At 31.6% G+C, this 57,671-nt stretch carries 55 protein-coding genes and 1 other RNA gene (2 of these 56 cut by a window edge); 4 read left to right on the top strand and 52 right to left on the bottom strand.

Annotation, left to right across the window (positions count from 1 at the left end):
• The 31 genes from AC5LAX_RS06685 to AC5LAX_RS06535 form a co-directional block, all read right to left on the bottom strand.
• Nucleotides 1-442: the beginning of an LptF/LptG family permease gene (locus tag AC5LAX_RS06685; RefSeq protein WP_008539776.1), read on the bottom strand. Its footprint begins 644 nt before the window's first position; the window shows 442 of its 1,086 coding nt (coding positions 1-442); the start codon lies at nt 440-442; its stop codon lies off the left edge, out of view.
• 13 nt (nt 443-455) lie between these two features.
• A complete protein-coding gene (gene lptB / locus AC5LAX_RS06680) occupies nt 456-1,175 on the bottom strand; it encodes an LPS export ABC transporter ATP-binding protein (protein WP_008539774.1) in 720 nt (239 codons plus the stop codon).
• Between the two features lie 44 nt (nt 1,176-1,219).
• Nucleotides 1,220-1,996, bottom strand: a complete 777-nt coding sequence (locus AC5LAX_RS06675; RefSeq protein WP_008539772.1) for an LptA/OstA family protein — start codon at nt 1,994-1,996, stop codon at nt 1,220-1,222.
• Entirely contained in the window at nt 1,997-2,551 is a 555-nt protein-coding gene (lptC, locus tag AC5LAX_RS06670; RefSeq protein WP_278849940.1) for an LPS export ABC transporter periplasmic protein LptC, read from the bottom strand.
• Nucleotides 2,548-3,459, bottom strand: coding sequence for a lysophospholipid acyltransferase family protein (locus tag AC5LAX_RS06665; RefSeq protein WP_008539767.1), 912 nt, complete (start codon nt 3,457-3,459; stop codon nt 2,548-2,550). The genes lptC and AC5LAX_RS06665 overlap by 4 nt, the downstream gene beginning before the upstream one ends.
• 29 nt (nt 3,460-3,488) lie before the next feature.
• Complete coding sequence (locus tag AC5LAX_RS06660; RefSeq protein WP_167625075.1) at nt 3,489-4,070, bottom strand: KdsC family phosphatase; 582 nt, start codon at nt 4,068-4,070, stop codon at nt 3,489-3,491.
• On the bottom strand, nt 4,070-5,041 hold the full coding sequence (locus AC5LAX_RS06655) for a KpsF/GutQ family sugar-phosphate isomerase (RefSeq protein ID WP_008539763.1): 972 nt from the start codon (nt 5,039-5,041) through the stop codon (nt 4,070-4,072). The genes AC5LAX_RS06660 and AC5LAX_RS06655 overlap by 1 nt, the downstream gene beginning before the upstream one ends.
• Before the next feature lie 44 nt (nt 5,042-5,085).
• Nucleotides 5,086-5,916, bottom strand: a complete 831-nt coding sequence (gene kdsA, locus AC5LAX_RS06650; RefSeq protein ID WP_022228078.1) for a 3-deoxy-8-phosphooctulonate synthase — start codon at nt 5,914-5,916, stop codon at nt 5,086-5,088.
• A gap of 24 nt (nt 5,917-5,940) precedes the next feature.
• On the bottom strand, nt 5,941-6,678 hold the full coding sequence (kdsB, locus tag AC5LAX_RS06645; RefSeq protein WP_288909448.1) for a 3-deoxy-manno-octulosonate cytidylyltransferase: 738 nt from the start codon (nt 6,676-6,678) through the stop codon (nt 5,941-5,943).
• Nucleotides 6,679-6,680: 2 nt separating this feature from the next.
• A complete protein-coding gene (gene lpxK / locus AC5LAX_RS06640; RefSeq protein WP_117976311.1) occupies nt 6,681-9,158 on the bottom strand; it encodes a tetraacyldisaccharide 4'-kinase in 2,478 nt (825 codons plus the stop codon).
• A gap of 9 nt (nt 9,159-9,167) precedes the next feature.
• Entirely contained in the window at nt 9,168-10,901 is a 1,734-nt protein-coding gene (locus AC5LAX_RS06635; protein ID WP_288909447.1) for an ABC transporter ATP-binding protein, read from the bottom strand.
• Nucleotides 10,902-10,906: 5 nt separating this feature from the next.
• On the bottom strand, nt 10,907-12,061 hold the full coding sequence (gene lpxB / locus AC5LAX_RS06630; RefSeq protein WP_288909446.1) for a lipid-A-disaccharide synthase: 1,155 nt from the start codon (nt 12,059-12,061) through the stop codon (nt 10,907-10,909).
• A 76-nt stretch (nt 12,062-12,137) separates the two neighbouring features.
• Nucleotides 12,138-12,944 (bottom strand): LpxI family protein, encoded by an 807-nt coding sequence (locus AC5LAX_RS06625; RefSeq protein WP_008539757.1) that lies wholly within the window; start codon nt 12,942-12,944, stop codon nt 12,138-12,140.
• A 15-nt stretch (nt 12,945-12,959) separates the two neighbouring features.
• A complete protein-coding gene (gene lpxA / locus AC5LAX_RS06620) occupies nt 12,960-13,763 on the bottom strand; it encodes an acyl-ACP--UDP-N-acetylglucosamine O-acyltransferase (RefSeq protein WP_204922316.1) in 804 nt (267 codons plus the stop codon).
• Between the two features lie 93 nt (nt 13,764-13,856).
• Nucleotides 13,857-14,297: a 3-hydroxyacyl-ACP dehydratase FabZ gene (gene fabZ / locus AC5LAX_RS06615; RefSeq protein ID WP_008539755.1), complete on the bottom strand. Its 441-nt coding sequence runs from the start codon at nt 14,295-14,297 to the stop codon at nt 13,857-13,859.
• A gap of 19 nt (nt 14,298-14,316) precedes the next feature.
• Entirely contained in the window at nt 14,317-15,144 is an 828-nt protein-coding gene (lpxC, locus tag AC5LAX_RS06610; protein WP_288909445.1) for a UDP-3-O-acyl-N-acetylglucosamine deacetylase, read from the bottom strand.
• A 49-nt stretch (nt 15,145-15,193) separates the two neighbouring features.
• Complete coding sequence (locus tag AC5LAX_RS06605; protein WP_018998785.1) at nt 15,194-16,084, bottom strand: lysophospholipid acyltransferase family protein; 891 nt, start codon at nt 16,082-16,084, stop codon at nt 15,194-15,196.
• A gap of 134 nt (nt 16,085-16,218) precedes the next feature.
• Entirely contained in the window at nt 16,219-17,250 is a 1,032-nt protein-coding gene (gene lpxD / locus AC5LAX_RS06600) for a UDP-3-O-(3-hydroxymyristoyl)glucosamine N-acyltransferase (RefSeq protein WP_117585392.1), read from the bottom strand.
• A 14-nt stretch (nt 17,251-17,264) separates the two neighbouring features.
• On the bottom strand, nt 17,265-17,726 hold the full coding sequence (locus AC5LAX_RS06595; protein WP_008539751.1) for an OmpH/Skp family outer membrane protein: 462 nt from the start codon (nt 17,724-17,726) through the stop codon (nt 17,265-17,267).
• Nucleotides 17,727-17,750: 24 nt separating this feature from the next.
• A complete protein-coding gene (locus AC5LAX_RS06590) occupies nt 17,751-18,863 on the bottom strand; it encodes a hypothetical protein (protein ID WP_167625071.1) in 1,113 nt (370 codons plus the stop codon).
• Nucleotides 18,864-18,950: 87 nt separating this feature from the next.
• Nucleotides 18,951-19,502 (bottom strand): OmpH/Skp family outer membrane protein, encoded by a 552-nt coding sequence (locus AC5LAX_RS06585; RefSeq protein ID WP_008539747.1) that lies wholly within the window; start codon nt 19,500-19,502, stop codon nt 18,951-18,953.
• A 143-nt stretch (nt 19,503-19,645) separates the two neighbouring features.
• Nucleotides 19,646-21,643 carry a BamA/OMP85 family outer membrane protein gene (locus AC5LAX_RS06580; RefSeq protein WP_288909444.1) on the bottom strand — a complete coding sequence of 666 codons (1,998 nt, stop codon included), beginning with the start codon at nt 21,641-21,643 and terminating at the stop codon, nt 19,646-19,648.
• Nucleotides 21,644-21,785: 142 nt separating this feature from the next.
• Nucleotides 21,786-26,105 (bottom strand): translocation/assembly module TamB domain-containing protein, encoded by a 4,320-nt coding sequence (locus AC5LAX_RS06575; RefSeq protein WP_288909443.1) that lies wholly within the window; start codon nt 26,103-26,105, stop codon nt 21,786-21,788.
• Between the two features lie 125 nt (nt 26,106-26,230).
• Complete coding sequence (locus tag AC5LAX_RS06570; protein WP_115152103.1) at nt 26,231-27,562, bottom strand: TolC family protein; 1,332 nt, start codon at nt 27,560-27,562, stop codon at nt 26,231-26,233.
• Nucleotides 27,563-27,579: 17 nt separating this feature from the next.
• A complete protein-coding gene (locus tag AC5LAX_RS06565; RefSeq protein ID WP_018998778.1) occupies nt 27,580-28,860 on the bottom strand; it encodes an MlaD family protein in 1,281 nt (426 codons plus the stop codon).
• A 4-nt stretch (nt 28,861-28,864) separates the two neighbouring features.
• Complete coding sequence (locus AC5LAX_RS06560; RefSeq protein WP_008539741.1) at nt 28,865-29,602, bottom strand: ABC transporter ATP-binding protein; 738 nt, start codon at nt 29,600-29,602, stop codon at nt 28,865-28,867.
• 9 nt (nt 29,603-29,611) lie between these two features.
• Nucleotides 29,612-30,382, bottom strand: a complete 771-nt coding sequence (locus AC5LAX_RS06555; RefSeq protein WP_015561637.1) for an MlaE family ABC transporter permease — start codon at nt 30,380-30,382, stop codon at nt 29,612-29,614.
• A gap of 143 nt (nt 30,383-30,525) precedes the next feature.
• Entirely contained in the window at nt 30,526-32,619 is a 2,094-nt protein-coding gene (locus AC5LAX_RS06550; RefSeq protein ID WP_117585398.1) for a SpoIVB peptidase S55 domain-containing protein, read from the bottom strand.
• A gap of 28 nt (nt 32,620-32,647) precedes the next feature.
• Nucleotides 32,648-32,950, bottom strand: coding sequence for a biotin/lipoyl-containing protein (locus AC5LAX_RS06545; protein WP_008539736.1), 303 nt, complete (start codon nt 32,948-32,950; stop codon nt 32,648-32,650).
• Between the two features lie 103 nt (nt 32,951-33,053).
• Nucleotides 33,054-34,493 (bottom strand): phosphodiester glycosidase family protein, encoded by a 1,440-nt coding sequence (locus AC5LAX_RS06540; RefSeq protein WP_288909442.1) that lies wholly within the window; start codon nt 34,491-34,493, stop codon nt 33,054-33,056.
• Nucleotides 34,494-34,576: 83 nt separating this feature from the next.
• Complete coding sequence (locus AC5LAX_RS06535) at nt 34,577-35,614, bottom strand: rod shape-determining protein (protein ID WP_018998774.1); 1,038 nt, start codon at nt 35,612-35,614, stop codon at nt 34,577-34,579.
• Nucleotides 35,615-35,942: 328 nt separating this feature from the next.
• On the opposite strand from AC5LAX_RS06535, the gene AC5LAX_RS06530 reads away from it, so the two are divergent.
• Nucleotides 35,943-36,893 (top strand): L-lactate dehydrogenase, encoded by a 951-nt coding sequence (locus AC5LAX_RS06530; RefSeq protein ID WP_115152106.1) that lies wholly within the window; start codon nt 35,943-35,945, stop codon nt 36,891-36,893.
• Nucleotides 36,894-37,021: 128 nt separating this feature from the next.
• Here AC5LAX_RS06530 and sucD read toward each other — a convergent pair whose 3' ends face one another.
• From sucD to AC5LAX_RS06495, 7 genes are all read right to left on the bottom strand, one after another.
• Nucleotides 37,022-37,924 carry a succinate--CoA ligase subunit alpha gene (gene sucD, locus AC5LAX_RS06525; protein WP_008539732.1) on the bottom strand — a complete coding sequence of 301 codons (903 nt, stop codon included), beginning with the start codon at nt 37,922-37,924 and terminating at the stop codon, nt 37,022-37,024.
• 19 nt (nt 37,925-37,943) lie between these two features.
• On the bottom strand, nt 37,944-39,116 hold the full coding sequence (sucC, locus tag AC5LAX_RS06520) for an ADP-forming succinate--CoA ligase subunit beta (RefSeq protein ID WP_008539731.1): 1,173 nt from the start codon (nt 39,114-39,116) through the stop codon (nt 37,944-37,946).
• A 296-nt stretch (nt 39,117-39,412) separates the two neighbouring features.
• Nucleotides 39,413-40,168 carry a glucosamine-6-phosphate deaminase gene (gene nagB / locus AC5LAX_RS06515; RefSeq protein ID WP_008539730.1) on the bottom strand — a complete coding sequence of 252 codons (756 nt, stop codon included), beginning with the start codon at nt 40,166-40,168 and terminating at the stop codon, nt 39,413-39,415.
• Between the two features lie 31 nt (nt 40,169-40,199).
• The gene (locus AC5LAX_RS06510; RefSeq protein ID WP_115152107.1) at nt 40,200-41,057 is read right to left on the bottom strand and encodes a MurR/RpiR family transcriptional regulator; all 858 of its coding nucleotides are present in this window, start codon (nt 41,055-41,057) and stop codon (nt 40,200-40,202) included.
• Between the two features lie 15 nt (nt 41,058-41,072).
• Nucleotides 41,073-41,969 (bottom strand): ROK family protein, encoded by an 897-nt coding sequence (locus AC5LAX_RS06505; RefSeq protein WP_224169252.1) that lies wholly within the window; start codon nt 41,967-41,969, stop codon nt 41,073-41,075.
• Nucleotides 41,970-42,005: 36 nt separating this feature from the next.
• The gene (locus AC5LAX_RS06500) at nt 42,006-42,614 is read right to left on the bottom strand and encodes an FBX42 beta-propeller domain-containing protein (protein ID WP_266286692.1); all 609 of its coding nucleotides are present in this window, start codon (nt 42,612-42,614) and stop codon (nt 42,006-42,008) included.
• A 388-nt stretch (nt 42,615-43,002) separates the two neighbouring features.
• Nucleotides 43,003-43,683: an N-acetylmannosamine-6-phosphate 2-epimerase gene (locus AC5LAX_RS06495; protein WP_018998767.1), complete on the bottom strand. Its 681-nt coding sequence runs from the start codon at nt 43,681-43,683 to the stop codon at nt 43,003-43,005.
• 389 nt (nt 43,684-44,072) lie between these two features.
• Between AC5LAX_RS06495 and ssrA the strand changes: the two genes are divergently transcribed.
• Nucleotides 44,073-44,423: a transfer-messenger RNA gene (gene ssrA / locus AC5LAX_RS06490) on the top strand.
• Nucleotides 44,424-44,557: 134 nt separating this feature from the next.
• Nucleotides 44,558-45,388 carry an ion channel gene (locus AC5LAX_RS06485; protein ID WP_369127846.1) on the top strand — a complete coding sequence of 277 codons (831 nt, stop codon included), beginning with the start codon at nt 44,558-44,560 and terminating at the stop codon, nt 45,386-45,388.
• 37 nt (nt 45,389-45,425) lie between these two features.
• On the opposite strand, the gene AC5LAX_RS06480 is transcribed toward AC5LAX_RS06485, so the two are convergent.
• From AC5LAX_RS06480 to AC5LAX_RS06425, 12 genes are all read right to left on the bottom strand, one after another.
• Nucleotides 45,426-46,301 (bottom strand): DMT family transporter, encoded by an 876-nt coding sequence (locus AC5LAX_RS06480; protein ID WP_266286682.1) that lies wholly within the window; start codon nt 46,299-46,301, stop codon nt 45,426-45,428.
• Between the two features lie 73 nt (nt 46,302-46,374).
• Entirely contained in the window at nt 46,375-47,421 is a 1,047-nt protein-coding gene (locus AC5LAX_RS06475) for a glycosyl hydrolase family 18 protein (RefSeq protein WP_288909440.1), read from the bottom strand.
• A 29-nt stretch (nt 47,422-47,450) separates the two neighbouring features.
• Nucleotides 47,451-48,320: an L-serine ammonia-lyase, iron-sulfur-dependent, subunit alpha gene (gene sdaAA, locus AC5LAX_RS06470; RefSeq protein WP_115152112.1), complete on the bottom strand. Its 870-nt coding sequence runs from the start codon at nt 48,318-48,320 to the stop codon at nt 47,451-47,453.
• A gap of 12 nt (nt 48,321-48,332) precedes the next feature.
• Nucleotides 48,333-48,995 (bottom strand): L-serine ammonia-lyase, iron-sulfur-dependent subunit beta, encoded by a 663-nt coding sequence (gene sdaAB / locus AC5LAX_RS06465; RefSeq protein ID WP_008539714.1) that lies wholly within the window; start codon nt 48,993-48,995, stop codon nt 48,333-48,335.
• An 18-nt stretch (nt 48,996-49,013) separates the two neighbouring features.
• Nucleotides 49,014-49,508 carry a hypothetical protein gene (locus tag AC5LAX_RS06460; RefSeq protein ID WP_288909454.1) on the bottom strand — a complete coding sequence of 165 codons (495 nt, stop codon included), beginning with the start codon at nt 49,506-49,508 and terminating at the stop codon, nt 49,014-49,016.
• Nucleotides 49,509-49,679: 171 nt separating this feature from the next.
• Complete coding sequence (gene trhA / locus AC5LAX_RS06455) at nt 49,680-50,345, bottom strand: PAQR family membrane homeostasis protein TrhA (RefSeq protein WP_118035448.1); 666 nt, start codon at nt 50,343-50,345, stop codon at nt 49,680-49,682.
• Nucleotides 50,346-50,590: 245 nt separating this feature from the next.
• The gene (locus tag AC5LAX_RS06450; protein ID WP_288909439.1) at nt 50,591-51,616 is read right to left on the bottom strand and encodes a phosphatase domain-containing putative toxin; all 1,026 of its coding nucleotides are present in this window, start codon (nt 51,614-51,616) and stop codon (nt 50,591-50,593) included.
• A gap of 105 nt (nt 51,617-51,721) precedes the next feature.
• Nucleotides 51,722-52,369, bottom strand: a complete 648-nt coding sequence (gene phoU, locus AC5LAX_RS06445; RefSeq protein ID WP_018998760.1) for a phosphate signaling complex protein PhoU — start codon at nt 52,367-52,369, stop codon at nt 51,722-51,724.
• Between the two features lie 33 nt (nt 52,370-52,402).
• Nucleotides 52,403-53,167: a phosphate ABC transporter ATP-binding protein PstB gene (gene pstB, locus AC5LAX_RS06440; protein ID WP_008539709.1), complete on the bottom strand. Its 765-nt coding sequence runs from the start codon at nt 53,165-53,167 to the stop codon at nt 52,403-52,405.
• A 2-nt stretch (nt 53,168-53,169) separates the two neighbouring features.
• Nucleotides 53,170-54,045: a phosphate ABC transporter permease PstA gene (gene pstA / locus AC5LAX_RS06435; protein WP_117976335.1), complete on the bottom strand. Its 876-nt coding sequence runs from the start codon at nt 54,043-54,045 to the stop codon at nt 53,170-53,172.
• A complete protein-coding gene (gene pstC, locus AC5LAX_RS06430; RefSeq protein WP_015561655.1) occupies nt 54,042-54,947 on the bottom strand; it encodes a phosphate ABC transporter permease subunit PstC in 906 nt (301 codons plus the stop codon). The genes pstA and pstC overlap by 4 nt, the downstream gene beginning before the upstream one ends.
• Before the next feature lie 83 nt (nt 54,948-55,030).
• A complete protein-coding gene (locus AC5LAX_RS06425) occupies nt 55,031-55,915 on the bottom strand; it encodes a phosphate ABC transporter substrate-binding protein (RefSeq protein WP_008539703.1) in 885 nt (294 codons plus the stop codon).
• A 294-nt stretch (nt 55,916-56,209) separates the two neighbouring features.
• Here AC5LAX_RS06425 and AC5LAX_RS06420 point away from each other — a divergent pair, with 294 nt between their 5' ends.
• Nucleotides 56,210-56,617 carry a hypothetical protein gene (locus AC5LAX_RS06420; RefSeq protein WP_008539702.1) on the top strand — a complete coding sequence of 136 codons (408 nt, stop codon included), beginning with the start codon at nt 56,210-56,212 and terminating at the stop codon, nt 56,615-56,617.
• Nucleotides 56,618-56,707: 90 nt separating this feature from the next.
• Here the strand turns inward: AC5LAX_RS06420 and AC5LAX_RS06415 are convergent, their stop codons facing one another.
• Together AC5LAX_RS06415 and AC5LAX_RS06410 are read right to left on the bottom strand one after the other, a co-directional pair.
• Nucleotides 56,708-57,124: a GNAT family N-acetyltransferase gene (locus AC5LAX_RS06415; RefSeq protein WP_288909438.1), complete on the bottom strand. Its 417-nt coding sequence runs from the start codon at nt 57,122-57,124 to the stop codon at nt 56,708-56,710.
• A gap of 13 nt (nt 57,125-57,137) precedes the next feature.
• Nucleotides 57,138-57,671 carry the 3' end of a phosphoethanolamine transferase gene (locus AC5LAX_RS06410; protein WP_167625057.1) on the bottom strand. It continues 1,188 nt past the right edge of the window, so the window shows 534 of its 1,722 coding nt (coding positions 1,189-1,722); its start codon lies beyond the right edge, outside the window — the gene reads right to left on this strand; it ends in the stop codon at nt 57,138-57,140.

The following is a 57,671-nucleotide window of genomic DNA, read 5'->3' as shown; positions in this document are numbered from 1 at the left end:
CTTGAGATTCTGGAGATGTATTTCCTTGAATTTCATATCGCACTAAATCAGCATAAGCTTGGTTAGATGCAGGTACTACATATTCATTAAAGCCAATGGAAAAAATACTAACACCAAGAGAAAAAGCTATAACTGGTGTTACTAATCGTTTAAAACTAACACCACATGCCTTCATAGCAATAATTTCACTATTGCCTGATAATCTACCAAATGTCAATAATGCTGCAAGCAACATAGACATTGGGAATGTCCACACTATAATGCCTGGTAAACTATAGATGATTAAACGCACTATAGCTGAAAAAGATGCACCATATTGTGTTATATATTGAGCAATTCTCAATAATGTTCCTGACCCTAAAAATACAGCTGAAAATGCACAGATGCCAAAGATAAAGGTCATGATTGTTTCTTTTAATATATATTTATCTAAAATACGCATCTATCATCTTCTCCTATAATTTAAAGTCTTCACCTAAATAGAACTTACGAGCGAGTTCACTATTAGCAATTGTATCGCTATCGCCTTCTAAAAGAATTTGTCCACTGTTCATAATATAAGCTCTATCTACAATTTGCAAAGTTTCTCTTACATTATGGTCAGTGATTAAAATTCCCATGCCACGTTCTTTTAAATAACTGATAATTCCCTGAATATCAGCTACTGCTAAAGGGTCAATTCCTGCAAAGGGTTCATCTAATAAAATGAAATGAGGTTCTAGTGCTAGACCTCTTGCGATTTCTACACGTCTACGTTCCCCACCAGAAAGTTGCATACCTAAACGAGTTCTTATATGAGTGATATTAAATTCTTCTAAAAGGTCATCAATCTTTTTATCTTGTTCTTTTTTGGATAAATTTCTAGTTTGTAAAATTGCTCGCAAATTATCCTCTACTGTCAATTTACGAAAAATAGATGCTTCCTGTGCTAAATAACTTATACCTAGATCTGCACGTTCATTGATAGGCAATCTAGTAATATCAATATCAGAAATAAATACTTTTCCTGATGTTGGCTTTTCTATTCCTACAATCATATAAAAAGTTGTAGTCTTTCCTGCACCATTTGGACCTAATAAACCTACAATTTCACCTTTCTTTACATGCAAAGAAACATCTCTTACTGCAGGCGTTCCTTTATACTCTTTAATAAGATTTTTTACTTCAATATGCAAACGTGTCACTCATTTCTATCTTTATCATCTAACCATCAACTATTTTATTTAATATTCACATTGTCTCCTAAATAAACAGTTAATGTATTTCCTCTAACAATATTACCATTTTGAGTAGCTACTGCATTTCCTGTAAGTACTAATTTACCATTTTCTGTACTGTTGTAAGTAGCATTATCACTATTAGTTACAATATTTCTTGATGGACTTTTAATATTTACATTTCCTGTAGCTACAAAATTAAAATCTTGACCATTGCCACTATAAGTTGCTGTATCGCTTGTGGATTGTACATCATTAGTTTTGCTATTTAAATATACATTACCTGTAGCTGTATATTGATTTGTCATCAAATTTCCTGATAATACATCACCGCGAATATCAGCTTGTGGTCCAGTTGCATTTCCGCCTAAAGGCATAGATATATCACTTGTTGCTTGATTATAATGTATTTCTTCTCCAGTTAATGTATTATCAGCTTTTACCAATACTACAGAACCTTTAGCTACAACTTCTTTATTAGCATTAGAAATCAAGCTTTCTGCCTTTAAGTTCATATCATCTTTATTTGCAGTTACACCACCTGTAATAGAGGCTTCCTGTGTTTTAAAATTATATGTTGCTTGACCGCCAGTTAATACGCCACCATCACGAATAATAGTTACGCCACCTGTAGCTATTGCCATATCTGTCTGCGCATTATATTCTATTACATCGCCTTTTAATTCAATAGGAGCATCTGCTGCAATAACTGTATTTATCATTGAAAAACTCATAATAGCTACAGCAAGTGCTGTTTTTAGCTTACTATATTTTTTCATTTATTGATTATCTCCTTTTATAATATGTGCATTACCCATTAATTTGAAATTAGTAAATGCATCTTTACTTTCAGCCTTATCTGCTGTTGCCCTCATACCTGGCTTATTGATATCAACATTTCCTTCACAAGTCAATATACCTTGCTCACCATTCCAAGTGACTTTATCTGTTTTAAATTTCAATTCATCACTTGATTTAGCTTCTATTCCATCAACCAATTCAATATTTTTATTTTTCTGGTCATATGTCGCTTTAGGAGCATTTATTTCTATGCTTGTTCCATCTTCACGATAAAAAGTACCTTTTACTTTTTCCATGGTAAACATCTGTGAATCTTGGTCTACTGTCATTGTTTCTGCATAACATTGCCAAATCAATTTACCATTTACTTCTTCTTTCAAAGTATTATTGTGATATACCATAACTTTATTTGTCTGTGTATTTTGTGTTTCTTCAACTTTTGGTCTACTAGCATAAGCCCAATAAATCAAACTAACCATCAACAAGACAAGAACTACAACTATGGCATTTTTTTTATTTACCTTTTTAGTCATTTATTGACCACCTTAGTTTTTACGGTATGATGTTTTACTTTCTGCTGTTCAGGACGTGTATTCCAACGTTTTTGGAACCATATCCACTGCGTAGGATGTGCTATGATTTGCTCTTCAATAACTTTTGTCATACGCTCTGTGAAATCATACAAATCAGCATTTGTATCTCCAGTATCATTATATACTATTGGTTCATAAATTTCTATTTTATGTGTACCATCACTTTGACGAATGATAAATGCTGGCACAACTGGTGACATAAATTTACGAGCAAATACAGCAGGACCCATTGGTGTTGAGCATACTTCACCTAAAAATTCAATAAACGCTCCACCTGGACCTGCATCTTGGTCTGCTAAAAAGCCTAAAATACGACCTTTTTTCAAAGCTCTTGAAGCTGCCAAAAGCTCTGAAGCTGCACCACGTGCAAATATTTCTACCCCTACTTGAGCACGATATTCATCTAATAACTTTGTATACTGAGAGTCTGGCTGTGTTTTGGCAAGTGCTGTAACAGAAAAACCTGCTTTAACAAGACCAGCAGCAAGCCATTCCCATGTACCCATATGTGCTGTTAAAATTACAACACCTCTATTTTTTGCATATTCACGTTTTAAAATGTCTAAGCCTTCAAATTTTATATATTTAAAATCATCTTTTTTCAATCTTGGCATATATAAAATTTCCAAGACATTTTGACTTAAATTGATAAATGAATCTTTGACAATTTTCTTTGCCTTTTCCTCATCTATTTTAAAGGATTTCATCATTCTATCAACTGCACGATTACGTTCTTTAGCTATTAAATGAAAATATAATATACCTAGTATATGCCCTAATCTAAGCAAATTTTTATGTGATAAACAACATAAAAAAGCACTAAAATATTTTAATAATTTATATTTCATTCTAATTCCTCTAATGTCTAAATAAACTTTTATTGTGAAATATTTTTTTCTACTTCTTTAGCATCTGTTTCATCTTCTATATTTAAATAACTATCAATAACAGCTTGCCATTTTTCTTGTGCTTTCAAAATAAATTCTATAATTTGACGAACTGCGCCTTTTCCACCATCAAAATCACTTATTAAAATAGATACAGATTTTGCTTCTTCGGTAGCATCAGCTACAGTTGCTGGAAATCCAACTCTTTTCATTACAGCTAAATCAAATAAATCATCGCCAATATAAGCTACTTCTTCATCTTTTAATTGATATTCAGCCAATAATTCCTTATAAGCTGGAACTTTATTTTTTTTATTTTGATAAAAAGCATTTATTTTTAATTCCCTAGCACGATAAGCGAGCATCTTAGATTCTCTACCTGTGATAATAGCTGTTTTTATCCCTAATTTTTGGGCTAGAGTAATCCCTAGCCCATCCCTTACATTAAAAGTTTTAAATAATTCACCATTATCGCCAACGGCTATAGAGCCATCTGTCAATACTCCATCAACATCTAAAATGAGCATTTTTACATTTTTGGCTCGTGCTAATGCATCTTGTGTATATTGCATTAAACCACTCCCTGACGAAGTAAATCAGTAAGATGAACTATACCTACTGGTTCATTTTTCTCTACATCAATTACTGGAAGCACTGTAATTGGTTTTGGTTGATGTTTTTCCATCATACTGAGTGCTTCAGCAGCCATTTTATCTTTTGTGATTATTACTGGATTTTTAGTCATTAAATCTTCTACTGGCTCATCTAAAAATTCTGCTCCACGAGCAAGCATACGGCGAATATCACCATCTGTTACAAGTCCAATGAATTTGCCATTTTCATCAACAACAGAAGTTGCACCTAATCCTTTTGCAGTCATTAAGAACAATGCTTCTTTTGCTGTTTTATGCACAGAAATAACAGGATTATCTTCTCCTGAATGCATAACATTTTCTACAGTTAAAAGTAATCTTCTGCCAAGTGCTCCACCTGGATGGAATACTGCAAAATCTTGAGCAGTGAAATTACGTGAAGATAAAAGTGCTATAGCTAATGCATCGCCCATAGCAAGAGTTGCTGTTGTACTAGCTGTTGGTGCAAGACCTAATGGACATGCTTCACGCTCTACACTTATATCAATATAATAATCTGCATTTTTGCCAAGTGTAGATTCACGTCTACCACTCATGGCAATAATTTTTGCACCTATGCGTTTAATAATCGGTAAGATGTTTACAATTTCATTGGATTCACCGCTATTAGAAATAGCAAGTACCATATCATTAGCTGTAACCATACCTAAATCACCATGGAAAGCTTCTGCTGGATGCATAAAAAATGATGGTGTTCCTGTACTAGCCAAACTAGCTGCTATTTTTCTACCTACATGGCCAGATTTTCCCATACCTGTTACAATAACGCGACCATTACAAGCTAAAATAGCATTTACAATTGTTTCAAATTCATCATCAATATGATTAATTAATTTTTTTACCGCATCAGCTTCTATTTGAAGTGTTTCTATAGCCTTTTCTTTTATCATGATTATTACCTCACAATTTAACTCTCAAAAATCCCAGTAATATTTTATTTGTTTATTTTTTTCTTTGTTATTTCATTGATTGCGATTAAATCTTTTAATAAATCTTCTAATTTATCTAAGTAAACCATATTAGGTCCATCACAAAGTGCTTCTTCTGGATTATCATGAACTTCCATGAAGAAACCATCTACACCTACACCAGCTGCACCACGAGCTAAGAATTCTACATATTCACGATTGCCAGCAGAACTTGTTCCTGCACCACCTGGTAATTGTACGCTATGTGTAGCATCAAAAATAACTGGATATCCTGTAGAACGCATGATAGGGAAAGAGCGCATATCTACAACTAAGTTATTATAACCAAAGCTTGCTCCACGTTCTGTGAGTAAAATCTTTTCAGAACCAGCTTCTTCTAATTTTTTCACTACATTTTTCATATCTGCTGGAGCCAAGAATTGACCTTTTTTTACATTTACTACACAGCCAGATTTTGCAGCTGTATATAATAAATCTGTTTGACGGCTTAAAAATGCTGGTATCTGTAATACATCTACTACTTTAGATACTGGTTCTACTTGTGTTTCATTGTGAATATCTGTAACTACTGGAACATTGAGTTCTTCTTTAATACTTTGAAGCCATTTTAAACCTTCTTCTAGTCCTGGTCCACGATATCCATTATAAGAGGAACGATTTGCTTTATCGAATGAAGCTTTAAATACATAAGGAATACCAAGTCGAGAAGTTATCTCTTTTATAGTTTTACCAATATATAAAGAGCGTTCATATGATTCTAATACACATGGACCTGCTAAAAGTACTAATGGATTTCCCGCACCAACTTCAAAATTGCCAATTTTTACTGTATGCATAGCTACACTTCCTTACTTTTTAATTTATTTATTTTTTTCCATTTCTTGGTATATTTTATTTACTTCTTCTAAATCTTCTTTTGTATCCACACCAACAAAATGTTTATCTGTGGCTATAACTTTTATTTTATAACCATTTTCTAAAGCTCTAAGTTGCTCTAAAGACTCTGTTTGTTCAAGTGGTGTTGGTTGCATTTTAGCATATTGTAACAGAAAATCTCTACGATATCCATAAATTCCAATATGTTTATAGACAACAACTCCTGTATCTTCACGAGGATATGGTATTAAAGAACGTGAAAAATACAATGCATAACCATTTTTATCTGTAATTACTTTTACATTTCCTGATTTTGCTTTTTCTTCTTCTTTCATAGGAGTCTTCACTGTAGCCATTTTTAAATTTTCATCATTTAAAAATTCTTGTGCTAAATCATCAATAATCTGTGGATCAATAAGTGGTTCATCGCCTTGAACATTGATGATTACATCTGCATCTGTACATTTTTGAGCTACTTCTGCCAATCTATCTGTACCAGTTGGATGATTTTTTGCTGTCATTATAGCTTTTCCGCCAGCTTTGACCACAGCTTCATATACTCTTTCATCATCAACAGCTGCTATTACTTCTGCTGGTTTTGTAGCATTTAATACACGTTCATATACACGTACAATCATTGGTTTTCCAGCTATATCAGCAAGAGGTTTCCCTGGTAATCTTGTAGATGCATAACGAGCTGGTATTACACAAATAATTTTCATATTTATCCCTTCAATCTAGGTAATTTTTCTTTCAAGTATTCAAATAAAACTTGTGTTTCATCGATAAAAGTAACTTCTATACTAATGATGTAAATTGGTATAGGTCGTTTTTTACACAATAATGTTTCAGGAATTTTTACAGCATCTTTATCAGTGATAATGATAGCTTCTGCACCTTGCTCTTCCGCTTGATGCATTACATCTCTTATTTCTTCTTCTGTATAATCATGATGGTCTGGGAAACGCAAACTTTCTGTAATAACAGCTCCAATATCATTTAAAGTTTGTTCAAACGAAGCTGGATTTCCAATAGCTGACATAGCTATGACTTTATGACCTTTCATCATATCTACAGATAAAATTTCATTTGGTTTTCGACTGAATAAATTGCCAATTTCTACAAAGCCTAATGGCTTATGTGTACTTTCTACTACTAAAGCATGGTCATTGTATTTTGCCAAAGTATCTCTTATTTCTTTGCATGCGGATTTGCTAGCTTGATCTACTTTTGTCAATAGACAAACATCTGCTCTATTTAAATGATTTAATGGCTCACGAAGAGTTCCACGTGGTAACATATGACCATTGCCAAATATATTAATAGCATCAACTAATAAAATATTTAAGTCGCGTTTTAATTGCCAATGTTGATAACCGTCATCTAAAATTACCACATCTACATTGAAATTATCTACAGCATATTTTCCTGTAATCGTTCTATCTGTACCAATTAAAACTGGAATATCTGGCAAACTTCTAGCTAAAAGATAAGCTTCATCTCCTGCTTGGTCTGCTGACATAAATACTTGATTGCCATCAGATACAATGCCCACTTCACCTTTCCATTTTGCACGATAACCACGATTTAAAATTGCTACTTTATAGCCTAAATCGCGAATATATCTGGCTAAAAGTTTAGCAGTTGGTGTTTTTCCTGTGCCACCAACAGTGATATTACCGATGCTGATGACAAAACAATCTAATTTTACTTGTTTAGCAATACCCCATTTATATAAATTCAATTGGAAATTTACTAAACTACGATAAATCAAAGAAAAACTATATAATACACCTAAAAATAATTTTGCTGGTATGCTTTTCTTATTTTTATCATGTACTAATTTGTATAAATAAGTTTGGAGATTTTCTATTTTTTCTGTAGAACGTACCTGCACAGGATTTACTTTTTCGTATTCATCTAATAATTCATGTAAAATAACAGCAGAACGACGAGAAGCTCCCCGATTATCTTCAATTATCTGCAAAGTTTCTCTTTCCATCTGATGACGTTTTTCAGGGCAATTAAATAACTCTAATACTGCCTCTGTTAATTCTTTGCTATTTTTTACAGTAATACATGCATTTCGCTTACTAAATAATACATGAGTATCTTTGAAGTTAAACATATTCGGACCAACTATTATCGCCTTTCCATGAGCTGCTGGCTCTAAAATATTATGTCCGCCATGTTTTATTAAACTGCCACCTACATAGATAACATCGCCTACACTATAGACTTTACCTAATTCTCCAATAGTATCTAAAATCACTACATCTTGTTCATATGATGGTTTTTCCTTTAGTACAGTACGGAAATTTGTCTTAAATCCGTGTTTATGACAAATACTAGCAATTTCATCTTTACGCAAAATACTTCTTGGTGCAATCAATAATTTAACATTAGGATGCTGTTTTTTTAATTCACTATAAGCTTTTAAAACAGCTTCTTCTTCACCTTTATGCGTACTTCCTGCTAAAAATATTCCTTTTGCTTTATCCAAACATAATTCTTTTAACATATTGTTACGTTCTTTTTCATCTACATTAGTATATGTTTGGTCAAATTTCGTATTACCTGTAACAGTAACTAAATTTTCATCTGCACCTAAACGAATAATATATGAAGCATCTATCTCTGATTGCATAGCAAATTTTCTTACTGTGCCAATCATATCAGATAAAATACTAAACATATATTTATAACGTTTTACAGATTTATCACTAATTCTGCCATTTACCATCATTACTGGTATATTATATTTTCTTGTAGCCTTTAAAAAATTCGGCCAAAGTTCTGTTTCTACAGGCAAAAATACACGAGGACGAATTTTTTTGATAAAACGCTCAGGAAGCCATGGCAAATCTAAAGGAAAATAAATTATACTATCTGCATCTTTGATAATGCGATTAGCCATAGTATATCCTGTATTAGTTACTACTGATACTAATATGGGAGTATCGGGAAATTCTCTGCGAAATTCTTTAATAATTGGACTTGTCGCTACAATTTCTCCCACAGAAGAGGCATGTATCCAAATACAATTTTTGCCTGCTACTTTATCTAAGGCATGCTCTGGCAAAAAACCAAAACTTTGAATCATGCGTTTTAAAAATCCTTTTTCACGAATAGTTCTAACTATAAAATATGGTATCAATAGTATAACAAGCAATATAGCTACAATATTATATAAAATCTGCATATGCTTCACCTATTTTGCTTTCTTATTACTAAATTGTATGTTATACAAATGACTATATAAACCACCTGTCTGCATAAGTTCTTGATGTGTACCCATTTCTTGTACACGTCCATTGTCTAAAACAACAATTTTATCAGCATGTATAATTGTTGATAGACGATGTGCTATAACAAATGATGTTCGACCAACCATCAATTTATCCAATGCCTCTTGAACAATTTCTTCGCTTTCTGTATCAAGTGCTGATGTTGCTTCATCTAAAATCAAAATACGTGGATTTTTTAAGATAGCTCTAGCAATCGCCATACGTTGACGTTGACCGCCAGATAAAGTTATACCACGTTCACCAATTTTCGTATCATAGCCATCAGCTAAATTCATGATAAAATTATGTGCATTAGCCGCTTTTGCCGCTTCAATGATTTCTTCATCAGTTGCATCTAATCTACCATAGCGAATATTTTCTTTGATTGTGCCACTAAATAACATTGTTTCTTGAGGCACTACACCAATTTGTTCACGCAATGATTTTATAGTAACATCTCGAATATCTATATCATCTATTGTTATAGCGCCCTCAGTTACATCATAAAATCTAGGAATTAAATTTGCAATAGTAGATTTTCCTGCTCCACTAGGACCTACAAATGCAATTACTTGACCTGGATTAGCTGTTAAAGATAAATCATGTAATACATTCACACCATCTTTATAGCCAAAACTAACATGATCAAATTTAACTTTACCACTGATTTTAGGAAGCTCTTTAGCATCAGGTTTATCCTTTAAATCTTCCTGTGTATCTAATACATCAAATACACGTTCTGCTGCTGCCATAGCTTTATTAATTGTGCCATATACTCTACTGATACGTTTTACAGGATTAGCTAAATTTACAGCATAAGTTAAAAAGGCGATAAGTGCCCCAGCTGTCAAAGCGCCATTAACTACTTGATAACCACCAAACCATAAAATTACAGTTACAATTACAGCTGCTAAAAATTCTACAGTTGGCGTCAACAATGAACTAAGCTGTACACTTTTCATATTTGCTTTAAAGTTTAAATCATTTTGATTTTGAAATCTTTCAATTTCATGTTCTTCTCTAGCAAATGATTTTACTACACGAACGCCAGAAATTGTTTCTTGTAATAATGATGTTATTTCTGCTGTACGTTCTTGAATCAGTGAACCACTTTTTTTGAGCTTTCTACCAAAAATTTTCATAGCTTGCCCAATCAATGGTACAACTATCAACGTAACTAAACTCAATTTCCAATCCAAATAAAACATCATAACTAAAGAACCTATCAAAATTGATGATTCTGTAACTAATTCTATTAAACTATCAACTAATGCTGCTTGAAGTGCTGCTACGTCATTAGTTATATAGCTCATTATTGTTCCTGTTTGTTTTTTTTCATAATATGCTAACTGCAACTTCTGAAATTTCACATAAAGCATTTCACGAACATCAATAATTACTCTTTGTGCTATATATGATACTAAATACGACTGACCATAGAAGAATATCCCTCTAAAGAAAAATACTACCACTATGCCTACTGCAATTAAATTTAACAGTACCATATCTCTTTCCATAAGTACCTTATCAATCATATCCTTTATAATCCAAGGTACATATAAATTTGCTGCTGCTGACATTATGATACAAACAATAGCTAATAAAAGCCTTTTCCAATATGGTTTTATAAATAAAATCAATCTCTTATAATCATTCATATCATTTATCCCTTAATCTCATTTTTAAATCTATCAGCTGTTTGTAATATTAACTCAGCTGTCTTATCAGCCACTCCTGGTGAACCTAGCTTTTCCTTTACCATTAATAATTCTTCTTTTACTTTTTTAGCAGATTCAGTATCTTTATATAAATCTCTAGCAAGTCGAGCTATATTTTCACCATTTACTTCATCTTGTAACAATTCTGGCAAAACTTGTTTATCAACTAAAATATTTGGCAAACTAAAATATTTTATCTTCACAAAAATTTTAGCTATGCGATATGTGATAGCAGACATCTTATATAAAACAATTGATGGAAGTCCCATAAGTGCAGCTTCCAAAGTAACTGTTCCCGAAGTTGCAATAGCAAAATCACAGCAATTCATCAAATCATATGTCTTTGTTTCACATAATTTTACTGTTAAACCATATTCATTTATCTTTTCTTCTAAATATTTTTTATCAATACCAGTAGCTACAGGTAAAAAAAACTTTACTTCTGGTCGTTCTTTCTTTATTAACTGCGCAGCTTGAAGCATTGGTTCTAATAAATTAGCTATTTCTTGCTTTCTACTTCCTGGCAATAATAAAATATTATCTTCTTTCAAATCTATGCCAAAAAATTCAGCTGCCATCTCGCGACTCATTGAAGCCTTTACATTATCCATCAATGGATTTCCTACAAATGAAATATCTGCGCCTGCTTTTTTATATACATCTAATTCAAAAGGAAAAATCGCTACAATCTTATCAGCAATTTTAGCTATCTCTTTAGCTCTGCCCTTGCGCCATGCCCAAGCTGAAGGTGGTATATATGAAAATACAGGTATATTCATTTTCTTAGCTTCTTTAGCGAGACGCCAATTAAAATCTGGATAATCTATTAAGACTAAAATATCAGGCTTTTGTTTTTTCATTTCTGCTACTAAAGCATCTTTTAATTTAAACATTTTACGTAAATTAACTAATACTTCCCAAAAACCCATCACACTATAATCTAACATATTTTTACAAAGCTTTACTCCAGCTTGTTCCATTTGTGGACCACCAAAGCCAAACATTTCAATATCACTACAGATATTTTTCAAAGCTTTAGCCAAATTTGCTCCATGCATATCACCAGAAGTTTCCCCTGCTGAAAACATAATTTTATACATACAAACCTCCAGCCTTTATCAAGCAGAAAAAGACGCGATGATAACATTTTATAATGTATCGCCGCGTCCTACCATACTACATTGCCACAATAGTTATAGCATTTTCATCAGCTAGTGATAAAACTTTTTCTCTATCTACAATTAAAGTGCGTCCTGCTTCAATTACTAAGCCAGAAGCTTTTACTTCTATCATAGATTCAATTGTTTTTACACCAACAGCTGGCATATCAAAACGATTATCTTGAGCTGGTTTTGCCACTTTTGCTACAACTGCATTTCCGCAAGCGAGTTTTCCGCCACGTAAAATACATGCATCAGTTCCTTCAATAGCTTCTAAAGCCATTACTGCTTTATCTTTAACAACTACAGTCTGACCAATATCCAAGCCGCCAAGAGCTTTTGCCATTTTGAAACCGAATTCCATATCTAAATTTTCTCTCTCTGTTGGTTGACGTTTAGTCAATACACCTTTTTTAGGCATAATCATTTTCAAAAGCATAGTTTGGTCAAATGTGGTAATTCCTTCTTTAGCAAGTTCTGCCACAAATGCCAACATCATAGTATCATCACTTCTATCTTTTAATGATGATAACAAAGCTATCATTCTAGCATCAGGTAATTCATGTTGCCCTGAAAATAAAATTTCCTTAGTAACTTTACCAATCATGACAACATCTGTTACTTCTTTGCCTTTTAAATAATCAATTATACTACCTAATTGAGCTACATTAATGGATTTAAAATCTGTTGCTACATTTTTTAAATCTTCTTCTACACCATCAACTAATCCTACAGCATAAACGTCTATTCCCATAGCTCTTGCTGCTTTTGCTACTTCAACTGGTAATCTACCTATCCCAGATAATAAACCTATTGATTTCATACTAAAATCCCCACTTTAATTATTACCTTCATGGTTTTCTCTGCAAATACCACGATCAGCATTTCTTAAGAATCGTAAAAAATGTTCCACTTCAGCACAAGAATCAACTTCTTGTTCAATTACAGATATTGCTTGTGCTAATTTTAGTCCTGAACGGTACAAAATTTTATATGCTTGTTTAATAGCTTTTCTTGAAGATACAGAAATTCCTGCACGAGCTATACCTACACTATTTAAACCACAAACATTTGCAGGTCTACCATCTACAATTGTATATGGCACAACATCTTGTACTAATTTGGAAAAGCCTCCAACCATTGCATTTCTACCAATTTTTACAAATTGATGAACACCGGCAAAACCACCAAGAACAGCTCTATCTTCTACAATAACATGCCCTGCAACAGATGCATTATTTGCCATAATAACATTATTACCAATAATTGCATTATGTGCTACATGCGTATAAGCCATTAATAAACAATCATTGCCAATACGAGTTTCTTCTTCAGCTCCACAAGCTCTATGAATTGTAGCATATTCACGAACTTTAGTCCTATCGCCAATATATACATAAGATTTTTCGCCCACAAATTTTAAATCCTGTGGTTCTGCACCAATAGATGCTCCTGGAAAAATCACGCAATCTTTGCCAATTTTTGTCCAACCAGTAATAACCGCATGTGGTTCAATTCTTGTACCATCACCGATTTCTACATTTTCGCCAATAACTGCAAATGGACCAATTTCTACATTTTTTCCGATTTTGGCATTTTCATGAACTATTGCTAATGGATGTATTTTGCTTTCTGCCTCCATTTGTATTCACTCCTTAAAAACTACACCACTTGGTGAAATTCCATCATAGTAAAAGAGCCAATTAATTGGCTCTTTACACCTTAATTAATCATTTTATAAGTTTTCTGGTTTTTGTAAAGCAAAAGTAAAGTCACCTTGAGCTACTAATTTATCATCAACAAAACCTTCACAATGAACTTTACCAAAATCGCCACGAATTTTCACAATTTCAGATTTCATAATAAGCTGATCACCAGGAACTACTGGTTTTTTAAATTTAACATTATCCATACCGCCAAAATAAGCTAATTTACCGCGGTTTTCTGCTGGATATAATAAAGCAAAACCACCAACTTGTGCCATTGCTTCTAAAATTAACACGCCTGGCATAATTGGATGACCTGGAAAATGTCCTCTAAATTGGTCTTCATTTATAGAAATATTTTTTATACCTACTGCATATTTCATAGGTTCTAATTCAATAATACGATCGATCAATAAAAATGGGGGACGATGTGGTAAAACTTTTTCAATTTCAGGAATATCAATTCTCATAGTATAACCTCTCTTCTGCTTAAGTAAAGTCTGCAAGAATTTTCTTTGCTAACTTTGTATTTAATTCATGACCTGATTTTACAGCAATTACATGACCTTTTATTCTACCTGCTAATCTCAAATCACCAATAGCATCTAAAATTTTATGACGAACTAATTCATCTGGGAAACGAAGTTTATTCATCCAACCTTCATCATTGTAGACAATTACATTATCTAAATTTCCACCTAAACCTAATCCCATTTTACGTAAAGCTTCTACTTCTTTTTCATAAGCAATAGTTCGTGCTACAGCTATTTCCTTCTTATATAAATCTTTACTAGTAAATTCAAAATCATGATATTGTATACCAATTAGTAGATGCGGATTTATGGAAGTAAAGCTCACACGAAAACCATCATAAGGCAATACCATTATAAATCTTTCTTTATCATCTATGCGATATACTTTATCAATTGTTATTATATCTGCTTCTTTTTCCTGTTCTTTTATTCCTGCTTTTTCTAGCAATTCTAAAAAAACATTTGCTGAACCATCTGTTACTGGTGGTTCTTCACTGTCAATTTCAATATAACAATTATCTATATCACTAGCAAATAGTGCTGACATTAAATGTTCTATTGTAAAAATCTTGACATCTCCATTACTAATCGTTGTCGCTCTTAATGTAGATGTAACATTACTTGCTATTGCTTTTATCTGTATTTTTTCTGGTAAATCCGTTCTAATAAATACAATTCCTGTATCTACTGGAGCAGGACGCAATTTCATATTAACCTCTGTGCCTGAATGCAGACCAATTCCAGTATATGAAACATCTACCGCAATTGTTTTTTGCTTTATCATCGTCGTCCTCCTAAAAATTATATATAATTATTTTACAAGACAACGCTATTTACTGCAAGTTATTTGCTTCTTTTTTCTTTCTTTCAACATATTTCCATCTATCATGAAGCCAGAACCACTCTTCTGGATAATCTCTTATATGTTGTTCTACTAAACTAGTTAAACTTGCCATCATATCATATATATCTTTTTGTTTGTCTTTTGTTTTAGCTGTAAAAACTGGTTCTAATACTGTTAAAATATGATGTCCTGGTCTTTTTTTATCTTCAGTAATAAAAGCTGGTAATATCGGTGCCGATTTAAATCTGCTCATCACCGCTGGACCTTGCACACAAGATGCTTCATAACCTAAAAATGGCATAATAATCCCTGTAGAACCACCATCTTGGTCCATAATTAGACCAATAAAATATTTTTGTCCAAGCATTTTCATCATTTCTTTGATATCCAATTTATCTGTTATATGCATACCTGTAAATGCTCGACAATAATTTATAAAATTATTTACACCTTCATTGCGTTGATGTTGAGCCACTCCTGCTATCTTCATTCCTTTATGAGTAAGTGCTGCTCCTATAATCTCCCAATTTCCACTATGTGCTGTGGCAATAACACCACCATTTCCATAGGACATAGCTTTTTTTATATTTTCTTCACCTTTTATAGTTACATATTTATCAATATTTTTACATATAACTTTAAATCGCAATACTTCCATGATCATTGGTCCAAATCTAGTCCAACTTTTCTTAGCAATTTGCTCAGCTTTATCAGTTGATACTTTTAAACAACGCTCAATATTATGTATTGCCATTTGTTTTCTTTTCTTAGGAACAACAATCCATGTTAATTCACCTAAAATCTTACCTATAAATCTTGCTACACTAGCTGGTAATAAACAACAAATATCACTTAAAAATACTAATATATGATATAACATTTGTATCTCCTTTCACTTTATATTCCTATCTTATTTTTTCGCAATATCAATTCATTTCTAAACTAATAAAATCTATAAAAAAAGTAGCTAAGCATTAGGGCTTGGCTACTTTAATAATCAAAGAATTACTCGATTTAATTATTTTTCTCTTCTAACGCTTTTAAACGCTTTTCCATTAATTTCAATTTTTTCATCATATCTGGCAAGCGAGATTCATTTGCTTTAATTCTAAGCCATTCTTGATGAGGGCGAGCAGGAAAACCTGCATAGAATGAATTTTCTGGTACATCTGCAATAAGACCTGTACGTGCTGCCATAACTGAATTACTGCCAACTTTTATATGACCTTTAGAGCCAACTTGACCTGCAAATGTAACATTGTGACCAACAATTGTTGAACCAGCAAGACCTGTTTGTGCTACAACTAAACAATTTTCTCCTAATACACAGTTATGACCAATGTGAACAAGGTTATCTACTTTTGTTCCTTTGCCAATCACTGTTGAACCTGTTGTTGCTCTATCAATTCCTGCATTACAGCCAATTTCAACATCATCTTCAATTACTACATTACCTACTTGTGGTACTTTTGTATGTTTTCCATCTTTAGTTATAAAACCAAATCCATCTGCACCAATTACTGTATTATCATGAATAATTACATTTTTTCCTACTTTGCAATATTCGCGAACACTAACACCTGAATGAAGAATTGTATTTTCATCTACACTAGCATATTGACCAATATAAACATTTGGATATATTTCCACATTATCGCCAATAATTGCATTATCATCAATATAGGCAAAATCCATTATAGCTACATTTTCACCAATTTTTACATTTTTACCTATATGTGCCTTAGAGCTAATAACTTTTTCTACTTTCAATTCAGGTTTAAAAATATTTAATAAAATATTGAAAGCTTCTCGAGGATTTTTTACTTTTATACAAGTTTTTGAAAAACCATCTACATCTTCTTGTATAATCACTGCAGCCGCATTACAAGCAATAGCTTCCTCTAAATGTGGGTCTACAGCAAAAGTTATTTCACTTGGACCAGCTAAAGCAATTCCTGTTGCACCTGTAATGACTAAATTTTCATCATAATCCCCACAAAGTTTACCATTTATTAAATTTGCTATCTCTGCTAGTGTTCTTTTCATAATATTACCCCTTTTTATTGCAACTTCTGAATTACATCGTCTGTAATATCAATTCCGCCTTGAACTACAAACTCTTGTTTTTGAACTTGCATACCATTTGAACGCACTAATGTTTTTGGCACTACAGCAGATAATTCTTTTTCTGTTGATACTTCTGCGAGTACCTTATCCATTGTATTTTTTACTTGAGATTTATATTGCATATCTAAGCCTTGATATTGACGTTGAATATCCATCTGTGCTTTTTTAAATTCTTCATCAGACATAGTTGCTTTTTTGCTCATTAAATCTGTTTCTTTAGCTTCGATTTCTTTATTCTTAGCATCAATATTATCTCTAATTGTTTTTATTTGTGGTGCTTCATTCATAACTCGTTCAGCATCTAAATAACCTAATTTAGTTTCGCTTCCACAACCTGACATAAATACACTCATCAATGTAACAAGTGCTATTACTAACATTAATTTTATTTTCATGACACCCTATCGCCTTTCCATATATTATTTACCATTATTATTTTGCATTTGCTCATTTGTAAGTTCAGCCATTACATCGTCTGTAATATCAATTGCATCAGCACCAACTACCATGCCATTTAAAACTGTATCATCAAAATTATCTATTTTTATATTACCAAAAAAATCTAATGTAGCTGGAACATCAGCAATAACTAATTTTAGATGTTTTTGAATTGCTATTTTCATAGCCTTACTAGCAATGTCTTTTAATATGCTTCTCTTTAATAAATTTATTTCATTTTCTTTTGTATGCAATAATATTATTAATCGTTCACTATCTTTTTTTCTAGCTTGAAGCATCTGCAATCTATCTTGAAGATATTGTGCCTCTCTTTTTTGTTCAGCTTGTTGTCTTTCTAAAGAGTTTTGTACATCTATTTGATGTATCTTTTGAACATTTATACCTAATTCTTGTTCTCGTTGTGCTCGCCACTTCATTAATTCATCAGCAACTTTTAAATTATATTGTTGCTCAATCAGCGCCACATTTTCTCCGCGTTCTTTTTTTAGCTGTTCTAATAATGTTAATAGATTATCTTTTTCTTCTTGAGTCAATCTCAAGTTTTCAGCATTATCTAATTTCATAGTGCAATTAAAAATAGCGTTTGTATATTTATCAGTTATTAATGTTTCTGCTTTATTTTTTTCAATAGATAATCTTTGTCTTATTTCATGTTCTTTTGTTATCGTTTCTTCTTTTAATTGTTGTTTAGCTTTTATTTCTTGTAAATTATTTTGTTCATCTACAACTTGTTCAAATACTTGACTTGCCGGATTTACTTGCGGTGGTTGCAATTGTTCTGTATTTAATGCATATGATTTTAATTTTATTAAAATCAATATCTTCTCGGCTTGCAATTTTTCTAATTTAGCATAATCACTATGTTTAGACATCAATTTATCTATATCTACCGTAGCTATTGCTGAATTAACATCTAATTGCACTGGAGGTTTTTGTGTTTGTTTATGCCAAATATATAAAGCTCCTATAATACATAATAATACACAAATAACACCTGTAATAATAGCACTTTTTCTACTCTTATCCTTTTTGTTCTCTTGCATATCATTATCTTTATCTTGTTCATTTGCCATAAAGCCACCTCCCTACAAATTTATCTAGATTATTAAAATACCGAGCATCACTGCATTTGCTCGGTATTTCATCTAAAAGCATAAAAATTAATTTTGACCAGAAGAATTTGTTGTATCTGTAGCTTCAGCAGAAGTTGCATCAGAACTATTAGTATTATCTGTAGTTACATCACCCTGAGCTTGAATTTTTGTTAAAACATCTTGAGTGATATCCTGTCCACCATACAATACATTGTTTTTATCTAATACAACATTAATACCTCTAGAATCAGCTACTGCTTTTACTTGTTCTTCTATGCTATTGCGAATAGGATCGATTAATTCTTTTTGCTTATCTTGCATTTCTTTTTGTTTTTGTTCTATAAATTGTTGCTGCTGTTCAGGTGTCATATTTGCAGCCTGATTTTGGAAATCTTCTTGAACTTGTTTTGCTGCTGCTTCATATTTTTCACGAGCAGGTTGCATTCCTGGATGTTCTGCAATAAGTTTGGAATAATCTACAATACCAACATTAGAAGAAGATGCTCCTGCCATACCAGATTGATATTGTGAAACTCCAAGAGCGACAATACTAAATACAAATACTGCTGCAATAATAACACTAATAATTTTTACTTGTTTCTTTTCGAAATTAATCAACTTTATCTTCTCCCTTTATAAGGCTTTTGCCTCTTAGTTAAAACACTTTAATTATAACAAACTAAAAATTCTTATTCAAGGAAAGAATTAACTGCAGAAAAAATCCTGCAGTTAATCTTTACTAAAAAAAAATAATAATATTATTAGAAGTTTCCACCTACATTAAAATGAAGTCTTCCGCCATCTTCACCCCAACCATAATCAAGGCGCATAGCACCTATTGGAGTTTGCATTTGTAGTCCTAAACCTACACTAGCATGTAAATCTAAATCTTCTTCAATGGAACTCCATGAACCCCAAGATTTACCACCCCAAGCATCACCTACATCTGTAAATAAGGCACCTTGTACTTTATTCATTAATGGGAAACGATATTCCATTGTACCCATTAACATTCTATTACCAGAAAATTGTCCATCACGATAACCACGAACAGAATTTTGACCCCCTACTTCAAATAAAGCAGCTTCTGGTAAATCTTCATTTGCATAACCTGCACTACCACGGAATGCTAAAACTTGTGCATGACCTACTTTATAATATTTTTGTACACTACCCATTAATTTAGTATAATCAAAATCTCCACCTAAGCCAGCATATTCAACAGATAGACTAGTTCTAGTACCTTCAGTTGGATAGAAAATATTATCTCTTGTATCACGAACCTGAGAAGCTATAATACTTCTAGTTTCCCCAAAGTTATTATCAAGCCATTCTGTATTTTTACTACGGTCTAAACCATCTTCATGTCCACGATATTCTGTATTATTTATTTTAAAACCTAAATAATTCATTGTATATTCATCTGTTGGACGACCAAAATTTAATTCATACCCTTGATTTTTTTTATCGTAAGTTTCAATAAGATCACCGCCATTATCGTAATCATCATATTCAAACTTACGATCATAAATACGGAAAGTACCTGTAGTTTCTTTTTCATCAAGCCATGGTTTAGTATAAGAAATGCTATATCCGCTATCGTCTCCACCGTCGCCGCCAAATTCATACATAGCTTTTACAGAATCACCAGTACCTCTGAAATTAGTATCCCCAATACTTACCATTCCTAAAAGACCATCTTCGCTACTGTAACCAGCACCAATACCAAAAGAACCTGTACGTTTTTCAATAACAGTCAATTCCATGATGATATTATTTGGATCTTCTTTACCTGGTAAAATTTTTACACTAACATCTTCAAAAAATCCTAAATTATATACACGTTGCATACTACGACGTGCTTTCTTAGCATCAAATACTTCGCCTGGTTTTATACGCATTTCACGAGTAATAACATAATCTTTTGTTTTATCATTACCTTTTACTACATAACCTTCAAGAATACCTTCATTAAAAGTTAAAGTTAAATTACCACTTTCATCAATAGATATATCTCTTAATTTTGCCAAAATATATCCATCTTGGCGATAGCTAGCTTCAATATTTGCTAAATCTGTATTCAATTGACGAATATTTAAAATTTCGCCTTTTTTTACAGTTAACATATCTTCAATTTTATCTGTAGAATAAACTTGATTTCCTAAAATCTCTACAGAATTTAACACAGGATTTTCCATTACATGATAAGTTATTTTTACACCTTCAGGGACAACTTCATAAGAAGGATAATTATCATAAAAATAGCCTGTATTATAAATATTATTCCTATCTTGTTCTATATTTTTTATATTGAATTTATCTCCAGCTTTTACAGTTAAAACATTTAAGATATCTTCTTTAGCTATTTTTTCATTTCCCACAACATCTACACTGACTACTGTCATATCTGTATATGCACTATTATTATTTTTAATAGTTTCTTCTGTTGGTCTTTGTTCTTTCCAAGTATTCATTTTAGCAATAGCTTCAGGATCTTGGACTTTATCCACTTTATTTTTTTTGTCATTATTGATAACAATTTCTTTGTCTTCTTTTGCAGCCTCATTGTCTGCAGATACATCTTGCATTGTTTCATCAATTTTTGCTGCTACTTCTTCTTCAGTTAAGTTTTCAGCAGATACAATATTTTCATGTACATTATTATCTGCAACATTTGCAAAACAATTATTTATACTAAAGGCACTGATATTAGCCATAGCTAACGCGCAGACTAATAATTTATAATTTTTCTGTTTCAAACAAAAAACCTCCTTAATTTGGCAAAACTCACCAATACTGTAATTTTATCACAACTATATTAAAAATAATATCTTTCATATGAAAAAAGTTATGATACTCAAGAAAATATGAGTATCATAACAAATTCATCTTAAAAATAAATTAAAATTTCCACTGCATTTCTAATTTTATATTATATACACCATCATCTTCTACTTCTGTGATAATACCTACATTATTATTCATATAATATTGTAAGCCCACCCTATTTAAATCATAATTTATGCCTTTTGTATAACGAAGCATAACCTTATCTGACAAATATTTTCCAATTTGAACACTATACACATCGCCATTATCTGTATCAAAGCGTTTTTTAGCACTATCAGATAAGCTATCTCGAGAAATTCTAAATTCATCCAAATTCAATACATTTCTTAATGTACCCTCAATTTCATTTAAGAAACTCATCTGTAATCCCACAGATGCTAAGGATAGTAAATCATCTTCTGTTATTTCTCCAGAACTGCCTTCTTTATAATCTGTTCTAAATGCCAATAATTTTATTATTTCTGCATCATTCATTGCTGGTTCAGAAAACAATCTCGGTTCTAATTGCTTATCTAAAGGACCTTGTAGGCTTGCAAATATTTTTGTTCTATCAAGTCTAGTCACAGCTAGAAAATCTATACTTGGGAAGAACGAATCTACTTGATTAAATACTATATTACCTACTTCAATCTTAAAGATATTTTTCAAAACATTAATTGTTCCTTTATCAACAGTTAAACTACCTGAAGATTTTGGATGAATAGTTGTTCCTTTTATGTTAAAAGCACCTTTTATATACAAATCATATAATAAGGCATCATAAGCATGTACATTGTCACCTAAGGTAACATTTATATCTAATAGCATTTCAGGAAGCGGTGTATCTGTTGTTTCTGGAAGCGGTGGCATAGAAACTTCGATATTATTAAAGTCAAGATTAGTTATCAATTTTGGCAATCTTCTACCACGGAATTCTTCTTCGATTAATTGTAAATTGCCCACTAAATGACCTGTATAATAATCTGACACAATATCTAAATTATTTAAATCAAGATTAAAGCTGTAACCTGTAATACCTTGACTTGTGAGATGTGCCGTTCCTACTAAATTATAATCTCCTTCTCCCATTTTACCTGTGAAACGCTTAACGGTCATTAAATCTTGGTCAAAATCTATATCTACATTTATATTTTCTAATGGACTATCTATATATTTAAATTTAATAGCACTATCTACTGTAGATATATTTCCTTTAAAATTAGGTTTTTGTACTGTTCCTGTAATATTTAAATCACCTTGAACATTACCCATAGACCATTCAACAAATGGTGTTAACGATGGCAATATATTCAAATCTGTATTTTCCAAATAAACCTTTAAGTTCATCTGTTGATTTATATTTTGCTCATTTCTTTTATCCATTTCTAAAGCTGCTATCGGTATACTGCCTTCTGCTTTTATTGCACATTGACCTTTATTCGCGGCCATCTGATTTATATAGATTACACCATTTTTTAAATTTGCTAATGCATAAGCATTATCAAACTGAGTACCATCACCTTGCGTATAAATAGAAATATCTGCTGTCGGCTCATCAATTGTACCGCCAACTTGAATATCACCGTTCATAACACCATTTATATTTATATTCATATCACATAAATGAGTTAATAGATTTACATCCATATTACTAGCTGATATTCGTGCATCTATAGGGCCATTTTCTAAATCTATACTGCCTTGAGCCGCCACTTTACCTGCACCTTGTTCAGCATAGAATTTATCTATTTTCACGACTTTATTATCCAATTCAGCATCAATTTGAATATTTTGTAATGGATAATCTTTTAACGTACCATCTATCATCGTACCATTCAAATCAACATGTGGATTTTCATAAGTACCATTTAATTGTGCTATACCGTCAAAACGACCATTTAATAAATTATTTTTTAAATTAGCCATGGACATTGCTGCATTGATATCAGCTTGAACAATAATCGCTTTTCCTTCAACTTGCTTAGTATTTAAATTTACTGCTCCATTGAAATCAAATTCACCATTATTTTGTTTAAATTTAAATTGCTCTAAACTTAAAATTCTATTAGCTAATTTTAAATGACCATAAATATCATCTATATTTTCACCATTTAAGACAATATCGTCTGCCTGCAAGATACCATCAAAATTTAAAGCACCCACTTTACCAGTTAAAACACCATCAAAGCTTGCTTTTCCTGATACTGGATATGGCAAATCTACTTGTAATTTATCAATTAAGATTTCGTCTGCTTTAAATTTAAAATTCATTTCTTTATTTTTATCTAAACTACCAGACAAAGTGGCTTTAATAAATGGTGATGTTATTACAAAATCTTTTAAGACTATATCACCATCATTATATTCATATGTCCCATCTACTTGCGTAATTAAAATACCATATAAACTACCTTCATAAAAATGCAGATTACCTGTAGCTTTTATATCTTGTAAATTACCTGTTAGATGTATACTATTATCTACATTTCCTGTTACTTTAAATTCTGGCATAACAACTTGCATTAAATTTTCTACGCGTGCTTGTTTTGTCTGCACTACCATATCAATAAATTGTTTGCCTTTAAAACCTAATAATCCAGTGGCTTCATGCGTAATTTCACCATCATTGATAAACTGACATCTATCTACACGCATACCGTCTAAATTCCCCACCGCATTTACTAATAATGAATCAAATGGTTGATTTAATATCGAGCCATCTTTTGCCATTAAATCAATTCGCAATACAGGATTATCTAAATAACCAGACAATCTACCACTAAAATTAGCATCTCCAGAAATGTCCATATCTAGTAAATAATTTTTAACTAAAGACATATCTACATTTGAAGCATAAAAATCTGCATTTATATTATCATTTTGCAGACCACCTTTAGCTGCCAATTTTCCTCCATTAGCAAAACTAGCCGTTAAAGCATCAATTTGAAGTAAATCTTTTTCTTTATAAAAAGAGGCTTCTAGTTTTTCTACTGGTATATTATCATAACTTCCATTATTTACCTCTAGACGACCACTGAGATCTAAGTTTTCAAATTCTACACCTTGACCTTTAAAATCGCCACGAATAATAGCATTACCTGTAATTACTTGTGGTAAATAATTATTAAAAATAGATATATCTATATTAGATGCTCTAAATGAACCTTTATATGATAAATCAGCTAAATCACATTGACCAGATGCCCAAATCCAACCATTAGCAAAATCTGCTCTAAAATCATCAATGAATACTTTATTATCTCTATATCTAGCCTGAATATTTATATCTTCTATAGGATAATCATATATATATCCTAATTTAGAATTAACTTGAGCACCAATACGTATATCATCTAAAGTACCATAAATAGCACTTACAAACGAAACTTCGCCATTAAATGGTATACCTTCAATAAATAATTCAGGTCTAAAACTTTTACTTTCTGCAATTAATCGCAAACGCGGTTCACTCATATAATCTTCAATATTTCCATGAACAGCTACTTTTTGTCCTTGAGCACTTCCACTTACAAATAATTGTATATCCTTATTATTTAATAAAATAATACCTCGTATATCTTCTACATTTTGACCTAAAACTTCACATGCACCATCTACAAAACTAACAGAACCATCTAAAGTATATTGATTTTCTAAATTACCACTAATTGTTATATTTGCTTTATTTATAAAGCCTTGTTTTACATTAACATTAGCTAAATACTCTTCTGGTATAAATGGTAAGTATTTCAAAATATCTAAATCTTGTGCTCTTATTTCTAAATTAGTTTTGATTACTTCACCTACAACACCATCAAATTCTACTAAAGCATCTTCATGATTTAAATTACCATCAAGATTTATAGCTGTTAAATCTGCACAATCTGCTTCTAAATTAATTTTATCTATAGATAATTGCTTTCCTTCAAAACGCAATTTAGATTGTCCATTTTCAACTTTTACAATCCCTTTGAAATCAACAGGTGTATCTGAATCTTTATCTATTAAATCTTCTACGTTCCATGAACCATCACTACGCTGAATAATATTAACCTCAGGATTGATAACATCTACTTCACTTAATCCAGCTAATGGAGATTGTCTCAAAATCTGCCAAAAATCTATAGTAAATACTACCTTATCTGCTTTTGCTATTAATTCATTTTCTTTATCATAAATTTCTACATCATCTATAGCTGCTGAATTTGTAGACACAATATATAACGAATTTATATTTATTTTTGTACCTAAGATATTTTCTACTTGTTTAGATATTAAATTAGCCGTTTCTTGTTTGAAAGATTGAGAGTTTATCCATAAAAAAGTCATTAAACTTATACAAAATATTATAAATATACTAGCTCCTACAATAATTTTAGACTTTTTTTGCATCTAACTCACCTCTATATTAAATAGTTAAATAATCTCTATACTAAGAAACGGGAACTATTTTAGTTCCCGTTTAAATAGTTTATTCTGTTTTTAGTATAGCATGAATTTATTATAGAGAAAATATCTTAATATGTTTTTGCTGCTACTGCTTGAACATCTAAGTCAACAGGAAGACCCATTGCTTTATCTAACTGAGCTTTACTTACATTGTAATCATAAAGAGCTTGTACATAATTTGTTTTTGCTGTAGTCAAAGCAACTGCTGCATCCATAACATCGATATTAGTACCTACACCTGCAGTATAACGAACTTGTGCGATAGTATAATCTTCACTTGCTTGATTTACTGCTACACTTGTTGTTTGAATATTTTTTTCAGCAGAAAGTAAATTCAAATATGCTTGATGTACTTCTAATTGAATGCCTTCATTTACATATTGAGCATTTTCTTGAGCTTTAGCTAAAGCTGCTTCTGCTTGTCTTACCTGTGCTTTAGTTACATTGTTATCAAAAAGGTTCCAACTAGCTTTAACACCAACTTCTGATTTTTCTGCTGCATCATTATTAAAAGCATCATCGCCATCAATAGTATAACTTGCATAAGCAGAAAGTTGTGGTAGATTACCAGCTTGAGCTGCTTTTACACTTGCTTTAGCTTGTTCAATAGACTTAGCTGCTGCAACACCATCTGGACGATTTGTCATTGCTAAATCCATGCATTCAGCTAAGCTTAAATCATATTTTGTATATTTTAATTCATCTTGAATATTAATTTTAGTATCTATAGGTAAACCAATTAAATTATTCAAAGAAGAAATCGATAAATCATAATTATTTTCTGCATTTACAAGATTTTGTTTAGCATCTGCTAGTTCTACTTGAGAACGCAATACATCAGATTTAGCTACTGTACCTGCAGCATATTTAGCATTAACTGTATCTAAATGTGCTTGCAATTGATCTACAGTTTCCTGATTTACACCTACTAAATTACGGCACTGTAAAATATTATAATAGCCTTTTGTTGTATCATATTTAATCTGTTGTTTTGTATTTTCCAAAGTTAAATCGCTAATATCTACACCGATTTCTTTACTTTTAATATTATTTTCTAATTGTCCACCTGTATATAATGGAATAGAAGCTTCTACCACATTTTGATAAGTAGAATCTCTATTTTGTAAATCATATGTTTCGCCACTAGCAGCAGCTGCTACTGTTTGCCAATTGATAGAAAAGCCTTTTTGACCTTTTGCTTCACTCAATGCCCAACGAGCTGAATCTGTATCATATACAGACTGTTTTATAGTTCTATTATTTTCCAATGCTAATTCTACTGTATTATCTAAAGTTAAATCTACAGTATCTTGTGCAAAAGCTAAATTACTACCACCTAAAAATAATGAGCCACTTAATAACACTGCTGTTATTGTTTTATTTAAAGACTTTTTATTCATTTTCAAATCCTCCCAAATTAAAATTCATGTCTTAAGCCTACATAAGCGGCTCTTTCATCTGAATCATTAATATCTTTTATCTGACCTATTAAATATGTGTCTTGCGCCACTTCATATTGACCTTTTAATTTAACTCTTAAATCATTAGGATCATAAGCATCTACAGAAATTTTTCCTTTTTCTCCTGCTTTTAAGTCAACACCCACGCCGACTTTATCATCAACTAATCCACCTCTACCTGTAAAAATGCCATTACCTGTTCCTATCTGTAGATTAGTACCACTATCATCACCGCCAATATCATCGGCGCCTATTAGCAAAAAAGAATTTGGATCTGTATAAACTTTTACATCAGCATTTACCATCCATTCAGATTGCCCACCACTATACAATGCTTCTACACCTGGCTTAACTTCAATAGAAGACACTTTACTCATCATATTATCTGCACGCTGTGATATATTATCTGCGTTGCTGATTATGTTTTTCAAGCTTTGTGCTGTCTGTGGGTCTGCAACTACAGTTTCCATATTAGTTGCCATTTTTTTTACACTTTCACTAGTTGCTGATAAATTAGCAATAGCAACTTTCATATTATTAGCAGTTTCGCCATCACCAGCAAAATCATTTATCATGATTTCAATTTCATCTGCAGCCTTAGCCATACTAGCTGTCATTGCAGATAAATTTTTAATCATATTATCAATGTCTTGCTGATTATTAACTGCTAATGTAGACATCACTTGCATTAATTGATTCATATTTCCAGTTAAATCTTTAAGATTTACTGCTGTTTGAATTAAAGATTTCTGTACATCTTGATTACCTAAAATGTCATTCATACTTTTTATCAAACCTCTTACATCATCTAAAGTCACACTAGCTTGAACCAATAAATAATCTAATCCTTTTTCATCAACACCATGTACTTCTTCTCCACCTACTAGATACTCACCAGATGGATGTTGTGGTGGCATGATACTGATAAATTTTTCACCCATTAAACCATCACTACTGATGGTAAATAATGAGTCTTTTGCAATCTGCATATTTCCTTTTATGACAACAGTAACTCTTGCCTTATCTTTATAAGCTTCAATCGCTGATACTCGCCCAGCATCGATACCGGCATAACTAACACCAGCACCTATCTTTAATCCTGTAACTTGATTAAAAGTGATATCAAAAGTATAGTCTTTTTCTTTGCCAAAACTAAAGCCACTTAAATAAACTATAATACCAATTAATAAGGCTAAGCCGATTGTCGTAAAAATCCCTACTTTTGCTTCATTGGACATTTTTTCACCTCTTTCTTATTTGGCTAACATTTATAAATTCTAAAACTCTACTATCTGTGGAATTTCTTATTTCATCTGGAGTGCCAATTGCTATCATCTCACCTTGATACAACATAGCAATTCTATCTGCAATATAAAAAGCACTTTTCATATCATGTGTTACCACTATAGAAGTAACACCTAATAATTTTTGCATCTGTACAATAAGCTCATCAATCTTAGCAGAAGTTACAGGGTCTAAACCCGAACTTGGCTCATCATACAATAAAATTTTTGGCTCAAAAGCAATTGCCCTAGCTAAACTAACACGTTTTTTCATACCACCAGATAATTCATTCGGCATGTAATTTGCAAAACCAGATAAACCTACTAAATTTAATTTTTCTTCTACAATTTCTTTGATTTCCTTGGCAGATAATTTGCTATGCTCTTGTAAACCAAAACCTACATTATCGCCTACACTCATTGAATCAAATAACGCAGAATATTGGAAAACCATTCCCATATTTAAACGTACTTTATCTAGTTCTTCTTCTTTCAATTTTGATATTTCTTTGCCATCAATGAAAATTTGTCCTTGCTCAGGTCGTAACAGCCCTATTAATAATTTCAATAAAGTCGATTTACCTGAACCGCTACCGCCAATTATAACTAAGGTTTCACCTTTATTAACTTCAAAATTAATATTGTTTAAAATCAATCTATCCTTAAAAGATTTATATATGTTGACTACTTTTATCATTATACCACCTCAACGATAAAGCAACATAGATAATAAACAATTACTAAAGAATATAACAATAATTGAAATTACGACAGAACGAGTCGTTGCTTTACCTACACCTTCTGCACCATTTTGAGCATTTAAACCATAATAACAACCTACAATAGCGATAATTGCACCAAATACAATGGATTTTAATAAACCACCTGTTATATCATGAACATCTACAAAAGTATCTATCGAATGTAAATACATATAAATATTAATATCATAATATTCTGCTACCATCCAACCACCAATAGAACCAATGACATCGCCAAAAACTACTAAAATAGGCAACATAAACATACAAGCTATCAATCGAGGTACTACTAAATAACCAATTGGATTAGTAGCCATAACTTTTAAAGCATCAATTTGTTCCGTTACCTTCATTGTACTGATTTCAGCTGTTATAGCTGCACCAACTCTACCGGCTGTTACAACACCTGCTAAAACTGGCCCAAGTTCACGTCCTACAGCAATAGTTACTATACCACCTACTGTAGATTGTGCCCCTAAACGAATAAATTCTGTAGCAGTCTGCAATGTTATTACCATACCCGTAAATAACATCGTAAGCGTTATGATCGGCAATGTATCTACACCTAAATGTGACATTTGCTGAAAGACATGTCGCATTCTCGGAGGATATCTTAATTGTGCAATCGTATTGCCTATTAAAATAGTAAATTGCCCTAAAGTTTCTAAATGACCAATAACAAATCTCCCTATTTTTTCAAAAAATCTTATTATCATTTTATAAATCCTCAACTTTATAGCTATTAACTTTATCGAAAAAAATATCCGTGAGAAAGACTCACGGATATTTTCTCACTATTCGATTTTAGCAATGAATTTAAAAATAGTAAATAGTTATTTACTTTTTTTTAAGCTTTTAATCATTTTTTAATATTTATACTCGTTTGGATAAAATTATCGATTACATAATCTGTAGATATTTTACTTTCACGATTTTTATTGAACTCTTCTCGTTCTTTTTTACTCATTTTACCAATTTCTTCAGATAATTTTATAGCTTCTTTTATCGCTTTATCTTGATCTTTTTCGCTTTCTACATCAATTGTTGGTGAAATAACTATCTCATTATTTTTATTCAAATTTTTTATTTCATTCAAACGGTCAACTGTAGATAATTGAGCTATATCTTGCGGTGTTACAACTAATCCACTTTGTAAAACTTGTCCTAATTGTACAAAGCCACCACCTTTTACTTCTAAAAACATTTGACCTTCTTTTTGAGTTTTAGGAATGGTGTATGGTATAGTTACTGTCACATTTTCTCGACGATATGGTTTTAATGTCACATTAAAATTAACTAATTCACCTGGTTTAGCTTCTTCTTTATCTGGAATAGCGCTGACAATAGAAGCTGTTTTTCTACTAGAAGTAAAATCTACATCTACTTTTACATCTAAAATATTAGAAGGTTTATCCATATTTGTGCATAAGAAATACAATGCTTGTGTCAATTCTCCCACAGTAAATTGACCGACATCTTTAGGATCATAAAACATATTTTCTCGCTCAAATTTTCCTTCAGGAACTTCATCTGTCATTATGGTAAATTTTATTTTTGATGTACCATAACTTGCTCTATCTGCCGTTCTATCCATGGAAGCATATACAATACTTGATGCCAAAGTTGGCAAAATATCTTCATCATATGCAATTTTGGATACAAAGGTTTCTTCTTTGCCTAAATTTCTATCTTTTACTTTAACCCTTACAGGAATAGAAGATGGATATTCATTTAAAATTCCACCTACACCACTGAAACGGTCTTGATTAACTCTACCGATAATTTTTCCGAAAGAACTTACCTTCACGCCATTTAAGATACCACCTGCTGAGCCTATAATATCAGCTTCAGTCATAAAATAATTTACATTTCCCTTGTAAGTCATTGCATGACCAAATCCCAATATTTTATTGCCTTCAACAGCTGTTACTGTACCTGTTCCCCCAGCAGAAAAATCACCATAAGCCATAACTACGCCTACAGGATCGCCAGCTTTCAACGTTGCATTTTGCTTGATATCACTATCTTTATTTCCTATAGGAGCGCTGATAAATTCCCCTGTATTATACGGTGTCATATTCTTATATTTTAAATTATTTGCTAAAAAATTTAAGGCATTATCATTAAAACCTGAAACATAAATCGGCATCATCGAAGTATTATTAAAACTACTTGCTTGAGCTTTATTTTGTTTTTCTAAGCTTTTCAAAATAAAATCAGTCAAAGATATATGTTCTTCTAATTTATCAGCATTAACATCTGTTTTAGAATTATCTTCTAAATCTTTTATGATTTTATCTGTTTGCACAATGTCAGCATCAACGTCTGTTTTATCTTCTTGCGTTTCTATATCAAGACCACTTAATATTTCTTCTAAGCGTTTTTGTGCCTTACCTTTTACAGCTTCTTGCCCTTCTGGTGTCGCTAGATGTTTTGATTTATATTTTTCTACTTCTTTATCAATATTTTCATCGTAATTATCTTGATTTTTTTCATATTCTTCTAATGAAGGTATTTTTACTTTTTCTATATTAGATTTATTTATCACAGCTAAAGGGTCTGGCAAAGTCCAAATCTTTAACATTTCTTCAATAGGTGTTATATAAAATTTATATGGTAATACATCTTGACCGACAGCTCTAGCAACTGCACCAATTAATTTGCCATCAACATATACAGGACTACCGCTCATGCCATGAATAACGCCGTTTGTTTCCTCAATAATCGGTCCATATGCACGCGCTAATATCTGTTTTGATGAGCCTTTTCCATTATTGACTACACCTATTATTTCTACATTGAAACTAACTTGCTGTGCTCCTTGAACTACAGTTTCTGCATAACCTTGCATACCTGGTTTTAATTCTGACGTTGTCATTATTGGAGGCATAGCTAATGCAGAATTTGTATACAATAACAACATTAAACATATCGTTACTAAATATTTTATCATTAATACTACACCAATTCTCTTTCTCTTATTATTCTAGCTGTTCAACATATACTACTACCTGATTTGGTGTTATATTATCACCAACTTTTACTAAAACCTGTTTTACTACACCATTAACAGTTGCTCTAGCAGCTGCTGAAGTACCTGTAAGTGTAGATATTTCCACTAGAGAATCTCCCATCTTCACAGTAGTACCTTCTGCCACTGTTGAACTTACTGTCCCTGCAATTACTGCTTTTTGTTCCACTTGTTTATTTCCCATAGCTAATCCTACTGTAGTCAACAATATTAAAGCTATAATAGTCGATAAGATTAAATATTTTCTTTTCATCTCAATCACTTCCTTTGATAAGTCTTTTATTTTTCCCATTAAATTCGTTTTAAAATAAAATTATTCTAATTTGATAATACCATATCCTTGTATTCTTAACAAGCTAACGGCGTACAGCTGTAAGTGCTGTTGCTACAGGTCTTTCCATTCCATCTGATGGAGAATTTACTATTTTTCCACCGATAACCAATTCAGATGAACCGCCACCATCAAAATTAACAGCATCAACAACTTCCATACCGATTAAAAATCTAGCAAATTCATCCAGCATCATACCTTTACTATGAGCTTGTCTACCATCTAAAACGGCAAATAATACATTTCCATTTTTTAAGATACCCACTGCTGTTCTAGGCGCTCTAGCCCCTGTAACATCTGAACCAATCTGTTCTATAGATGAAGTTATATCAACTTGACCATTTTTTACTAAACGAGGCCCTACGCCTAAAATATCTGTAGCGCTATCCCATGGAGTATTTAAAATCTGATTTACTACTAAATCATCGCCTACATTTAAACCTGATAATATATTTTTCCCATTACCTGTTGCGGATACAACAATTTCACCAGGTCTTAAAAGGCTATTGCCACTGTTTATTTTTACAATTTTATTATCTTTTACTACATATTCAATACCACTATTATCTGTACCTGTGGATTTTCCATAATATTGATTATATAACATTACACTATCACTTGTTCTTGTGCCGTTTAAACCAGAAACGTATACATCTCCATTTTTACTTTGCACAATACCACTATAACTTACGTCACCAATATAAGGTGTTCCATCTGCTAATACACCAAATCCAGTGCGTGTCAAATACATAGAAGAAACTAAATCTCCTGCAATTTTAGTTACACCATATAATTCCTTACCAGAACCAAAATAAGAAGCATTTTCCGCTACTGCTGCATTTACATAATCAGACATAGCAGAAACTGTATTTTTTGCCATCTTATCTCCGCCACCTAAAACAGGTACAAATTTAAAATATTTAGGACTAACTTCTACTAACTGAGCATGTTGTTTTACACCTGATTTTTTGCTGTAATAAGAAATTTGTGTTAATCCTGGCTCTAATTCTTTAGTAATGCTATACTCATAATCTTTTTGCACATCTATATACAATCTTCGAGGATTATTTAATTCTCCCATATCAAATGCGCTATTATCTGCTACTTTTATAACAACACAACTTGTTTTGTCATCACTATATACTTCTAAAAAAGGAACTGTATCATCATTTACATTGATACCACTTAAATATTGTTTATTTATAGGTTCAGAAAAATCTACCATTATATCGCCATTTGGCTGTTGTTTTACATCATATTTTGTATCAGGATTTATATCAAAAACAACTCTAACTTTATCTGATGCTTTACTAAAACGAATAGAATTTATCATAGATTTTTCTATTTTTTCTGTAGTTATTTTAGTTTGTATATTCTTGTCTGAATTATTCTTTGCATTTGCGACAGGTAATTGGAATAAACATATTCCCACCATCATAACTATAAATATATTTTTTAAATTCATCTTTTTATTCCTTTTGTATCTCATATATTTTATCAATTAAATTTATTTTACTAAGAAAAAAAGACTGCTAAAGCAGCCTTTTTTTATTCTTCTATTTTGCGTTCATGTCCATTTGATTTTTTACTAATTCTAGTAATTTTATCCATATATTCAAGAGCTTTACCAGTACCAATAGCTACGCAAGTCAATGGATCATCTGCTAAATAAGTAGTAATGCCAGTTTCTTTTTGAATTAAGCTATCTAATCCATAAAGCATAGCACCGCCACCAGTCATGATAATACCTCTATCCATAATATCAGAAGATAATTCTGGTGGAGTATCTTCTAATACACGTTTTACACATTGTACAATGGAAGATACTGGTTCAGCTAAAGCTTCACTTACTTCATCAGATTTTACTTCAATTGTTTTTGGAAGTCCTGTAATCAAATCGCGACCACGAATTTCAATTTTTTCATCACGAGCTCCTGCAAAAGCTTGTCCTACTTCAATTTTAATAGTTTCAGCTGTGCGTTCACCGATCATTACATTATGTTTATTTTTTATATAAGTGATAATGCAATCATCAAATTTATCACCAGCCATGCGAAGTGAATCGCTTACTACTACGCCACCTAAGCTGATTACAGCGACATCAGTTGTTCCTCCACCGATATCTACTACCATGCAACCATTTGGTTCAGCTACATCAAGACCTGCACCCATAGCAGCTGCCATTGGTTCTTCAATGAGTTCAGCATGACTTGCTCCAGCTTGCATTGCAGCTTCTTGAACAGCTCTTTTTTCTACTGTAGTTATACGAGAAGGTACACATATCATAACACGAGGTCTAAACATAAAACGACGTCCAGATACTTTACCTATAAAATATCTAATCATTTGTTCAGTAATTTCATAATTAGCGATAACACCATCTCTAAGTGGTCTTATAGCTACAATATTTCCAGGAGTACGTCCAATCATACGACGAGCGTCTTCACCAATAGCTAAAATACGATTAGTATCATTATCTATAGCCACAACGGAAGGCTCACGCATAACAATACCTTTACCTTTTATATAAATAAGGACATTCGCTGTTCCAAGGTCAATCCCAATATCCATGGACATTCCAAACATTTATCCTACTTCCCTTCTCTTACCAAATTATAAGTTAATTATCTAGTTTTAATACTTTATAATATATAATACATATATTAATTTGGCAAGAAAAAGCTACTTTAAATACGATTAGCTCAAAATAAATATTATTTCTAAATTTTAATATAATTCCTTCTATATATAGTTATATTTATTAAATTTATCTTAATATATTTCCCTTTTATTACAATAAACACAACTTATATTTATATTTATAAAAGTTATGGATAAGATAATTGACAATCAATATTTCAAGTGTTATTATGTGGTCATAATAATTAGTATAAAACTTAGGGGGTATATTATAATGTTTAAAGGTAAAGTTGTCATTGTTGGGGCTAGTAATGTAGGTTCTGCTGTTCTTACAAAACTCTTAGATTTCCAACTTGCTTCTGAAATTGCACTTATCGACTTAAATGAAAATAAATGTAAAGGTGAAGCTCTTGATGCTAATGATGCTACATCTTGTATTCATAGCTTAAATATCAGAACTTACCATGGTGATTACTCTGATTGTAAAGATGCTGACTTAATCATCATTACTGCTGGTCCTAGTATTAAACCTGGTGAAAAAGCTGACCGTCTTATCTTATCTAAAACAAATTGCAAAATCATGAGCAGTGTTATGTCCGAAATCACTAAATACACTAAAGATGCTCTTATCCTCATGATTACAAATCCTCTTGATGTAGCTACATACCATGTTTCTACACAATTTGATTATCCACGTGAAAAAATCATTGGTACTGGTACAATGCTTGAAACTTTCCGCTTACGCAGAATCATTGCTGACCGTTATCATATAGACCCTAAAAATATTCATGGTTATGTTCTTGGTGAACATGGTAACTCTGCTTTCGCTGCATGGAGCACAGTAAACGTTGCAGGTCTTGGTCTTGAACATGTTGATGAATACTTCCATTTTGATGACAAACTTGATAAAAAAGCTATTGAACAAGCACTCGTAAATAGAGCATATGATATCATTAACTTAAAAGGTTATACAAACACTGGTATCGCTATGGTAGCTGCTCGTTTCACAAAATCCTTTATGTACAATGAACATACTATTTTACCTATGTCTGCTGTATTAGAAGGAGAATATGGCTTAAGTGATGTAGCTCTCAGTATCCCTCGTATGATTTGTGCTGATGGTATCGTTCGTTCCTTCGCTCCACATCTTCCAAAAGAAGAACTTGATTTACTCTATGCTTCTGCTGAAAGTGTAAAAAAAGCTATCGCAAGTGCTAAAGAATAAATTATTTTAAAATTAAAGCCCTCAGATTAACTGAGGGCTTTTTTATTAACTAAAATCATCATTAAACTAAATAATATAAAAAAATGCGAACTTAAATTTAAGTTCGCATTTTTTATAACTCACTTTAATTAGCAAGTTTTACATTCTTCGTAGATACCAGCTTTTTTAAGTGTTTCAACCATAGTATCACCCATATGAGCTACAGTTTTAGCAACTTCAATACCTACTTCATTTAAAGCTTTGATTTTATCTGCTGCAGAGCCTTTGCCACCTGCAATAATAGCACCAGCATGACCCATACGTTTACCTGGAGGCGCCTGCTGACCGCTAATGAATGCAGCTACTGGTTTTTTCATATTTGCTTTAATCCATGCAGCAGCATCTTCTTCAGCATTACCACCAATTTCACCAATCATCATAACAGCTTTTGTTTCAGGATCTTCATTAAATGCTTTTAATACATCAATGAAATCTGTTCCTTTTACAGGGTCTCCACCAATACCTACGATAGTTGTCTGACCAAGACCTGCTTTTGTCATCTGATCCATTGCTTCATAAGTCAATGTACCAGAGCGAGATACAATACCGATATGACCTTTACGATGAATTTTTCCTGGAATAATACCAATATTACATTCATCAGTTGTCATAATACCAGGGCAGTTTGGACCGATAAGGCGAGTTTTCTTGCCTTCTAAAGCACGACGAACTTTTACCATATCTAAAACAGGAATATGTTCTGTTACACATACTACTATATCAAGATTGGCATCAATAGCTTCTAAAATACTATCTGCTGCAAATCTTGCAGGTACGAATACTACAGAAGCATTTGCACCTGTTTTTTCAACAGCTTCTTCTACTGTATTGAAAATTGGCACACCGCCTACAACTTGACCGCCTTTTCCTGGTGTTACACCACCTACGATATTTGTACCATATTCAAGCATATGTGCTGTATGGAACATAGCAACTTTACCAGTTGCCCCTTGTACAATTACTTTTGTGTCTTTATTAATAAAAATTCCCACGAACTATTCCCCTCCCGCATCAGGCATTTTTTACTAATTCTACGATTTTCTGTGCACCTTGTTCCATGGATTCTGCCATGATAAGACCTGGTACATTTGCATTTTTCAAAATTTCGCGACCTTCTTCAACGTTAGTACCTTCAAGACGTACAACAATTGGAACATTGAGGTCAATTAATTGACTTGCTTTTACTATACCTTCTGCAACTTTATCACATCTGTTAATACCACCGAAAATATTAACAAAAATACCTTTTGCTTGACCACCTTCAAGCATAATTTTAAATGCTTTAGCATTATCTTCTGGAGAACTTTGACCACCAATATCCAAGAAGTTTGCAGGTTCTCCACCGTAATATTTAATAATATCAACAGTAGCCATTGCAAGACCTGCACCATTTACCATACAAGCAACGTCGCCGCCTAAGTTTACATAGTTAAGACCAAGCTCTGCAGCTTCACGTTCTTTATGATCTTCTTCTGTTTCATCGCGCAATGCTTGAATTTCTGGATGACGGAATAATGCACTATCATCAAAATTCAATTTAGCATCAAGAGCCATTACTTTATCATCTTCAGTGATTACAAGTGGATTGATTTCTGCTAAAGAACAATCTTTGGCAATGAATAAATTATAAAGATTTTGCATTAAAGCTGCTGCACTACGTACAGATGCTGGAGTGAAGTTCATTTTAAATGCCATGCGAGTTGCTTGGTAAGAAGTAAGCCCTAATAATGGATCAATATATTCTTTGAAGATTTTTTCTGGAGTTTTAGCTGCTACTTCTTCAATTTCCATACCGCCTTCTTCAGAACCAATCATAACAACTCTAGAAGATACACGATCAACTGTGAAACTTAAATATAATTCTTTTTTAAATTTACAGCCTTCTTCAATTAAAAGACGATTTACTTTTTTACCTGCTGGGCCTGTCTGTTTTGTTACTAAAACTTTGCCCAAAATTTCATTTGCATAAGTTTGCACTTCGTCTAAAGACTTAGCGAGTTTTACACCGCCAGCTTTACCGCGACCACCAGCGTGAATCTGTGCTTTTACAACATATACTGGACCTTCTAATTTTTCTTTTGCACCTGCAACAGCTTCATCAACGGAAAAAGCAGGTACACCATTTGGCACTGCAACACCAAATTCTCTAAAAATTTGTTTAGCCTGATATTCGTGAATGTTCACTCAAAATAACCTCCTCGGTTTTTTATTGCAATATAAAATATAATATTAAATCGCCTTAAAATAATAGCTAAAATACCATTATTTCAACTTGATTTTTATATTTAATTGTTTTTATTACTAGTTAAAAAATTAATAATTAATTTATTTAATTATTATTATACACTTTTTTATAAAATAGTAAATATCTATACTTAAAATAATTGTTCATATATTTTATTTATAATTGCATAATAAAAAAACAACCTTCAATAATATAAAAACTTATAAATTCTTGAAGGTTGCTCTTGATTTTTATTTTATTTTACAAAAACCTTTTTATCTTTTTCTGGCAATAAAGAAGCTGCATCTTTATCTACGATTACAACCACATCTTGATGTAATTGTAAAATAGAAGCTGGTGCATCTGGTCTTACGCTACCATATACTGCTTTGTAAATTGCTTCTGCTTTATTTTTACCACTAGCAAGTAAAATGATTTTTTTAGCGAGCATGATAGTTTTAATACCCATGCTGATTGCATATTTAGGTACATCTTCTTCATTTTCAAAGAATCTTGAATTTGCTTTGATTGTTTCTTCATCTAATTTTACTTTATGAGTAGTTGCTTCAAATTTGATATCTGGTTCATTAAAGCCAATATGAGCATTTTGCCCTATACCTAAAACTTGAAGGTCTATACCGCCTTTTGCTTCGATTAATTTATCATATTTTTTACATTCTTCTTCTAAGTTTTCAGGATTTCCATTTGGTATATGAATATTTTCTGGTTTGATATTTACATGGTCAAATAAATGTTTATGCATAAAATAGTAATAGCTTTGTTCATTTTCTTTGTCTAATCCAATATATTCATCTAAGTTAAAGCTAATTACTTCTGAAAAATCTAGACCTACACTTTGATGAACTTTTACTAAGTTTGCATACATACCTTCTGGTGTAGAACCTGTTGCAAGACCAAGTACGCTATTTGGTTTTAAATATAACTGACCTGCTACTATTCTTGCTGCTACTTTGCTCATTTCTTCATAAGAATCTGTAACTATTATACGCATTACATATACCTTCCTTATTTTTCTTTAATTTTTATTTTTTATTATCTAATCTTAAAATATTGATTGCTTCTGTTGTTCTTTGTTTAAATGCAGAAGCTAAGTCCATAGTATCCTTAACAATCTGAGTATATAATAAATCAATGATAAAAATTTGCGTTAATTTTGTGGTAATTGAGCCAGTTTCTAATATAGATTCTCTTGTTTCATAAAAAATACAAGCATCAGCATATTCTTTTAAAATAGTATCTCTATTTGATGTTATTACGATTAATTTTGTACCATTTCTTTTAGCAAGTTCAACAGCTTTTATAATTTCAAAAGATTCACCTGAATGAGAAATAACAACTACAACATCATTTTCATGTAAAAGTGCCATATGAAGCATTATAAGATGGCTATTATCTATGCCTCTTGCATTAAATCCAATACGCATAAATTTATAAGCTGAATCATCAGCTATAAATCCTGAATTTCCTAAACCTATAAAAAATATACGTTCAGCTTTTTTTAGCATATTTACACTTTTCAATAAAATATCTTCATTTAAATCACTTACTGTTTGTTCTAAAGTTGCTATATTATTGGCTAATAATTTATTTGCTGTTATGATAATACTTTCATCACAAGTAATATCTTTGCTGATTATAGTTCGTTGTTTATTATTAACCATTTCTTCAGTCAATGTAAGTTTAAATAATTGAAGACTTGCAAATCCCATTTTTCTCACAAAACGTGTAATCGTTGCTTCACTAACTCCACAATTTATTGCCAAAGAAGCTATAGGTGTTGTACAAAATTCTTCTGCATGTTCTTTTATATATCTTATTAAGATTTTATCAGATTTTGATGCTTTGAAATTTGGTCTATCTAATTGATGTAAGATCTTCATAATATTCTCTCCAAATCACATTGTTTGATGTAATAAATTGTATAATGCACCTAACATTCCAGCATCATTTTCCAATTTGGCAAAATCCACTTTTGTATGGGTATATACATCTTCTACTAATCTTTGTTTTAAGGCATTATCTATCAATGGTCTCAAATATTCACTTTGTGCCATTATGCCACCACCTAAAATAATCATTTCAGGATTTAAAACAGCTGTTATATTAGTAATGCCATCTGCTAAATTTTCCATCAATGTATTAATAGCAAATTTAGCATCTTCATCACCATTTTTTGCCCAATCAAAAATGATTTTACCATTTAATTCTTTTTCATCTAATTGTTTTGCTTTTGCTACATCTTTTACTAATCGAGTTGTTGAAACTACTTCATGCATTGTTCCCTTAGGAATTCTCATATAAGCAATTTCTCCAGCACTATTACAAACACCATGTATTACTTGATGATTATATACAGCACAACCGCCTGCGCTTGTTCCTACAGTTATGCAAAATAGTGAAGAACAACCTTTTCCTGCTCCTAACCACATTTCGCCTAAAGCTGCACAATTAACATCATTTTCTACCGCACAATTTAAATTAAACTCAGTTTCAACAATTTTCTTTAACTGTACTCCTGTATAATCAGGTATTGCATCTGGTAAAGCATAGAAGATACACCCTTCTTTAGGGTCTACCATGCCAGCTGTAGATATGGCAACTCCAGCAACTTGATAGTTCGTAATATAGCCACTAATAATTGTTTTTACTTTTTCTACAATACCTGGACCTCCATATAATTTAGCTTCTGTGGGCATTGAACTTTTTTCTATAAAATTCCCCTGTTCATCAGCTAAACCATATTTTATAGCTGTACCACCGATGTCTATGCAAATATACTTTTGTTTCTCCATAATCTCGCCCTTCTTTGCAATAAATTTATCTTAATCTTATTTTACAATAAAACCTTGATAAATTCTATTGTTGCGAACACCTGGTTTTACTTCGCCATTGATAGATATAATACTATCTCCTGCATAAACAAGACCTTCACCACATGGTGCATTAAATGGAATTTGTCCAATGGAGCGCCATGTATTTGTTTTAGCATTGTATACTAAAATTTGATTATTCCATTTAAATTCTGCTACATCTGCACCAAAATATTTAGCTTTAAAATCTGCCAATTCTTGATCTTTTAAGCTTCCTAAATTACTTACAGCCCAATCGTAAACTTCTTTATTAAAGCCACCAATTACAAGCATTTCATCTTCATTTAATTTTATAGAGTTTCCACCATATACAGAGATAGCTTTATTATCAACTTCTACGCTAGCTACTTTATCCCATGCATCTTTTTGAATATCATATACATATCCATCTGTTAATGCAGTATTTGTACCGCCACCAAATACATATAATTTATTATTCAAAATTTGAGATACTGACTGTTCACGTAAAGCACCGGTAAAGCTTGCTAATTTTGTTAATTTTTTTGATTTTAAATCAAATTTATAAAAATCTGCACTTGCTTTACCATCTTGATTACCAAGACCAATATAACATGCTCTATTTGCCTAACCAACTATATCGATATTTTCCATCTAACCTTGTATTAGTGATAAAATTCCTACAGACTGTCATAGAATCTACGGCTATCCCGCTATTTCTAGAGTTACTAGCACTAAAGTCAATAGTAAAGTAGCTGCTACTGTAGCTGAAACAATCAAGCTAGCCAATATTTTTTTCATATTAAACTATCTCATATATTTATAAAAATTAAAAATTTACTAAAAAAATATCTTCCTTCAAATTACTTATTTTTGTTGTTATAACACCTGTACGATGTGCATCTTCTAGATAAGAAATAACCTATTTTTAAAGTTACACTAATTTAAATATCATTCTCCATAGGTAAAAAATCATCTAAAATTTTATTTTCTCCAATTATTTTATATCAATATCTTTTAAAACATTAACAAAATTTTTAGCTATCAACTGTGGTCTTGTGATTGCTGAACCGACAATCGCACCAAAAGCACCACATTCATAAGCTATTTTTAAATCTTCTGGTGTATTTATTCTACCTTCTGCAAAAACTGGGATATCAAGTCTATCCACCATTCTTGCTACCAACCCAAAATCAGGGCCTTTTAATTTAGGTGTATAATCTGTATATCCAGATAATGTTGTAGATACACAATCAAAACCTATTTTCTGAGCAAAAATCCCTTCTTCATCATTAGAGATATCAGCTAAAGCGATTTTACCATTATCTTTTATCAATTTAACTAAGTCCTCTAATTTTTCATCATTTGGACGTTTACGCAATGTCGCATCTAAAGCGATTATTTCACAACCACTTTCCAATAATTCTTCTACTTCTTTTTTTGTAGCTGTGATATAAATTTCAGAATCATCATAGTTTCGTTTAATCAAACCGATAACAGGAAGACCTGTTACTTTTTTAATTTCTTTTATATCTTCTACACCTTGTGCTCGTATACCCACTGCACCAGCCTGTTTTGCTGCTAACGCCATTCGTCCCATAATAAACGGGCTATGTAATGGTTCATCAGGAAGAGCTTGACAAGAAATTATTAATTTTCCTTTAAACTGTTCTAACAATATTGATAACTCCTCTCTCTATTTAAATTAAATTTATTATTTATTCCTTATGTTTTTTCTTACAAGCTTATTATAATACTACCCTACCAAAAATGCAATATTATTTCAAAATATTTTTAAGAAAATTTTATAAATAGCAATTTTATTTAACATAATAAAAATTATCAAAAATAAATCTATAGCCAAAAATACTTTTAAAATCAACATTTTAGCTTTAATAATTTCTTTTGTACATCAAATTTCAATCTAGAAAAAAATTTTCATTAGCAAAAGAATTTTCATTTCAAATATATTCTTCTAAATTTTTGATATAAAATTTCATTTTATATCTATATCCGCCTTATTTTATTGCTTTTAATTATTATTTATGATATAATATACTAACTCTTGGGGATGTAATGGTTTCGACGGGGGTAGTTGGTGCATGGTAAGCGAGTCGGGAGGTCATCAACCCGTTAGTAAGGTGAAACTTTTATTTAAATATAAAAGCTAACAAAGAATACGCTTTAGCAGCTTAATGCTAACCTCTTTCTATTCTTTTCCCACGTGAATAGAAAAGAGGCCAACAGTGGGATACTTAAAAATCAATTCTCGGAGATTTTTAGGGAATTTTATCGAGATAGTAAAATTATAGCCTGTCTATAGGCGATGATTTTATAAAATTAAAATATAGACTGCACTCGGAGAAAGCTGTGAAACAATACTTTCGGACAGGAGTTCGATTCTCCTCATCTCCACCAAAATCAACAATAAATTTTTAACATAAAAAACCAGTATACTAAACAGTAATACTGGTTTTTATTTATTTTAAGGAGTATTTACTTTGATACAAATTCTTCAAGAACTCTCTATTTTATGTTTAAGCACTATTTTTATGTTATTTTTCTTATTAATTAATATTTATCATAAAGAAATTTATTTTACTATAGATAATACAACGCTATTTATCAAGGCTCATATCATGGCCAAACAACCTCTTAAATTTTTATATACTACAATTTGCAAAAGCTCTATCTTATTTCGTTTATTATCGCTCATTTTAATATGTGGTCTTTGTCTATGTCTATTTTTCTATCTCACTAAAAATTTTTCTCTTATTTTCTCTACAATATTAGTAATACCTCTATCTTTGTTTATTATTTACATCTTTTATTATTTGATCTCTTTACTTTCTATTATATTGATAAAAATCATCAATGTCGGTTCTTTTAGTCTAAATTTTATTTTTGCCTTAATCTACATAAATCTATGTTTAATCTATTTTGCTTACCCATTTAGCTCCAATTTTTTAATTCACAATATTGCTTTTTACTTATCTTTTATCAATCTAGTTCTTTGTTATTCACTTTTAGCTAATACATTAAAATTTATTTTGCAAAATATCTTAGCTTATACGAATATTTTTAATCACAGTAATTTATGGAAAGTAGCCTTGCTTATCATTTTTTATTTTCTCAGTACCTTAACATTATTTTGCTATATTGGCAGTATTTATTATGTTGATGCCTACTCTATAAATAATCCAAATATCTTTGATTTATTTTATTATGTAGTCATTACTTTTGGCACAATAGGTTATGGCGATATTTATCCTACTTGCTATTATACTAAAGCAATCGCTATTCTTATTGTATTTACAAGTATAAGCTGTATAAGTATTATGCTCAGTAGTTTTCTTTCTGTTTCCCATGAAAAAAATAAATAAACTTACATACCTAAACATAGATATAACTTCTTTTTTATTATTCATTTCTAACTGTAACTAAAAATACACCTATAAAAATCAATATACTTCCTATCCAGAAATTCAAAGTAATTTGTTCATCTAAAATTAACCAGCCTAAAAAAGTCCCTACTATAGGTTGAAAAAAGAAAAATAATCCACTAGCACCTGCTTCCATCAATAAAAGACCTTTATTCCAAAGCAAAAATGCTCCTGCTGTAGATACTGCCCCTAAATATACTACCGAACCAATCGCTACAGGATTTAAGATTTCATCCCATGGCAATAAATCTAATGTCGGTATATTAAGTGGTGCTAAACATACAATTCCTGTTATTACAGCATAAAAATTTATTAATAATGGCGGATATTTACTAGGTATCAATTTTAACATTACAGACATCAAAGCCCATGTCAATGCTGCTATGGTAGAAAAAAGTACACCTAATTGTTTATCAAAATCCATATTATCAACGCCAGCAATCATGATTACACCGACAGTGGCTAAAATAACAGATAATATTTTACGCAAAGTGATTTTTTCTTTTAAAAGCCATACAGCAAAAATCAACATAAATGCTGGTGTTGCTGAAGTAACAACTGAACCCATCTGTGCTGAAGAATACATTGTTCCATATTCTTGAGTAACAATAGAAATAGTATGTCCTATTATCCCTATACTGATTAATAATAATATATCTTTTTTATCTATTTTTAGATTAATGCCTTCATAGATTACAACCATTGATAATACCACAAAGGCTACTAAATAACGAAACCATACTAACGTTATTGGCGGTATTATATCCACTACTAATTTTACAGCTACAAACATACCACCCCAAATACTAGCTGCTATGGTTAAAAAAATTCCTCCCAATACCCTATTTGGCATTTTTAACTCCCTCTACTTCTATTTTTCTATGTAGCTATTTGCTTATGAAATTCATCATAAACAAATAGTTTTTTTATTTTTGTAAACGCTTGTTTATCATTGGCCAAATATCTTTAGTCTCAAAACCTTTTCTCCATGAAGCTACTCCTGCAAGTTTATATTTTTTGACTAAATCTACTTTTAAGCGCAAAGAATTTACATCTTCTTTCCATACACGATATATTTTTCCATCTTCATGATAAGCAAAATATATCTGACCTTCATTTTTTAGCCAAATAGGATATTTGTCTTTTTCTTTCATTAATTTATTGGCATCTTCCATATTTAAGGTTTTAGCCGATACATTACCTTCATAATCTTCTTCCCATAAGCGCATATACAAAGGAATTCCTAAGATGATTTTTTCTGAAGGGACTTGCTCTGTTAAATCTTTTACTCCATTTTCCACCCAATTTAATGATGCTACTGACCCTGCTGTTTTAGATAATCTACCATGCTCATCATATGCCATCAAAACAAGATAATCTACATATTCGCCCAATGCTTTTCTATCATAACATTTAGACCAATTTTCCATATCTGAAGCTACTGTTATATCCATAGAGATTATAACTTCATCTTGATGTAGTGCCTCAGTTACTTCTTTCATAAATTCAGTCAATTTATCTCTATCTTCATCATAGATATTTTCTAAATCAAAATTATAGCCTTCAATATTATAACGATGTGCATAAAATATTAATTGACGAATGATATAATCCTTTGCCTTTTTATCATTCAACCATTTATGTGTCATTTCGGCATTAAAATCATTATGAATTAATGGCCATATTTTATAACCTTTTTCTCTTGCATTTTTTAAATAATTTATATCTGTCTTATTTTGAATATGCCCTTGTTCACTATCAATTACAAACCACGATGGTGATACAACATTTACTCCTGGAATCTTATCAATTTTTGATAAATCATTTTCTTCATCAATAACTGGTTGCCATACTAAATTTATTTTTTCTGATGTTTCTTTAGATAAATTATCATTTTGACCTGCTAAACATATTGATATCATCATCATATATATTCCCAAAGTCATATAGATAATTTTTTTACATAAATGCAACTGCTCTTCCCTTCTCCTTATATCAATCATTATTTGCTATAAATTTTTTCTTTTAAAGCTATACCTGTAGGTGTAGTAGCTAAACCGCCAGTAGCTGTTTCGCGTATACTTTTTGGCATAGATTTGCCAATGCGATACATAGCATCAATTACTTCATCTACTGGTATCACTGATTTTACACCAGCAAGGGACATATCTGCTGCCAAAATCGCTACTGTCGTTGCAAATCCATTGCGTTTTACACAAGGAACTTCTACAAGCCCTGCCACAGGGTCGCAAGCTAAACCTAATAAATTTTTAATCGCTAAAGCTACTGCATTGCCAATCTGTTCTGGAGAGCCCCCTGCAAGATGAACTAACGCTCCCGCTGCCATGCCAGCTGCTGAACCGCATTCAGCCTGACAACCACCTTGAGCACCTGCAATCATAGCATTATTTTCAATCACCATGCCAATACCTGTCGCTGTAAATAATGCATTGCAAATCTGCTCATCATCATAATTATAATGATTTTGAGCAGCAATTAAAGCCCCTGGAACAATACCACAAGAACCAGCTGTTGGACAAGCAGCTATTTTCCCCATAGCAGCATTTGTTTCTGCTACAGCTACTGCATAAGAAGCTGCTTCTTTGACAAAATCGCCAGCAAAACTATCTTTAAAAGTGAATAATTTTTGAGCATCTCCGCCGACCATGCCACTGACAGATTTTTGCGTATTATTTATACTTTTTTCTGCTGACTCTTTCATTACTTGCCAAATAGTTTGCATATTTTCTTTAATATAAATCACAGATTTAAAACTATGTGTTGCTTCATATTCTACAACGATATCATCAATAGTTCGCTCTTGAGCATTTGCTATATCTATCAAATCTTGTATGCAAGAAAAATTTATCACAAAATCACCTCATTAAATAGCATCAATTCGCAATACTTTTTTTACACCAATGACTCTACTGCAAGCTTTTACTGCCTCATCAGAAATTGTATCATCAACTTCAATATTCATCAAAGCTTCTGCTCCTCTTTCGCTTCGAGAAACTTTCATATAGGCAATATTAATATTATAGCGTGCTAAAGCTGCAGTAACACCATTTACTACACCTGGCATATCTTGATGTACGATAATTATTGATGGATATTTCCCACTTAATTGTACTTCATAATTATTAACAGCAGAAATAATTATATTGCCTCCGCCAATGGATGCACCTGTAACTTCTATTTTTCTATCTGTTACACCTATCAATTCTATAATAGCTGTATTAGGATGTGCATCTTCTAAATCCACTTTAGAAAAATTAAATTCAATATTTTTCTCTTTGGCTATTTCTAAAGAATTACGTATTCTTTCATCATCTGGTTTAAAACCCATTATACCTGCAATCAAAGCTCTATCTGTACCATGACCTTTATATGTTTGCGCAAATGAACCATATAATTTTATATTTATAATTTTTACTTCTTCACCTAAGATAGCTCTAGCCATCAATCCCAATCTCACAGCACCTGCTGTATGTGAACTTGATGGCCCTATCATTATTGGTCCAATAATATCAAATGCACTTCGCATTATTTTTCCTCCTTAATATTAAAATTTAAATTTTTTATCTTCATCTCCCAATGGTTTATCTTTATCAGGATTATTTTTTAAACTAGGTATGATATTTTTTACATCTTCTTTTGCTTTATTAAAAATATCTTTATATTTATCAGCATATTCGCTAATATCCGGCATGTCATCTTTTATCCATGCATTAGCAGCCTTACCTACAGCATAAGTTATAGCCATGCCAATTGGAATTTGTAATGGTGGAAATGGTATCAAAGTCGCTAAACTTTGACCTACAAATGTACCACCTAAAGCTCCTACAAAAGCACAGCTAGCCGTTTCATCGAATTTTTTATCATATACATTTGCTATGCGTTTTATCAGATAGATTTCATTAGCAGCTAGAGCAATTTGACCGAGTATAGGTGCTACGACAATTACGCCAGCTCTAGCAGCAGCCCAGCGACATAAAGATTCTACTTCTTGCTCTATTTCCTCTTCCGATTTTATTACCTTCATCAAATCTTCATTCATCAAAAACACTCTCCTTTTATAAAATTTATATCCTAGACTATATATTTTCTCTTTATATAATTAGCTCTTTTTCTCGTCAATCCTCTTATTTCTAATTAAAACAGAAAATAAGAAAAAGCTCAACTATCTACCATTATTTTAGATAATTGAGCCTTTATTTTATCAAAATAATTAATCTATACTAAGTGGCAATACATAACAATAAATTGTAATAAAATGAGCTGCACTGCCTAAAATCACAAAAACATGCCAAATAACATGATTATATGGTATTTTACGCACTAAATAAAAAATTGCTCCAATACTATATAAAACACCACCAGCTACAAGCCACCAAATAGCTTCTACAGACAAAGTATCAAGTAGGGGATTTACGATGGTAACAGCAAGCCAACCCATGACTAAATAACAAATAGTACCAATGACGCGGAAACGATTATAAAAGAAAATTTGAAATACTATTCCCGCTAAAGCCAATCCCCAAACTACGCCAAATACAGCCCAGCCTAAAGTACCATATAGAGCAATCAGAGCAAATGGCGTATAATTGCCTGCAATTAGTAAATATATTGCCGAATGGTCTATACATTTAAACACAGATTGCACTTTTTGACTGCAAAAACTAAAACTATGATACAGTGTCGAAGCTAAATATAATAATATCATGGAAACACCATATACTATGATACTTGTTAAATGCAAAATTCCTTTATCATAGCCATAATACAACATTGCAACCAAACCAATAACTGCTAGTAGCGTTCCCACTCCATGGGTAATCGCATTTAAAATTTCTTCTATTTTTTTTGTGGACTTATATACATATTCTGTACTCATTTTATCGCCTTCTTTCCTACAAGCTTTAAATCTTTTTAACATCAACATTATATCACAATAAAAAATTATTAATAGATAGTATTTACATATTAATTTAATAGGTTTTAATTCTAAAATATAAAATACTACACTTATCAACTCTCATGATATTTTTCTTATTTCAAAGCATATTATAAGAATTTATTATCTATTTTTATCAATTAAAAGTTTTTATAAATATATATCCAAATTAAATATTAACCTATTTATAAACTATGATTTTCAAGCCAATCTGACCATAAAACTTGGAAATTATTCTGATGATTTTCCTGCACATATTGATAGAAAACTTCTATCATTTTTGCTTTTTGATTATAATAAGGCGCCTTCCAATTACTGCTAGCGGAAATATCTTCTGTATATGCCACATAATTTCCACCTAATAATAATTGACGATATAATATATCTTTTAATGGCACTTGTGGATTTTTCATCATATCATACATTGCTAAAAATGTTGTTGTTCTTCCTTTACCAGCTTCGCAATGAAAATGTAGCCATGCCTCTTTAGGCAAAGATTTATACAGTTTGATAAATTCATCTATATTTTCAGGACTTGGCCAAACGTGGTCAGTTGCTGTCATTCTCACATAATGTAAATTATTTTTCTTCACTAAATTTTTTTCAGTTGTTACTATTTTTATCAAAGAAGTATCTACTTCATCAGCATTTTTATCGTCATCTAAAGTGGCTCTTTTTGTGTTTTTATTTAGATTAGCTTTCAATAAATTCATTTCCTGACGAATAATTTCTTTTCTTGATTTCCCTATATTCGCCCAATCGCGTTTACCATACCAGCTAACAGCATCATTATTAAAAAATCCATGATTTTCTTGTCTTAAATCCACTATATAAATATCTTTAGCACCATTTTCCTGCAAAGCTTTAGTTAAAGCCGAAAATTGATTTAACGAAAATTGCGCACTACCTGAAGCTTGTAATTCATCTAAACCTTCTCTTGTAGGCACATAATTAACATCAATTCCATATTTATCACTTACCTTTTTGAACTTATCCTTTGATGTACGAAAATTTCTAGGCAAATTATCATCATCTTTAGCATCTATGCGCCAAAGATAACCTTTATACTCTGCTGTATCTTTTATGTTTTCTACATCAATTGCTAAATTAGATTTTATTTCCATAGCTTGTGCATTTGCCAAAGAAGGTACTGTCATAAATTGCATAATACAAATTGAACTCAATAATAAACTTAAATATTTCAGTTTCATTTTTATCACCTCATATTTAAGTTTAATCATATATATTTTAAAAAACAATAAAAAACTCATAATAAATAGTTTTTATATGAAAATATTTATTATGAGTTTTACTTTTTATTTTAATTCATTTTTAACAATATAGATAATCCATTCAGCTACATTTGTAGAATGGTCAGCTATACGTTCTACATATTTACCAATCATCAAATAATTGAGATATGCCTCTACATTTTGTGGATTTTCTTTAATCAATCCAGCTATATCTTCACGAAATCTTTTAAAGTAATTATCTACTACATTATCTGTTTCAATAATTTTTTTAGCTAAATCAACATCAGAATCTCTGAAACATTTTACGCTATCAAAAACCATTTCACGCATAACATTTACCATATCACCAAAATAATCTGGCAATGTTACAGTTTCTTCTTTTGCTAAGCTCATAGTGTATTTAGAGATATCTGCACAATGGTCAGCCATACGTTCAATATCACCAATCATTTTCATGATGGAAGCAATTTCACGCCAGTCTGTAGCTACAGGTGCTTGAGTCAATACTAAACGCAAGCATTTTTCATTGATATCATGTTCAGCTTTATTAAACCATACATCATTTTTTATGATTTTTTTTGCTAAAATCTCATTTTTTTCTACTAAATTGTTTATAACTTCATCTAAAGTTTCTTGAAGCTGAGCTCCTACTAATTCTACATCTCTAATTAAACAATCTAATTCATTTATATATTTTATTCTATTAGCCATTTTTATCTCCTTTAAATAAACGCACTATACAAATCAACCAAATCTACCAGTAATATATTCTTCTGTTTTTGGATTTTTAGGATTTGCAAATAACTCTGTAGTTTCTCCGTATTCGATTAACTCACCTAATAAGAAGAATGCTGTTTTATCAGATATACGGCTTGCTTGTTGCATATTATGTGTAACGATTACAATTGTATAATCCTTTTTCAATTCAAGTGCTAAGTCTTCAATTTTCATTGTAGAAATCGGGTCAAGAGCAGAAGTAGGTTCGTCCATCAAGATAACATCTGGCTGAACTGCTAAAGTTCTTGCAATACATAAACGCTGTTGTTGACCACCAGATAAACCAAGTGCAGATTTATTTAAGCGGTCTTTTAATTCGTCCCAAATAGCAGCTTGACGAAGACTTCTTTCTACGATTTCATCTAATTGGCTTTTTTTGCGAATACCATGAATTCTTGGTCCATAAGCTACATTATCATAGATGCTTTTTGGGAATGGATTTGGCTGTTGGAATACCATACCTACACGATGACGAAGTGTAATAGAATCCATTTCTTTATAGATATCTACACCATCTAAATGAATTCTGCCTGTTACTTTTACACCATCTTCTAAATCGTTCATGCGATTTAAAGTTTTTAAGAATGTAGATTTACCACAACCAGATGGCCCAATAAGAGCAGTAATTTCATTTTTCTTGATTTCCATATCAATGCCTTTTAAGGCTTTAAAATTACCATAGAATAATTCCAAATTATCAACATTAAATTTTATATCAGCGTTATTAGCCACGTTTATTTTCCTCCATTTTTCTTATCAAGATAACTACTTAAAAAACGAGCACCTATACTAAATGAAAATACCATTATCATCAAAATTGCTGAGGATAAATTTGCAATATCTGCAGCATTAGGAGCTAAAGCTTCTGTTCTTGATGCCCAGATATTAAGCGCTAAAGTTTCCCCTGGTCTAAATGGATTGAGCGGACATGTTGGAGAAAAAATATTCCAATTTGACCAAACGATATCTGTACTCATACCAGCAGTATATAAAAGTGCAGCAGCTTCACCAAAGCCACGACCAGCAGCTAAGATTACACCTGTCATAATGCGAGGCATACAAGCAGGAAGCATTACATAACGGATAGTCTGCCAAAGTGTAGCACCCATACCCATACTACCTTTTTTATACCCAGGAGGTAATGAGCGGAAAGCATCTTCTGTTACTGTTGTAATCAAAGGTAAACTCAAAATAGATACAGCCAAAGCACCTGCAAATAAATTCCATTGAGAACCTGTCATTACAATAAATACTAAATAACCAAATAAACCTACAACGATAGATGGCAATGAGGATAATGTTTCAATACAAATTCTTAAAAATTTTGTAGTCTTTCCTGGTTTTGCATATTCAGCCATATAAATACCAGCTGCAATCCCAAGAGGAACACTTACAAGCAAAGATAAAAATACTAAATAAATAGTGTTAAAAAATAGATTACCTATACCATTTCTAGTAAAGGAAAACATATTCGGAGTAAAATTTGCAAAGCCTTTAATAATTACATATAAAGTAAAAGCCAACAATAATAATAAGAAAAAACCAGCGACAACATAAAAGAAGCCAGTCATAAATTTATCCATAAATTTGGCTCTTTGAATTACAGTCATGCCTTATGGCCTCCTTTAGCTGAAATATAATGAATAATAAAGATAAATACTAAGGAAATGATGAATAACAATAAAGCCATAGACCATAAAGCTATATTGTATTCACTGCCTTCCATCGCCCCACCCATATCAGAAGCAATCGCTGCTGTTAAGTTTGTAGTTGGGGATAAAAGACTTTCTGGAAAAGCTTTCATCTTACCGATAACCATTGCTACTGCCAAAGCTTCACCGAATGCACGAGCAAGACCTAAAACAATAGCAGTCATCAAACCGGATTTAGAAGCAGGTATTACAACTTGACTGATTGTCTGCCAACGAGTAGCACCTAACCCATAAGATGCTTGACGGAAAGATTTTGGAATACTTCTAATCGCATCAGCAGATAAGCTAGTAATTGTTGGATAAATCATTACTGCTAAAACAATACCTGCTGCTAATACAGAAAAACCAAATTTTAAATCAAATAAATCTTTGATAAATGGAACTAAAATTGTAAGACCAATCCAACCATATACAACAGAAGGAATACCTACGAAAATTTCTACAGCTGGTTGAAGAATTTTTCTACCAATCCCTGGAGAAATTTCTGTCATGAAAATCGCACTTGCAATACTAAATGGTGTTGAAATCAAAAGTGCTAAAGCACAAGTGATAATTGAACCAAAAATGAATATTGCTGCACCGACTTTACCGCCACCTTGAGCATTATCGGCTGGTGCCCATTGTGAAGAAAATAAAAATTCACCCACGCTATGACCATATGTAGTGAATGTACCTACACCTTTGTAGCATAAAAATGCCCCAATGGCTAAGGTTATAATTATCATTAATAAACCGCAAGCTGTGATAATCCCTCGCCAAATATTATTTTGACGATATACAGCTGTATGTGATGATTCCATTTTGACACTCCTTTGATAAAAATTAGCATTTATTTTGGCAAAAAAAATGGGCGAAAATTCATTCGCCCAATTTTCTATTCTAATTATCTCTGAACTTGCATTTTGCTAGTTACACCGTAACCTTGAGCTTCCATGGATTTACCATATTCATCAGACATAATGAAATCTAAATATGCTTTTACAGTAGCATTAGGTTCGCCTTTAGTATACATATGTTCATAACCCCATACAGGATAAGTACCATTGTATGTGTTTTCTAAAGTAGGAGCTACACCATCAACAGAAACAGTTGCAACATCTTGATTGTTTACAAGATAAGATAATGCTACATAACCAATTGCACCTTTATTATCTTTAATGCTCTGAAGTAAAGTACCAGAGTCATCTGTTTCTAAGGATTTATTAGAAGCTTCTTCTGCTCCGCCTAAAGCAAATTCTTTAAATAATGCACGAGTACCAGATGTAGAAGGACGAGTGATTAATACGATTTCTTCATCAGGACCGCCAACTTCTTTCCAGTTTGTGATTTTAGCAGTGAAAATATCTGTTAATTGTTGTTTTGTTAAAGATTTTACAGTTGCTGCAATATCTTTATTTACTACTGGAGCCATTGTTACAACGCAAACTTTATGATCAACTAAACCATCAGCTACAGCTTTATCAAGTTTTGTATCAGCAGCTACATCAGAGTTACCGATATCTACAGAACCATCAGCAACTTGTTTAAGACCTGTACCAGATCCGCCACCATTTAATGTGATAGAAACTTCTGGATGTAATTCTTTAAATTTATCAGCAGCGTCTTTAGCTAAAGGTAATAACGCAGAAGAACCTGATCCTGTAATACTACCAGAAAGACTGCTAGAAGATGCAGCTTTATCATTAGAAGCAGTATCACTACCACAACCTAAAATACTAAGAGACATCATTGCGACAACGCCAAGAGATGCTAATTTTTTCCAATTCATAATACTTTAATCCTCCTAAAAATACCTTGCAATTAATTTGTTGTACTTAGTATACTCACTCAATGTAAAGTTACAATGACTTTTCTGTAAAATTTAAAATAAATATGACAGAATTAATTTATAATTCTCTTACAATGTGAAGAAAATGTAAAATTTTTTACAAATAGATTTTAAATTTAACAAAGATAAATAAAATATTTTCCAGTTTTTGACAAATCCTTGACAATTGACTTTTTGACTAATATACTTAAAATATGAATGTATTTTAGTTTTAACAATATAAGGAGAAAAATTATGCGTTGCACAAAATGTAATCACGAATTAGATGAACATGGTATCTGTCCGAATTGCTATCATATCCACGATGTGCAAACTATGAGTAATCGAGAAATCAATAATTTTGATGGTATTACAATTGAAGACGAAAATAATTATCGCAAAGAAACAACTCAAGAAAATCAGCAACAATATCAACAATCTTATAATAATAGATATTATCGTTCACCACGTTCTAGTGGCATAAAAGTCCGTTATATTAATCTTGGAGGAAAATCCTCTTCTAGCTGGCTCACTCGAGGTTTAATGGCTATCGGCGGTATTGCTATCATTGGCTTTTTCTTTTTTGTCGCACTACCTGCACTTTTAACCTTACTTGGCGTCGGAGTCGTAGCTTGGCTTATCTTTCATTTCTTTAAACGTTAAAAAAACGCTTATATTACTACAAATAATTAGTAATATAAGCGTTTTTTTTTATAAAAATTTCTCCATTATATAGTTTTTAAATAAAATATTTTATTTTTCAACATATTGCTCTTTATTTACGATATAACCTCTATCTAGAAAAAATTTTTTAGCAGTTATAGATACATGACTATACAAAGATATTTGACCTTGTTTTTTAGCATAATTTTCTATTTTATCCATTAATCTAGTCGCTATTTTTTGTCGCTGATAATCTTTTGCTACATATAATCTATTTACATAATTTTCATCTAAATCAACAAAGCCCACTATCTTTTCTTTATCTATAGCCACCAATGTATAATGGCTTAACAAACTCAAATGCCAACTTTTTTCATCAATATTTTCAGGTGCCCATATTTTTACCTGCTCTTGTGTATAATCTTTACTATTCACACTATGCACAGTTTCTCTAAATAAAAAAATAATACTTTTTAAATCACTCTTTTGATAATTTCTTATATACATAATCGCCTCAAAATCATTGCCAATTATCATAATCTTTGTCTAAGAAAATTCGCTTTCGCTCTTGATTATAATATGGATTTATAATACTTCGCGTTTCCTGAAATTCTGGTGTTTTTATCCCTGTAATATCTAAAATAGTATGAATTAAATCATCTGTCATATATTTTTTATCTACAGAAGCTCTAATCTGTGCATCTACTAGAGGATATTTCTGCTTAAATTTCTCTGTAGTATAAATAACAAATGGTATTTCTAACATAGATTTAGTAGGATTATCATCACTATGACCATTGAAATTTTTCAAATCATAAACTTCTTCACCATGGTCTGGCATATAGATAACTATAGCATCTTTATCCTTAAAAGCTTCCATAACTTGAGTTACAATCGTATCATTATATAAAATAGCATTATCATACTGTGCTCTTTTCGTTTTTGCTTCCTGCGTTTTTATTATTCCCTTTGTTTCATCTACATCAGAAAACTTAGCAAAATCTGGCGTATATCTATTTTCATATTCACCATGACAACCCATTAGATGCAATAC

The sequence above is a fragment of the Megamonas sp. genome (assembly GCF_986095205.1).
Note: the sequence above shows the minus strand (reverse complement) of the source record. Positions and strands in the feature narration are given on the sequence as shown.

Bases quoted from the DNA above. Each gene is read 5' to 3' on its own strand.
- AC5LAX_RS06570 (WP_115152103.1), bottom strand. From the start codon at position 27,562: ATGAATAAAAAGTCTTTAAATAAAACAATAACAGCAGTGTTATTAAGT.
- lpxK (WP_117976311.1), bottom strand. From the start codon at position 9,158: ATGCAGATTTTATATAATATTGTAGCTATATTGCTTGTTATACTATTG.
- AC5LAX_RS06545 (WP_008539736.1), bottom strand. From the start codon at position 32,950: ATGAAAAGAAAATATTTAATCTTATCGACTATTATAGCTTTAATATTG.
- AC5LAX_RS06660 (WP_167625075.1), bottom strand. From the start codon at position 4,070: ATGCAATATACACAAGATGCATTAGCACGAGCCAAAAATGTAAAAATG.
- AC5LAX_RS06635 (WP_288909447.1), bottom strand. From the start codon at position 10,901: ATGAATGATTATAAGAGATTGATTTTATTTATAAAACCATATTGGAAA.
- AC5LAX_RS06535 (WP_018998774.1), bottom strand. From the start codon at position 35,614: ATGTTTGGAATGTCCATGGATATTGGGATTGACCTTGGAACAGCGAAT.
- AC5LAX_RS06425 (WP_008539703.1), bottom strand. From the start codon at position 55,915: ATGAATTGGAAAAAATTAGCATCTCTTGGCGTTGTCGCAATGATGTCT.
- AC5LAX_RS06590 (WP_167625071.1), bottom strand. From the start codon at position 18,863: ATGGCAAATGAACAAGATAAAGATAATGATATGCAAGAGAACAAAAAG.
- AC5LAX_RS06420 (WP_008539702.1), top strand. From the start codon at position 56,210: ATGCGTTGCACAAAATGTAATCACGAATTAGATGAACATGGTATCTGT.
- AC5LAX_RS06450 (WP_288909439.1), bottom strand. From the start codon at position 51,616: ATGAAACTGAAATATTTAAGTTTATTATTGAGTTCAATTTGTATTATG.
- AC5LAX_RS06540 (WP_288909442.1), bottom strand. From the start codon at position 34,493: ATGAATTTAAAAAATATATTTATAGTTATGATGGTGGGAATATGTTTA.
- AC5LAX_RS06575 (WP_288909443.1), bottom strand. From the start codon at position 26,105: ATGCAAAAAAAGTCTAAAATTATTGTAGGAGCTAGTATATTTATAATA.
- kdsB (WP_288909448.1), bottom strand. From the start codon at position 6,678: ATGAAAATTATTTGTGTAATACCAGCTCGTTATGCATCTACAAGATTA.
- trhA (WP_118035448.1), bottom strand. From the start codon at position 50,345: ATGAGTACAGAATATGTATATAAGTCCACAAAAAAAATAGAAGAAATT.
- AC5LAX_RS06550 (WP_117585398.1), bottom strand. From the start codon at position 32,619: ATGATAAAATATTTAGTAACGATATGTTTAATGTTGTTATTGTATACA.
- pstC (WP_015561655.1), bottom strand. From the start codon at position 54,947: ATGGAATCATCACATACAGCTGTATATCGTCAAAATAATATTTGGCGA.
- fabZ (WP_008539755.1), bottom strand. From the start codon at position 14,297: ATGAGAATTGATATTCCTGAAATTGAAAAAGTTTTACCACATCGTCCC.
- lpxA (WP_204922316.1), bottom strand. From the start codon at position 13,763: ATGGAGGCAGAAAGCAAAATACATCCATTAGCAATAGTTCATGAAAAT.
- AC5LAX_RS06485 (WP_369127846.1), top strand. From the start codon at position 44,558: ATGTTATTTTTCTTATTAATTAATATTTATCATAAAGAAATTTATTTT.
- AC5LAX_RS06415 (WP_288909438.1), bottom strand. From the start codon at position 57,124: ATGTATATAAGAAATTATCAAAAGAGTGATTTAAAAAGTATTATTTTT.
- sdaAB (WP_008539714.1), bottom strand. From the start codon at position 48,995: ATGCGAAGTGCATTTGATATTATTGGACCAATAATGATAGGGCCATCA.
- AC5LAX_RS06605 (WP_018998785.1), bottom strand. From the start codon at position 16,084: ATGTTATATCATATATTAGTATTTTTAAGTGATATTTGTTGTTTATTA.
- AC5LAX_RS06560 (WP_008539741.1), bottom strand. From the start codon at position 29,602: ATGATAAAAGTAGTCAACATATATAAATCTTTTAAGGATAGATTGATT.
- phoU (WP_018998760.1), bottom strand. From the start codon at position 52,369: ATGGCTAATAGAATAAAATATATAAATGAATTAGATTGTTTAATTAGA.
- AC5LAX_RS06505 (WP_224169252.1), bottom strand. From the start codon at position 41,969: ATGGAGAAACAAAAGTATATTTGCATAGACATCGGTGGTACAGCTATA.
- AC5LAX_RS06510 (WP_115152107.1), bottom strand. From the start codon at position 41,057: ATGAAGATCTTACATCAATTAGATAGACCAAATTTCAAAGCATCAAAA.
- AC5LAX_RS06555 (WP_015561637.1), bottom strand. From the start codon at position 30,382: ATGATAATAAGATTTTTTGAAAAAATAGGGAGATTTGTTATTGGTCAT.
- AC5LAX_RS06675 (WP_008539772.1), bottom strand. From the start codon at position 1,996: ATGAAAAAATATAGTAAGCTAAAAACAGCACTTGCTGTAGCTATTATG.
- lpxC (WP_288909445.1), bottom strand. From the start codon at position 15,144: ATGATAAAGCAAAAAACAATTGCGGTAGATGTTTCATATACTGGAATT.
- AC5LAX_RS06595 (WP_008539751.1), bottom strand. From the start codon at position 17,726: ATGAAAATAAAATTAATGTTAGTAATAGCACTTGTTACATTGATGAGT.
- AC5LAX_RS06460 (WP_288909454.1), bottom strand. From the start codon at position 49,508: ATGAATGAAGATTTGATGAAGGTAATAAAATCGGAAGAGGAAATAGAG.
- lptC (WP_278849940.1), bottom strand. From the start codon at position 2,551: ATGACTAAAAAGGTAAATAAAAAAAATGCCATAGTTGTAGTTCTTGTC.
- AC5LAX_RS06480 (WP_266286682.1), bottom strand. From the start codon at position 46,301: ATGCCAAATAGGGTATTGGGAGGAATTTTTTTAACCATAGCAGCTAGT.
- kdsA (WP_022228078.1), bottom strand. From the start codon at position 5,916: ATGCATACAGTAAAAATTGGCAATTTTGAAGTTGGTGCGGGAAATCCA.
- lpxD (WP_117585392.1), bottom strand. From the start codon at position 17,250: ATGAAAAGAACACTAGCAGAGATAGCAAATTTAATAAATGGTAAACTT.
- nagB (WP_008539730.1), bottom strand. From the start codon at position 40,168: ATGCGTATAATAGTTACAGATTCTTATGAAGAAATGAGCAAAGTAGCA.
- lpxB (WP_288909446.1), bottom strand. From the start codon at position 12,061: ATGTATAAAATTATGTTTTCAGCAGGGGAAACTTCTGGTGATATGCAT.
- AC5LAX_RS06665 (WP_008539767.1), bottom strand. From the start codon at position 3,459: ATGAAATATAAATTATTAAAATATTTTAGTGCTTTTTTATGTTGTTTA.
- AC5LAX_RS06530 (WP_115152106.1), top strand. From the start codon at position 35,943: ATGTTTAAAGGTAAAGTTGTCATTGTTGGGGCTAGTAATGTAGGTTCT.
- AC5LAX_RS06655 (WP_008539763.1), bottom strand. From the start codon at position 5,041: ATGATAAAAGAAAAGGCTATAGAAACACTTCAAATAGAAGCTGATGCG.
- AC5LAX_RS06625 (WP_008539757.1), bottom strand. From the start codon at position 12,944: ATGAAATCAATAGGTTTATTATCTGGGATAGGTAGATTACCAGTTGAA.
- pstA (WP_117976335.1), bottom strand. From the start codon at position 54,045: ATGACTGTAATTCAAAGAGCCAAATTTATGGATAAATTTATGACTGGC.
- AC5LAX_RS06565 (WP_018998778.1), bottom strand. From the start codon at position 28,860: ATGTCCAATGAAGCAAAAGTAGGGATTTTTACGACAATCGGCTTAGCC.